The organism is Mesorhizobium sp. WSM4989 (genome assembly GCF_029625795.1).
Classification (GTDB): Bacteria; Pseudomonadota; Alphaproteobacteria; order Rhizobiales; family Rhizobiaceae; genus Mesorhizobium.
Genome location: NZ_JARTVN010000002.1, coordinates 742,045 through 797,928, shown reverse-complemented (window position 1 = coordinate 797,928; position 55,884 = coordinate 742,045). Strand labels below are relative to the sequence as shown.

Annotated in this window: 53 protein-coding genes, 1 tRNA gene and 1 riboswitch (2 of these 55 cut by a window edge); of the genes, 31 read left to right on the top strand and 23 right to left on the bottom strand. The window is 63.4% G+C overall.

Going from position 1 to position 55,884, the window contains the following annotated elements:
- Positions 1-618: the 5' portion of a hypothetical protein gene (locus P9217_RS16570; protein ID WP_278087289.1), read on the bottom strand. 15 nt of this gene lie to the left of the window's left edge; 618 of the gene's 633 nt are visible here — the first part of the coding sequence; its start codon is at positions 616-618; the stop codon falls past the left edge of the window.
- 183 nt (positions 619-801) lie between these two features.
- Between P9217_RS16570 and P9217_RS16565 the strand changes: the two genes are divergently transcribed.
- The 4 genes from P9217_RS16565 (at position 802) to P9217_RS16550 (ending at position 5,664) form a co-directional block, all read left to right on the top strand.
- Positions 802-1,374, top strand: coding sequence for a DUF1003 domain-containing protein (locus P9217_RS16565; RefSeq protein WP_127239681.1), 573 nt, complete (start codon positions 802-804; stop codon positions 1,372-1,374).
- Between the two features lie 636 nt (positions 1,375-2,010).
- The gene (dctP, locus tag P9217_RS16560; protein ID WP_067320507.1) at positions 2,011-3,129 is read left to right on the top strand and encodes a TRAP transporter substrate-binding protein DctP; all 1,119 of its coding nucleotides are present in this window, start codon (positions 2,011-2,013) and stop codon (positions 3,127-3,129) included.
- A 60-nt stretch (positions 3,130-3,189) separates the two neighbouring features.
- Complete coding sequence (locus tag P9217_RS16555) at positions 3,190-4,290, top strand: TRAP transporter small permease subunit (protein ID WP_095802624.1); 1,101 nt, start codon at positions 3,190-3,192, stop codon at positions 4,288-4,290.
- A 3-nt stretch (positions 4,291-4,293) separates the two neighbouring features.
- Positions 4,294-5,664, top strand: coding sequence for a TRAP transporter large permease subunit (locus tag P9217_RS16550; RefSeq protein WP_278087288.1), 1,371 nt, complete (start codon positions 4,294-4,296; stop codon positions 5,662-5,664).
- Between the two features lie 194 nt (positions 5,665-5,858).
- Here P9217_RS16550 and P9217_RS16545 read toward each other — a convergent pair whose 3' ends face one another.
- The gene (locus P9217_RS16545) at positions 5,859-7,787 is read right to left on the bottom strand and encodes a hypothetical protein (protein ID WP_278087287.1); all 1,929 of its coding nucleotides are present in this window, start codon (positions 7,785-7,787) and stop codon (positions 5,859-5,861) included.
- Between P9217_RS16545 and P9217_RS16540 the strand changes: the two genes are divergently transcribed.
- Entirely contained in the window at positions 7,760-8,278 is a 519-nt protein-coding gene (locus P9217_RS16540; protein ID WP_067320497.1) for a MarR family transcriptional regulator, read from the top strand. The genes P9217_RS16545 and P9217_RS16540 overlap by 28 nt on opposite strands.
- Before the next feature lie 180 nt (positions 8,279-8,458).
- Here P9217_RS16540 and P9217_RS16535 read toward each other — a convergent pair whose 3' ends face one another.
- Together P9217_RS16535 and P9217_RS16530 are read right to left on the bottom strand one after the other, a co-directional pair.
- Entirely contained in the window at positions 8,459-9,124 is a 666-nt protein-coding gene (locus tag P9217_RS16535; protein ID WP_095826166.1) for an aldolase, read from the bottom strand.
- Entirely contained in the window at positions 9,121-10,122 is a 1,002-nt protein-coding gene (locus tag P9217_RS16530; RefSeq protein WP_245475204.1) for a LacI family DNA-binding transcriptional regulator, read from the bottom strand. The genes P9217_RS16535 and P9217_RS16530 overlap by 4 nt, the downstream gene beginning before the upstream one ends.
- Positions 10,123-10,342: 220 nt before the next feature.
- Between P9217_RS16530 and P9217_RS16525 the strand changes: the two genes are divergently transcribed.
- The 5 genes from P9217_RS16525 (at position 10,343) to P9217_RS16505 (ending at position 15,590) form a co-directional block, all read left to right on the top strand.
- Entirely contained in the window at positions 10,343-11,656 is a 1,314-nt protein-coding gene (locus P9217_RS16525) for an MFS transporter (RefSeq protein WP_067320488.1), read from the top strand.
- Between the two features lie 32 nt (positions 11,657-11,688).
- Positions 11,689-12,660 (top strand): L-threonate dehydrogenase, encoded by a 972-nt coding sequence (gene ltnD / locus P9217_RS16520; protein WP_278087286.1) that lies wholly within the window; start codon positions 11,689-11,691, stop codon positions 12,658-12,660.
- A gap of 17 nt (positions 12,661-12,677) precedes the next feature.
- On the top strand, positions 12,678-13,487 hold the full coding sequence (gene otnI / locus P9217_RS16515; protein ID WP_127245913.1) for a 2-oxo-tetronate isomerase: 810 nt from the start codon (positions 12,678-12,680) through the stop codon (positions 13,485-13,487).
- Entirely contained in the window at positions 13,484-14,761 is a 1,278-nt protein-coding gene (otnK, locus tag P9217_RS16510; RefSeq protein ID WP_278087285.1) for a 3-oxo-tetronate kinase, read from the top strand. The genes otnI and otnK overlap by 4 nt, the downstream gene beginning before the upstream one ends.
- 367 nt (positions 14,762-15,128) lie before the next feature.
- The gene (locus tag P9217_RS16505; RefSeq protein WP_278087284.1) at positions 15,129-15,590 is read left to right on the top strand and encodes a phasin; all 462 of its coding nucleotides are present in this window, start codon (positions 15,129-15,131) and stop codon (positions 15,588-15,590) included.
- Positions 15,591-15,807: 217 nt separating this feature from the next.
- Here P9217_RS16505 and P9217_RS16500 read toward each other — a convergent pair whose 3' ends face one another.
- On the bottom strand, positions 15,808-17,007 hold the full coding sequence (locus tag P9217_RS16500; RefSeq protein WP_067320474.1) for an ROK family protein: 1,200 nt from the start codon (positions 17,005-17,007) through the stop codon (positions 15,808-15,810).
- A 114-nt stretch (positions 17,008-17,121) separates the two neighbouring features.
- On the opposite strand from P9217_RS16500, the gene P9217_RS16495 reads away from it, so the two are divergent.
- From P9217_RS16495 to P9217_RS16445, 11 genes are all read left to right on the top strand, one after another.
- On the top strand, positions 17,122-18,390 hold the full coding sequence (locus tag P9217_RS16495) for an ABC transporter substrate-binding protein (protein ID WP_278087283.1): 1,269 nt from the start codon (positions 17,122-17,124) through the stop codon (positions 18,388-18,390).
- Positions 18,391-18,455: 65 nt separating this feature from the next.
- A complete protein-coding gene (locus tag P9217_RS16490) occupies positions 18,456-19,340 on the top strand; it encodes a sugar ABC transporter permease (RefSeq protein WP_067320472.1) in 885 nt (294 codons plus the stop codon).
- Positions 19,340-20,191 (top strand): carbohydrate ABC transporter permease, encoded by an 852-nt coding sequence (locus P9217_RS16485; protein WP_095826158.1) that lies wholly within the window; start codon positions 19,340-19,342, stop codon positions 20,189-20,191. Before P9217_RS16490 ends, P9217_RS16485 begins: the two co-directional genes overlap by 1 nt.
- A gap of 46 nt (positions 20,192-20,237) precedes the next feature.
- Positions 20,238-21,383, top strand: coding sequence for an ABC transporter ATP-binding protein (locus P9217_RS16480; protein WP_278087282.1), 1,146 nt, complete (start codon positions 20,238-20,240; stop codon positions 21,381-21,383).
- Positions 21,384-21,411: 28 nt separating this feature from the next.
- Entirely contained in the window at positions 21,412-23,547 is a 2,136-nt protein-coding gene (locus P9217_RS16475) for a beta-galactosidase (RefSeq protein ID WP_278087281.1), read from the top strand.
- 282 nt (positions 23,548-23,829) lie between these two features.
- Positions 23,830-23,942: riboswitch (TPP riboswitch) on the top strand.
- Positions 23,943-24,054: 112 nt separating this feature from the next.
- On the top strand, positions 24,055-25,875 hold the full coding sequence (gene thiC, locus P9217_RS16470; protein WP_278087280.1) for a phosphomethylpyrimidine synthase ThiC: 1,821 nt from the start codon (positions 24,055-24,057) through the stop codon (positions 25,873-25,875).
- Positions 25,872-26,855 carry a glycine oxidase ThiO gene (gene thiO, locus P9217_RS16465; RefSeq protein WP_278087279.1) on the top strand — a complete coding sequence of 328 codons (984 nt, stop codon included), beginning with the start codon at positions 25,872-25,874 and terminating at the stop codon, positions 26,853-26,855. The genes thiC and thiO overlap by 4 nt, the downstream gene beginning before the upstream one ends.
- The gene (thiS, locus tag P9217_RS16460; RefSeq protein ID WP_095802716.1) at positions 26,839-27,036 is read left to right on the top strand and encodes a sulfur carrier protein ThiS; all 198 of its coding nucleotides are present in this window, start codon (positions 26,839-26,841) and stop codon (positions 27,034-27,036) included. Before thiO ends, thiS begins: the two co-directional genes overlap by 17 nt.
- Before the next feature lie 4 nt (positions 27,037-27,040).
- The gene (locus P9217_RS16455) at positions 27,041-27,814 is read left to right on the top strand and encodes a thiazole synthase (RefSeq protein WP_095802715.1); all 774 of its coding nucleotides are present in this window, start codon (positions 27,041-27,043) and stop codon (positions 27,812-27,814) included.
- Positions 27,811-28,416, top strand: a complete 606-nt coding sequence (locus P9217_RS16450; RefSeq protein WP_095802714.1) for a thiamine phosphate synthase — start codon at positions 27,811-27,813, stop codon at positions 28,414-28,416. The genes P9217_RS16455 and P9217_RS16450 overlap by 4 nt, the downstream gene beginning before the upstream one ends.
- The gene (locus P9217_RS16445; protein WP_095802719.1) at positions 28,407-29,156 is read left to right on the top strand and encodes a hydroxymethylpyrimidine/phosphomethylpyrimidine kinase; all 750 of its coding nucleotides are present in this window, start codon (positions 28,407-28,409) and stop codon (positions 29,154-29,156) included. The genes P9217_RS16450 and P9217_RS16445 overlap by 10 nt, the downstream gene beginning before the upstream one ends.
- Positions 29,157-29,556: 400 nt before the next feature.
- On the opposite strand, the gene P9217_RS16440 is transcribed toward P9217_RS16445, so the two are convergent.
- Positions 29,557-29,632 (bottom strand) — tRNA-Ile (locus P9217_RS16440).
- A gap of 213 nt (positions 29,633-29,845) precedes the next feature.
- Between P9217_RS16440 and P9217_RS16435 the strand changes: the two genes are divergently transcribed.
- Positions 29,846-30,556: an SIMPL domain-containing protein gene (locus P9217_RS16435; protein ID WP_095801601.1), complete on the top strand. Its 711-nt coding sequence runs from the start codon at positions 29,846-29,848 to the stop codon at positions 30,554-30,556.
- A gap of 211 nt (positions 30,557-30,767) precedes the next feature.
- Here P9217_RS16435 and P9217_RS16430 read toward each other — a convergent pair whose 3' ends face one another.
- Together P9217_RS16430 and P9217_RS16425 are read right to left on the bottom strand one after the other, a co-directional pair.
- On the bottom strand, positions 30,768-31,118 hold the full coding sequence (locus P9217_RS16430; protein ID WP_067326832.1) for a hypothetical protein: 351 nt from the start codon (positions 31,116-31,118) through the stop codon (positions 30,768-30,770).
- Positions 31,119-31,367: 249 nt separating this feature from the next.
- Positions 31,368-31,814, bottom strand: a complete 447-nt coding sequence (locus P9217_RS16425) for a YcgN family cysteine cluster protein (protein ID WP_066994651.1) — start codon at positions 31,812-31,814, stop codon at positions 31,368-31,370.
- Positions 31,815-32,008: 194 nt separating this feature from the next.
- Between P9217_RS16425 and P9217_RS16420 the strand changes: the two genes are divergently transcribed.
- Positions 32,009-34,231, top strand: a complete 2,223-nt coding sequence (locus P9217_RS16420) for an OmpA family protein (RefSeq protein WP_278087278.1) — start codon at positions 32,009-32,011, stop codon at positions 34,229-34,231.
- 422 nt (positions 34,232-34,653) lie between these two features.
- On the opposite strand, the gene P9217_RS16415 is transcribed toward P9217_RS16420, so the two are convergent.
- The 3 genes from P9217_RS16415 to P9217_RS16405 all read right to left on the bottom strand — a co-directional run bounded on the left by P9217_RS16415 (position 34,654) and on the right by P9217_RS16405 (position 37,156).
- A complete protein-coding gene (locus P9217_RS16415) occupies positions 34,654-35,520 on the bottom strand; it encodes an NAD(P)-dependent oxidoreductase (protein ID WP_127240549.1) in 867 nt (288 codons plus the stop codon).
- 104 nt (positions 35,521-35,624) lie between these two features.
- A complete protein-coding gene (locus P9217_RS16410) occupies positions 35,625-36,272 on the bottom strand; it encodes a helix-turn-helix transcriptional regulator (protein ID WP_278088297.1) in 648 nt (215 codons plus the stop codon).
- 8 nt (positions 36,273-36,280) lie between these two features.
- The gene (locus tag P9217_RS16405) at positions 36,281-37,156 is read right to left on the bottom strand and encodes a S1C family serine protease (protein WP_278087276.1); all 876 of its coding nucleotides are present in this window, start codon (positions 37,154-37,156) and stop codon (positions 36,281-36,283) included.
- A gap of 168 nt (positions 37,157-37,324) precedes the next feature.
- Here P9217_RS16405 and P9217_RS16400 point away from each other — a divergent pair, with 168 nt between their 5' ends.
- Complete coding sequence (locus P9217_RS16400; RefSeq protein WP_278087275.1) at positions 37,325-38,272, top strand: trypsin-like peptidase domain-containing protein; 948 nt, start codon at positions 37,325-37,327, stop codon at positions 38,270-38,272.
- 15 nt (positions 38,273-38,287) lie between these two features.
- On the opposite strand, the gene P9217_RS16395 is transcribed toward P9217_RS16400, so the two are convergent.
- The gene (locus tag P9217_RS16395; protein ID WP_278054445.1) at positions 38,288-38,713 is read right to left on the bottom strand and encodes a VOC family protein; all 426 of its coding nucleotides are present in this window, start codon (positions 38,711-38,713) and stop codon (positions 38,288-38,290) included.
- A gap of 66 nt (positions 38,714-38,779) precedes the next feature.
- Here P9217_RS16395 and P9217_RS16390 point away from each other — a divergent pair, with 66 nt between their 5' ends.
- Positions 38,780-39,406, top strand: a complete 627-nt coding sequence (locus P9217_RS16390) for a TetR/AcrR family transcriptional regulator (protein WP_278087274.1) — start codon at positions 38,780-38,782, stop codon at positions 39,404-39,406.
- Here the strand turns inward: P9217_RS16390 and P9217_RS16385 are convergent.
- On the bottom strand, positions 39,348-40,295 hold the full coding sequence (locus P9217_RS16385) for a LysR family transcriptional regulator (RefSeq protein WP_067326806.1): 948 nt from the start codon (positions 40,293-40,295) through the stop codon (positions 39,348-39,350). The two genes, P9217_RS16390 and P9217_RS16385, sit on opposite strands and share 59 nt — an antisense overlap.
- A 110-nt stretch (positions 40,296-40,405) precedes the next feature.
- Between P9217_RS16385 and P9217_RS16380 the strand changes: the two genes are divergently transcribed.
- From P9217_RS16380 to P9217_RS16370, 3 genes are all read left to right on the top strand, one after another.
- Entirely contained in the window at positions 40,406-41,050 is a 645-nt protein-coding gene (locus P9217_RS16380) for an FMN-dependent NADH-azoreductase (RefSeq protein ID WP_067326803.1), read from the top strand.
- Positions 41,051-41,134: 84 nt separating this feature from the next.
- Positions 41,135-41,374, top strand: a complete 240-nt coding sequence (locus P9217_RS16375) for a hypothetical protein (RefSeq protein WP_067326800.1) — start codon at positions 41,135-41,137, stop codon at positions 41,372-41,374.
- Between the two features lie 29 nt (positions 41,375-41,403).
- The gene (locus P9217_RS16370) at positions 41,404-42,336 is read left to right on the top strand and encodes a 3-keto-5-aminohexanoate cleavage protein (RefSeq protein WP_067326797.1); all 933 of its coding nucleotides are present in this window, start codon (positions 41,404-41,406) and stop codon (positions 42,334-42,336) included.
- 31 nt (positions 42,337-42,367) lie between these two features.
- On the opposite strand, the gene P9217_RS16365 is transcribed toward P9217_RS16370, so the two are convergent.
- The 7 genes from P9217_RS16365 to P9217_RS16335 all read right to left on the bottom strand — a co-directional run bounded on the left by P9217_RS16365 (position 42,368) and on the right by P9217_RS16335 (position 49,527).
- Positions 42,368-42,661: an HlyU family transcriptional regulator gene (locus tag P9217_RS16365; RefSeq protein ID WP_067326794.1), complete on the bottom strand. Its 294-nt coding sequence runs from the start codon at positions 42,659-42,661 to the stop codon at positions 42,368-42,370.
- A 202-nt stretch (positions 42,662-42,863) separates the two neighbouring features.
- A complete protein-coding gene (locus P9217_RS16360) occupies positions 42,864-43,535 on the bottom strand; it encodes a PadR family transcriptional regulator (protein WP_278087273.1) in 672 nt (223 codons plus the stop codon).
- 140 nt (positions 43,536-43,675) lie between these two features.
- Positions 43,676-44,056 (bottom strand): DCC1-like thiol-disulfide oxidoreductase family protein, encoded by a 381-nt coding sequence (locus P9217_RS16355; protein ID WP_189413658.1) that lies wholly within the window; start codon positions 44,054-44,056, stop codon positions 43,676-43,678.
- 67 nt (positions 44,057-44,123) lie between these two features.
- Entirely contained in the window at positions 44,124-44,417 is a 294-nt protein-coding gene (locus P9217_RS16350; protein ID WP_066994615.1) for a GYD domain-containing protein, read from the bottom strand.
- Between the two features lie 203 nt (positions 44,418-44,620).
- Entirely contained in the window at positions 44,621-46,651 is a 2,031-nt protein-coding gene (rpoD, locus tag P9217_RS16345) for an RNA polymerase sigma factor RpoD (RefSeq protein WP_066994612.1), read from the bottom strand.
- Between the two features lie 422 nt (positions 46,652-47,073).
- A complete protein-coding gene (dnaG, locus tag P9217_RS16340; RefSeq protein WP_278087272.1) occupies positions 47,074-49,026 on the bottom strand; it encodes a DNA primase in 1,953 nt (650 codons plus the stop codon).
- A gap of 138 nt (positions 49,027-49,164) precedes the next feature.
- Complete coding sequence (locus P9217_RS16335; protein ID WP_278053492.1) at positions 49,165-49,527, bottom strand: RcnB family protein; 363 nt, start codon at positions 49,525-49,527, stop codon at positions 49,165-49,167.
- 362 nt (positions 49,528-49,889) lie between these two features.
- Between P9217_RS16335 and P9217_RS16330 the strand changes: the two genes are divergently transcribed.
- Positions 49,890-51,554: a Na/Pi cotransporter family protein gene (locus P9217_RS16330; RefSeq protein WP_095801609.1), complete on the top strand. Its 1,665-nt coding sequence runs from the start codon at positions 49,890-49,892 to the stop codon at positions 51,552-51,554.
- Positions 51,555-51,810: 256 nt separating this feature from the next.
- Positions 51,811-52,992, top strand: coding sequence for an MFS transporter (locus P9217_RS16325; protein WP_278087271.1), 1,182 nt, complete (start codon positions 51,811-51,813; stop codon positions 52,990-52,992).
- Between the two features lie 26 nt (positions 52,993-53,018).
- Here the strand turns inward: P9217_RS16325 and P9217_RS16320 are convergent, their stop codons facing one another.
- Complete coding sequence (locus tag P9217_RS16320; protein ID WP_278087270.1) at positions 53,019-54,395, bottom strand: PLP-dependent aminotransferase family protein; 1,377 nt, start codon at positions 54,393-54,395, stop codon at positions 53,019-53,021.
- A gap of 105 nt (positions 54,396-54,500) precedes the next feature.
- Between P9217_RS16320 and P9217_RS16315 the strand changes: the two genes are divergently transcribed.
- On the top strand, positions 54,501-54,890 hold the full coding sequence (locus P9217_RS16315; protein WP_245322256.1) for a DUF983 domain-containing protein: 390 nt from the start codon (positions 54,501-54,503) through the stop codon (positions 54,888-54,890).
- A 27-nt stretch (positions 54,891-54,917) separates the two neighbouring features.
- On the opposite strand, the gene P9217_RS16310 is transcribed toward P9217_RS16315, so the two are convergent.
- Together P9217_RS16310 and P9217_RS16305 are read right to left on the bottom strand one after the other, a co-directional pair.
- A complete protein-coding gene (locus tag P9217_RS16310) occupies positions 54,918-55,475 on the bottom strand; it encodes a GNAT family N-acetyltransferase (protein ID WP_278087269.1) in 558 nt (185 codons plus the stop codon).
- A gap of 51 nt (positions 55,476-55,526) precedes the next feature.
- Positions 55,527-55,884, bottom strand: the 3' portion of a protein-coding gene (locus P9217_RS16305) for a DNA helicase (protein ID WP_067326775.1). It continues 353 nt past the right edge of the window; 358 of the gene's 711 nt are visible here — the last part of the coding sequence; its start codon lies beyond the right edge, outside the window; its stop codon occupies positions 55,527-55,529.

The window sequence follows — 55,884 nt, the reverse complement described above, 5'->3', positions numbered from 1 at the left end:
GTCGCTCTCGAAGTCTTCCCAGCCGCGCAACTTGGAGCGGACTGCCTCGCTTTGGCTGTCGTCGGTTGCGGCCGCGCCGCGGCTCTTTTGCGAGCGCTTGAGCGCCGCCTTTGCAGCGGCTCGGCGTCGGTTCTCGGCGGCTCTCTCAGCGTCTTCCTCGCGCCAGACAGCTACAAGGTCACGGTCGAGCACATCCTCGATCAAACGCGGATCAAAAACGTGGAAGGTGATCTTCCTCGCGCGGCCACGCAGTTTCACCGTCCGCGTCCCGGCGCTCTGCAAGCGGCCGGCCTTGAGCCAGCGGTGACGCTCGCCCGCCGAGATCGTCAGAATGTCCTCGACCTCGCGAGGCATGACGGGCAGGTCTTCGATGTCCTGCATGGCTTTGGACACGATCGCCGATGCGGCCTCAACATTGGCATGGGAGCCCTCCGGCAGACGCAAGGTAAGCACCCGGGACTCGGTATGGAGCAGGCTTCTCAAGTCCGTCGGAAGGCGAGCGCGCATTTCAAGAAAAATGCCCCTCGCCCGCACCGACGATCCAAGCGTCGCCGCCGGGGATAGCGGCCACTCTGCAACCAGCCGTGCAGTCGAATCGATTTTTCTGCTCGCGGGCATCCCCTTAAGTAGGAGTCCTGCCCTGCGAACTCAACCCGAAGCGAGCCTGCACCGGTCTGCAGCAACCGCTGTTTGCATCGGGCAGGATCGTCGGACAAGGCGCTCGTTCGGCACTCAGGACAGCGGCGAAATGGAGCGAATTGCCAAATAGGGAGTTAGGCTGCCTAGACGGGAGAGACAACAATGAATCCCACAGCCGCCCCAGAGGACCAGGGCTACGCCACTCCGACCACGCCGGCGGCGGAAGGCCTCGCCCCTGCCCTGGCGCGGAACATCGAGGCACTGGTCGAGAGGCGGAAGCGCGATGCCAAGGCAGCATCGCTGGAGCAGCGCGCGGCGGCGGCAATCAGCAGGTTTGCCGGCAGCATGATGTTCGTCTACATCCACCTCGTCTTCTTTGGCGCCTGGATCGGCCTAAATTTCGGGATCGTGACCTTTATCAAACCCTGGGATCCTTCTCTGGTTATTCTGGCCATGTTCGCCTCGGTCGAGGCGATCTTTCTCTCAACGTTCGTACTGATCAACCAGAACCGCATGGCCGCCCAGGATGATGCGCGGGCAGACCTCGATCTGCAGGTGAGCCTGCTCAACGAGCATGAGACGACCAAGCTCATCAAACTGGTCGAGGAGATCGCGAAGCGCCTGGATGTTCCGACGGAAGCAGACAATGAGTTGAAGGAGCTGAAGCGCGACGTGGCGCCTGAAGCGGTCTTGGACAAGATTAAGGAGACAACGGGTCAAGCGACGGTCGGCTGATCGATCCGTATCCACAGGACGCCTGCAGAAACTGCTGATCTTGAGGCCTGTCGCGTACTCCATGCTCCCGCCGGGTGCCATCATCCCGCCCGCGCAAATAGTTGGGAGACGCCCGAACGCCATTTGCCAGAGCTGGTTTATAGCGCATGGGGAAGTCATGGCGGACGCGCTCGGACTGAGTGTGCCCCATCTCAATCGCGCAATTCAGCATTGCGTGTCGAACAGCTCATCACCAGCAACTCGCGCGTCCTACATCTGACTGACCTCGCGGGCCTGCAAGGACTCGCTCAGTACGAGCCGATGGCTCTTACCCCAATCCCAATTCTGAAGCATCAGATCGACGCCCCGAGCGCGTCATTGGGCGTGACTCACCAATGGATTTATTACAGCCGCACAGGCATACTATGGATCGGGCGCGCAGTGGTTGAAAATGATTGCGCCGCGTTATGTTATTTACAGGCTGCGCCGGTCCCTGTCGCTATCGTTTGTGGCGTTGGCATCCGGCTGGAAACGACTGCGAAAAAGGAGGCAGCTCTGGTCCCACAAGAACGGGACATCCTTTGCGTCATTGATTTTGCGATTTGAGACCGGCGACGGGCCCATCATTTGCCCGCTTGCCGAACAGGGAGGAAAGCAATGGACGGAGAATCGCGTTCCCAATCAAGGCGAAAGTTTCTGAAGACGAGTGGACTTGTCGCTGGGCTAACGGCGACGGCGGTCACCGCGCCCTGGGTTCGAAGGGCCGGAGCCGCAGACGCAATCACCTGGAAAATCCAAACCTCGTGGCCGGCGGGTGTCGGACTTGAAACCTTCCAAAACTGGTGTGGCACCATCAAGGAAAAAACCGGAGGCCAACTCGAATTTCAGCCGTTCAAGGCAAAGGATATCGTTGGTGACTTCGAACTCCTCGACGGGGTGAAGAACGGCGTTCTGGAAGCGATGAACTCGTTTTCACTTTATTGGGCCGGCAAGCTTCCCGCTACGGCGTTCCTGTCCTCTTACACGTTGGGGCTACGCTATCCGCACGAATGGGATATCTTTTTCTATTCAAAAGGTGGTCTGCAGGCCGCGCGCGACCTTTATGCGAAACAAGGCCTTTACTACGTCAACCGCATTCATCACGGCCCGAACATCATCCACTCAAAGACACCGATCCGCTCAATCGAGGATTTTAGGGATCTGAAACTGCGCGTACCGGGCGGCATGATCGCCGAAACCTTTGCGAAAGCCGGTGCCAAGACGACGTTGCTGCCGGGCGGCGAGGTGTTCTCCGCGCTGGAAAAGGGCACGATCGATGCCGCCGACTACACCGGTCCGGCCGTAAACTGGGCCCTCGGTTTCCAGCAGGTGACCAAGTACATTTCCATGGGTCCAGCCGGTCTGATGTCCGTATACCAGCCCGTCGACCTGATGGACTTTGCCGTCAACATGAATGTCTGGAACCAACTCCCGGACAACCTCAAGAAGTTCGTGGAAGACGAGATCCAAGTCTATTCCAATGCCCATTTCGGCTCGATCCAGAAGGCCGACATGGAGGCTTGGCAAAAATTCCTGGATGCCGGCATTGAAATCAATCGGCTTGGACCGGAAGACCTCCAGAAGTTCCAGGAAATCGCGGTGCCCATCTGGTTCGAGTGGGCCAACAAGGACAAGGACGCAGCGCGCATCTTCAAGTTGCAGCTCGAGGTCATGGAGAACCCGACAGTCGGTTACGTCACTCCGGACATGTACCAGGGGCTGACCATCAACCTGTGAACCCTCTTCTCGCCCGTCCTGAGCCGGACGGGCGCTCGCTCCTGCAGCAGGCGTTCGCCGATGCCTTCCCTAACATTTGTGCTGCCGCACTGGCTCTACTGGTTAACCCTCGCGGTCTTTCCGCTGGCCGCCGTTCATTTTGTCCATCGAGAACGGGCACAGCGTGATCCCGGCCGTCCAAACCTGTTTCTTGCCTATCTGTTCCTGGTCACAGCCGGCTTCCTCGGCATGCACCGCTTCTATCTGAAGAGCAGGTGGGGATTCTTTTTTATCCCGTTCTTCATCGCGGTACTTTGGACAAGCACCCAGGTGCGCGATGGACGCGAGGCAGTTTCACTCGCGCGATCCCAGAGCGAGCACGCCGAGAGACTGTTGCCGCGTGCCAAGGCAGAGACGGCAGCCAACAAGCAGGGGGCTGCCGATCGACTTGCAAAAGCTGAGGCTGAGGCCGCGGCGGCGCGCAACAATCTGACGGCGGCCGTTCACGGGCTCGAGTGGGACAGCAGCATCAGCCGGATTGCGGGACTTCTGCTCGGTCTCATTATTGTCGGCGACGCCCTTCTCATACCCGGTCTTGTGCGGCGCGCCCGCGCCCGTGAGACTGGGCGCGCCGCAACCCACCATGAGATCGTCGTCGATGTGCCCGCGACGCCCGTCAAACAGCCTCTTGCGCCATTTAGGCCGGTCGACTGGCTTGTAAGAGTGACAGGCGAGTTCGTCGCCTATTGGTCGGTCCTCGCGGTCATGGCGTACTATTACGAGGTGGTCGCCCGCTTCGTTTTCAACTCCCCTACCAACTGGGTGCACGAGAGCATGTTTCTGATGTTCGGCATGCAATACATGCTGGCTGGGGCCTATGCCTATCGCGATGAGACCCATGTCAGGGTCGACATCGTGTACAGCCACCTCTCCGAGCGTGGCCGGGCGATCTGCGATATCATCACCTCGGCATTCTTTTTCCTGTTCGTGGGTACAATGCTCGTTGCCGGCTGGCGTTTTGCCAGCGACGCGATGGCGGTGGGCGAGAGTTCTTTCACCGAGTGGGGTATTCAATATTGGCCGGTGAAGCTGGCGATTCCTGTTGGCGCCGCGCTGCTGCTGCTTCAAGGCGTGTCTCGCCTGATGCGTGACATCGCGACCGCAACAAGAAGGCTCCGCTAAGCCATGGGTCTCGAGCTTCCAATCCTGTGGCTGAGCATCCTCATGTTCGGCGGACTGGGCGTTCTTTTATTGCTCGGGCTGCCAATGGCCTTCTGCACGGGCAGCCTCGCCGTTCTCTTCCTCTTCTTATTCGGTAATGCGGCCATGCTGAACATGCTGCCGTCGCGGATTTTTCCCTTCATGACGGATTATCAGCTCTCGGCGGTGCCGCTGTTTATCTTCATGGCCGCGATCCTTCAGAAAGCGGGGATCATCGAGGAGCTGTTTGACGTGGTCTATAAATGGCTGGGTGGGCTGAAAGGCGGACTTGCCTCGGCCACCATAATCTCGTGCACCCTGCTCGCAGCAATGGTTGGGGTCGTCGGTGCGACGGAAGTGACAATGGGCATGATCGCTCTGCCAGCGATGCTCCGCCGCAACTACGACGCACAGCTCGCCTGCGGCTCGCTGCTCGCCGGAGGAACGCTTGGCATCCTCATACCGCCTTCGGTGATGGCGATCGTCTACGCCGTCGTCGCGCAACAGTCGTTAGGCGAGCTTTTGATCGGGTCGGTATTCCCAGGGCTGCTGCTGTCGGGGATGTATGTCGTCTACGTCACGGCGCGCTGCTACATCAACCCCAAGCTCGGCCCGGCTTTGCCGCCGAGCGAGCGCATCGGCTTTGGGCAGAAGCTGAGGCTTCTGCGCCGCACGTTCATGCCCATTCTGCTCATCCTGCTTGTGCTCGGGGTCATCTTCCTTGGCATAGCAACGCCTGTTGAAGCCGCCGGCATCGGCACATTCGGTGCTTTCATCGTCTGCGCCGCCCATCGCCGCCTGACCTGGGACACGATCCGGGAAGCCGGCGTGGCGACCCTCAAGGCGACTGCGATGGTGATGTGGATATTCTTCGGAGCCACCATGTTCGTCGGCTTCTTCATCCTGAAGGGCGGGCAGAGCTTCGTCGCCGAATCCATTCTCGGAACTGGATTCGCGCCTTACGGCATTCTTGTTCTGATGATGATCATCCTGTTCGTTCTGGGCATGTTTCTGGACTGGGTGGGCATTCTCCTTCTCACCGTACCGATATTTCTGCCCATCCTTAAGTCCCTCGAATTCGGCGGTACGTTCGGCTTAGCCGGTGTGGCTCCTGAAGACGTGCCGCTGTGGTATGGCGTCATTTTCATGGTCAACATGCAGATGGCGTTCCTGAGCCCACCGTTCGGCTATTCACTGTTTTACTTGAAGAGTGTCGCGCCACCGGAGATATCGATGGCGACGATCTTCCGATCCGCTGTTCCCTTCTTATGCCTGCAGGCGATCGGAGTAGGGTTGTGCATCGTGTTCCCCTCGATCGTCATTTGGCTGCCGAAGCTCATGTACGGAGGCGGTTGACCGCACACGTCTTTGGCGGTTCGACGCCGACGCAAAAATCGAAGGTTCAGCGCTACAGAGGCCCCGCTCGCCTGCAGAAGCTGCTGATCTTGAGGCCTGTCCGCGCACTCCATGCTCCTGCCGGGCGCCATCATCCCGCCCGCGCAAATAGCTGGGAGACGAGACATCCCGCTTTGGATTGCGTATCTTGACGTTCAGCTTTTCCTGGGCCTGCCGTCTGGTCGACTTGGTGTTTGGACAAACTGAAGAGCGACAGAGTTGTACGGCCCCAATGTATGGGTGGTCAGCGGGCACTTCGCCGGCTTCGTGTCCTCACCTGCAACGCAAAGCAGTTTAGCATCCGAGGATAGCGCTATGTAGATCGGCACGGGGGTCAGGTTGGCCGCCAGCACGCGGATCGTGTTGCCGCGACGAAAGGCAATTGCTGCCACGCCTGGCCAATCACTCGAAATCCGATAGCGTTCGACGCCGGCGGCCTCAGCGATTTGGGCATGGACGGCTTGCAAAGGTCGTCGGGAGCCGTCCTCGTTCAAGAGACCGAAGGGGCCAGTCGGTGCTGCCAATATCAACCGCTCGGCGGCGGTCTCAGCGGCCCGGGCCGCGACGCCGACGGCAAAGGCGGCACCGAACAATGCCCGCTGACGCGGGTCGGTGCCGGCGGCGGGCACCCGGGTATTTCCGGGATTGGCTGCGACCGCCTCACCATAGGGATTGTGCCGCAAGCCGATCGTGCAAGGCCCAAGCCAGATCGGCTTTCCGGGACACAATTGCCGTGCTGTCTCCATGACTGCAGGATAAACGGTCAGGGTTTCCATGACCGACTGCTCATCGGCGGCATGCACGATGGCGCTGTTGCCGAAGAAGACGAAATCCGCATCGCCGGTCGGCGGGTTGCGGTTGAATTCGGTGAATAGGGAGGGCGTACCAGCCCCAATCGGACAAGCGAGACCGACAGCCCGCAATGCCTGCACGATCTCGTCAATCGGTCGCTCACCGTTCGGCAAATAGTTCGAGGGGCGTGTCTTGAATTCGCGCCGTGGTGAAACCAGAATGGCGCTCGGTTCGACGCCCGCCAAGCGAACCATAGCTGCAAGACCCTGGGCCTCGACCCCGGGGTGGATCGCATCAAAGATCGCCTCGACCGCCAGCCCGCCGCCAAGCTCGCTCGCAAGCTCGGCCGCCTTTTCCAGCACGCGTTGATCATGCCCGCGCGCGCTGTCGAAGCGCAGTATGATCTCCGGCACCGGGCCAAGCGAAGCCGCGCCGGCGATGGCTGCCGGCAGTTGGTCGGGATCGACGAACAGCGCTATCGACGACATCCGCCCGGCAGGTCCGCCAAGGGTCAGGGTTGCTGGACTGCTGATAGCCGGTCCAGGCGCCGATGTCTCGGCGCGCACGGAAACCGTGACGCGCTGTATGTCCTTCACACCTTTGCCGATGACATAAGGTCGGGGCTTTGAGAGCGGCCGCACATAAGTCTTGAACGAGGCGTCCGTCCAGTTGCGCTGGTCCTCCATCTCGAAGGCATCGCCTTCCATGGCAACGGCGCAGACCAGGCCGGGTGCTGGCTCGTGCGTCAGCGCTGAAATGTCGAAGGCAGGCTGGTCCGGGCTGATCAATTTGGGAAATGTCGTCTCCTCGATGCTTCCGTCGCTATGCCGGATGGTCAGCCTTTTGCCCGCCGCCTCTGAAGGATGAAGCACCACGAAACCGGTGCGGTTGGTGGGAAAATCGGTGAGCGCCACGCCATCCGCTTGCAAGGTCAGCTCGCCCGAAGCGTCGCCACGAATCTTCATGCGATAGGCGAAACGTCCCTGCGGGCCGGCGCAGAGTCCGTCATAGCGAAGCTCGAACGACGTGCCGTCCTCGGAAATGCGCATGTTGGACAGTTCGGCCTTGTAAGTCCCCCAGGACGCATCGCGCGCAAGATAGTTGATCGCCCGCACCACCTCCACGCCGGCAAAACAGATCGTCCGCAGATTGCCGTCCTCGAGAACGGCGGTCAGCGGTCCGGCGGCAAGAAGCCTCCGTTGCGGAAGCGGCTCGTCGGTGCCGTAAAGCGCAAGGAGATCTTGAAGTCTGTAAACTGCGCCCCATGGAAACCGATCCGGACTCGTCCGCACGCAAAGCTCCCCCGGCTGTTCGCTGGGCGGACCTGGCCGACCTCATCCTCATCATTGCCCGTGAGATTCAGTTTCGCGGTTACAGGGACGAGAAAGCGCTGTCGCTGTCGCAATCGGAGGGCATGGTGATGCGCCACCTGGTTGCGCACGCTTCCGCAACGCCCAGCCAGATCGCGACGGCGACCGGGCTGCAGCGCACCAATGTTTCCACCGTGCTGCGCGACCTGGAAGGCAAGGGGCTGATCGAGCGCCATGTCGACCCGCAAGATCGCCGGGGCGTCAGCGTCCATCGCACCCGGCGGGGAGCCCACAATTACGCCCTGGTGCGCAAGGAGTGGGCAACTGCCGTATCCGAGGCCGCCGGCGGCGACACACGCAAGCTCAATGCCGCGCTTGAGCTTCTCAGATCCATCGAAGCCGGCCTGACCGCAACTCGACCGATAGACAGCGACGGTCCGGGGCGAATGTCCGCCCGCCGCCGGAACGTCTAGTGCCGAACAGCGCGAGAGAGAAGCAATCTCGACCGCAACTCGGTAGCGGCCAGCCCTGTATCTCGTAAGGCTGCCGGCCGTCAGGACATCTTCAACGAGGCGCACTCCCTTAGCAACATGCTCAGGTAATACCCCCGACCTATGCAATCCAGGAGCGCCTCACGAAGTCGAAATCGGGTCTCAGTGGTCGTGCGCACCATGCTCCTGCAGCGAAAGCCCAAAAGTCCGCACCAGGTCGCTGACCTGCTCCGGTGACAGATAGCGGGGGTTGAGGCCGCGCAGAAGCAGATAGAGCTTTGCCGTTTCCTCCAGCTCTTCGGTAGCGAATACCGCCGCCTCAAGCGTCTCGCCCGCGACAACGGGACCATGGTTGGCGAGTAGCACCGAAGAGTAGCGTCCAGCGAGCCCTTTGATTGCATCGGCTACCGCAGGGTCTCCGGGACGGAAATATGGCACCAAAGCCGTCTGTCCGGCGCGCATGAGATAGTACGGCGTCATTGGCGGCAGGACCGACTTGGGATCGATCTCGGGAAGCATGGTGACGGCCACCGCATGGGTGGAGTGCAGGTGCACAATCGCACGCGCTGCTGCCCGCGTCTCGTAGAGGGCGGTATGCAGGGGGATTTCCTTGGTCGGCGCATCGCCCGCGACGAGCCGCCCTTGCGCGTCGAGCCTGGCAAGGCGAGCCGGATCGAGAAAGCCCAGCGATGCGTTGGTCGGCGTCACAAGCCAGCCGCCGTCATCGAGCCGCAGACTGATATTGCCCGATGATCCCGGTGTCAGCCCGCGCTCGAATAGGGAACGGCCGAAGCGGCATATCTCTTCGCGAAGTTTGGCCTCGCTCATGTTGTGGCTCCCTCGATCAGTTCGAACCCGAGATCGATCTTCGTCGGCGGCCCGTCGGAGCAGACCAGCCGGGCGCCGGTCTCTCCGACCGCGACGCGTGGCGTCCGGATGGTGGAAAGCGGTTGCGGCGCCGCGCGGGCGACGTCCAGGCCGTTATAGCCGAAAATCGCCAACCGGCCGGGGATGGCGATGCCGCGGGCAAGGCAATGGAAATAACCGCCAATCGCCATGTCGTCGTTAGAGAAATAGACGGCATCGAGATCGGGGGCGCGCCCGAGCAGCCGGCCGAGACCGTCGCGCCCGGCCTCGATCGACGAAGATGAGGGAATGATTTCTTCCGCGGCGACTTCAAGGCCTGCCTCTGCGAGCGCCGAGCGAAATCCGGCCAAGCGTTTGGCGGCGCGCAGATCGCGGCTGAGATCGTGGCCCACATAGCCGATGCGCCGATAGCCGCGCGAGACCAGATGACGCGCGCTCGCGCCTCCCGCCTCGCGGTTGGAATAACCGACGACGATGTCGATGCCATCACCATCGGAATCGAGCAGTTCGGCGACCCTGATGCGGGCGTGCCTGAGCATGGCCACGGTACGCTCGGTGTGTTCGAGCCCGGCCACCATCATACCCGCCGGACGCCAGCTAAGCAGCGACTCGATGAGAGTTTCCTCGCGGCCCTGTTCGTAGTCCGTCACCGCGACGACAGGCTGGAATCCGGAGCCCACCAGCACCGTGTTGGCGCCGCGCAGCATGTCCGGAAAGACGATGTTGCTGAGCGACGGGATCACGATCCCGACCAGCTTGGAGCCGGTCGAGGCCAGCGTGCCGGCGATGCGGTTCGGCACATAGCCGAGGCTTCTCGCGGCATTGAGGACGCTCTCGCGTGTCTTGGCCGAAAATGAACCGTGCCCGCGCAACACGCGCGAGGCGGTGCTCTCGCCGACGCCGGCCGCGCGTGCGACATCGGTAAGGGTCGTCGTCCCCGTCGGCGTGCCGTCGGCCACTTTCGATCTCCCTGATGGAGCGCGACGTCGCACTGGACCGTCCTCGCCTCCGTCCATCCTCTTTTGCCATGTCGCGGCAACCTTTTCAAACGATTGTTGGCAGCGCTGCCACTTTTTCGTTGGCAGCGCTGCCAATCCATGTTACCCAGTTACGCAAGCGCTGCCAAAGCCGCTATCGGAGGGCGCGCTGACACCCCATTCACAGTCAAGGGAGGAACCAATGACCGTGCTTACACCTGCGCTACCGGCGCAAGCCGTAGCTGAAATCGAAACGAGGAGAACCGCCTACAGCAAGGTCTTCTGGCGGATCGTGCCGTTCCTGATGCTGTGCTACGTCGTTGCCTATCTCGATCGCGTCAACATCGGCTTCGCCAAGCTGCAGATGTCGGCCGACCTCGGCTTCAGCGAGACCGTCTACGGCCTCGGCGCCGGCATCTTCTTCATCGGCTATTTCCTGTTCGAGGTGCCAAGCAACGTCATTCTTCACAAGGTCGGCGCGCGCATGTGGATCGCGCGCATCATGATCACCTGGGGTTTGATCTCAGCTGGCTTCATGTTCGTCACGTCCGCCCCGACATTCTACCTGTTGCGCTTTCTGCTGGGCGTCGCCGAAGCCGGGTTCTACCCGGGGATCATCCTTTTCCTCACCTACTGGTATCCCTCGCATCGCCGGGCCAAGATCATCGCGGTGTTCATGTCCGCGATCCCGGTCTCAGGCATATTGGGCAATCCTCTTTCCGGCTGGATCATGGATTCGTTCGATGGCGCCCACGGCCTCGCCGGATGGCAATGGATGTTTCTTATCGAGGCGGTTCCAGCCGTCCTTCTCGGCATCGCTGTCTTGTTCTTCCTCGACAACGGCATTCGTCAGGCCAAGTGGCTGAGCGAAACGGAAAAGCAGGCCCTGGAAGAGGAGATCGCACGCGAGGAGCGTCACAAGGAGAGTGGGCATTCGGTAGCCGGTATCTTCCGCGATCGCCGAGTTTGGCTGATGTGCCTGATCTACTTCACCTTCGTGATGGGCCAGTACGGGCTGACCTTCTGGATGCCGACCCTGGTCAAGGCGACCGGCATCACCGGAAACTTCAATATCGGACTGATCAGCGCGATCCCCTTCATCTGTGCCGTCGTGGTCATGAATCTGTTCGGCCGCAGCGCTGACAGGCATCGCGAGCGCCGTTGGCACCTGGTCGTTCCGGCACTGCTCGGCGCCGTCGGTTTCGTCGTCGCGGCCGCCAGCTCGAATCTGACGATCGCCATCGCCTTCCTGTCCGTTGCAGCGGCCGGAGCGATCACCTGTGCGCCGCTGTTCTGGTCGCTGCCGACCTCATTTCTCGCCGGGACAGGTGCCGCGGCAGGCATTGCGCTCATCAATTCGGTCGGCAACCTGGCCGGCTTTGTTAGCCCGTATCTCGTCGGCTACCTGAAGGATTTGACCGGCGCAACGCAGGTCGGCATGTATGCGCTCGCCGCAATCCTGGTGCTCGGCGCGGTCCTGGTGCTGACGACGCCACCCAAGCTGGTCAATCGCTAAACCGGATTGCGTTTCGAACAAGGATCTCCGTGATGACCGTTTATGATCGAAGCAAGGAAAACCCCGCCGGAGCAAGGACGAACCGGGCCGCCCTGATCGGCATCGGTTCCATGGGACTTGGCATGGCCATGTCGCTCAGGCGGGCCGGGTTTGAAGTGGCTGGCTTCGACGTGGACGCCGCGGCCATCGCCCGGCTCGTCGACGCGGGCGGCCGAGGCGCGGCAAGCCCCGCCGAGGCCGCTGAAGGTGCCGACGTCGTCGTGTCGGTGGTCGTCAACGCCGCGCAAACGGAGGCCATCCTGTTCGGTACGAACGGCGTCGCCGAAACCATGGCCGAGGGCGCGGTTTTCGTCTCCTCGGCCACGATCGATCCCGATGCGGTGCGCCGCCTTGCCACGCCGCTCGAAGCGACGGGACGGCTCTATCTCGACGCGCCGATCAGCGGCGGGTCGGTGCGCGCCGCCGAGGGTGCGCTCACCATTCTGGCCTCCGGCAGCCCTGCCGCCTTCGCCAGAGCGCGGCCGGCACTGGATGCAATAGCCACCAACGTCTATGAACTCGGTGACGAGCCGGGCGTTGGTGCAGCCTTCAAGATGATCAACCAGTTGCTTGCTGGCGTGCACATAGCGGCGGCCAGCGAAGCCATCGCATTTGCCGCCCGGCAAGGGCTGGACATCCGCAAGGTCTACGAGGTGATAACTGCCTCCGCAGGCAATTCGTGGATGTTCGAGAACCGGGTGCCGCACGTGCTGGACGGCGACTACACACCGCGCAGCGCGGTCGACATCTTCGTCAAGGACCTCGGCATCATTCAGGATATGGCCCGCAGCGCCAAATTCCCGGTGCCGGTGGCCGCGGCCGCGCTACAGATGTTCCTGGCGACCTCGGCGGCTGGAATGGGCCGGGACGACGACGCATCCGTCGCCCGGCTCTACGCAAAGATCACCGGCACCGAACTGCCCGCCACCCGCGAACCTGGCCAAACCGGCCTGACATCGGCCTGAGGAAGACTGGATCGCCCATGCCCCGCTTTGCCGCCAACCTGACAATGATGTTCAGCGAGTGGCCGTTCCTGGATCGGTTCCAGGCGGCCGCCGATGCCGGCTTCCGTGCGGTCGAATTCCTGTTTCCTTACGAGCACACGCCCGAGGCGATCGGCGAGCGCCTTCGCAGATACGGTTTGACCCAGGCTCTGTTCAATTTGCCGCCTGGCGATTGGGCCGCCGGCGAGCGAGGATTGGCCGCCTTGCCCGATCGATTTGCCGAGCTCCAGGCCGCCGTGGCATTTGCCCTTCCCTACGCGGAGGCCACGGGCGTGAAGCGTCTGCATTTGATGTCGGGGCTCGCCGCTCGCGAGGACAGGGCGGCCGTGGATACCTATCGCAAAGCGATCATCTGGACCGCCGGCAAGCTTGCCGATCGCGGCATCGACCTGGTGATCGAACCAATCAATGGCCGCGACATGCCGGGCTATTTCCTCAATGACTTCGACTTTGCCGAGCAGCTCATCGGCGAACTGGCCCTGCCCAATCTCAAGCTGCAGTTCGATGTCTACCACCGCCAGATCCTGCACGGCGATGTCGTCATGGCGTTGCGCCGGCTGCTGCCGATCATTGGCCATGTCCAGATCGCAAGCGTGCCCTCCCGCCATGAGCCGACTTCGGAAGAGCTCAACGACCGGTTCATCTTCGCGGAACTGGACGGGCTGGGCTATGATGGTTTCGTCGGTTGCGAATATCGGCCCGGCGGCAAGACACTTGAGGGGCTCGGCTGGTTCGCCCCCTTTGCCAGCGGGCCCCTCCCCCAGGCCGGCATCGGAGTTTCGCCATGAGCCTCGCCCTCGGCGCAATTGCGGACGACTACACAGGCGCGTCCGACCTGGCCAACACGCTCGCCAAGGAAGGTCTTCGCACGGTTCAAACCATCGGCATTCCGGCCGCTGGTCTCGATCTCCCCGAGGTCGACGCGGTTGTCGTCTCGCTCAAGATCCGTTCGGTTGCCGCCGCGCAGGCGGTGGAGCGCGCCCGCGCGGCCGACCAATGGCTGCGCGCCCGCGGGGCAGCGCATGTGATGTACAAGATCTGCTCGACCTTCGATTCCACCGATGCTGGCAATATCGGCCCGGTGCTGGACGCCTTGCGTCACGACGTGGATGAGAAATCGGTTTTGGTGACGCCGGCCTTTCCGGAAACCGGCCGAACCGTCTACCAGGGGAATCTTTTCGTCGGCGCGGTGCCGCTCAACGAGAGTCCGCTCAAGGATCACCCGCTCAATCCCATGCGCGATGCCAATCTGGTGCGCGTACTCGCCCGGCAGAGCAAGGCAGCGGTCGGGTCGGTCGACCTCGCGACGGTCGCGCGCGGCGCGGACGCGATCCGCGCGCGCAACGCGGCGCTTTCCCAAGATGGAGCCGGAGCGGCAATCGCCGACGCCGTCTTCGAGAGCGATCTTGAAGCGATCGGCGCGGCAGCCTTGGCACAACGCCTGTCGGTCGGAGCGTCCGGCCTGGGACTGGGTCTCGCCCGCGGCCTGGTCGCCGCCGGCACCGCGCGGCGCCATCAACGGACGGTGCTGCGGGACCGGCCGGTCGAGGGGCCTGCGGCGTGCCTCGCCGGCAGCTGTTCGCGGGCGACACTGACGCAGATTGCCCGCGCCGAAGAGACGATGCCCGTGCTGAGGCTCGATCCGGAAAGGCTGATGAGCGGAGTGGCGGAGACGCACCGTGCGCTCGCCTGGGCCGCCGCCCGCTTGGCCGATGGCCCCGTCCTCATCGCCAGCAGCGGATCGCCCGAGGTGGTTTCGGCGCTGCAGGCGCGGCATGGACGTGACGCTGCCGGTCAAGCGATCGAGCAGTCGTTGGCGACCATCGCCGAAGGTCTGGTCGAACTCGGCGTGCGCAGGTTGGTCGTGGCGGGAGGCGAGACGTCCGGCGCCGTCGTGGACCAGCTTGCCATTCCCGCCTTCGAGTTGGGCCCCGAAATCGCCGCGGGTGTCCCAGCGCTGCGTGCACTCGGCAGCCCGCACGGCGAGCTGCTGCTTGCCCTAAAGTCAGGCAATTTCGGCGGCGACCGTTTCTTCGCCGACGCCTTGGCCGTTTTGGCATGAGACGGAGTCTTGGCTGTACAAGGACAACTGAGAAGGTCGCGCCAAGGTCGAATGGCAGCGATGGATTCCGAAGAGGCCGCTCCTAAGAAGGTGATGCTCAATTTCGGCCGGCGGACCTGCCGAATGACGACAGCCAAGATCGCGCTCGGCCTGATGGCCGCGTTTGGCACCCCAGGCTGCCTCCGGCCCGCACGGGCAGTTCAGGCTTTTGCCCTTCCACGTTGGCACCGATCGCTGCCGGCAGCGCGCCGGCCGCCGCAGTGGTGCCCTCGAGCGACAATTCTCCCCTTCATAAATCCGTTGTGTCGATTTCGTAGATGAAACAGGGGGGCTTTGTGTAATGCCACTCTCTGGAAAAGGATGGAAAATGTCCAAGATCCCCGGCAAGACCGAAACGATCGAAAACGCGGAATCCGCTACTTACGAGCGGTACAAGGTTACCGAGCAGGTCCGCGCTGTCGCCGAACAGGGCGTTGAGCAGGCGAAGGAAGCATTTTCCAAATTGGAATCGAACGCCGAGACGACTCAAAAGGCTCTTGAGTCGACCCTTGAGGTGGCCAAGACCACCCGCAACGAGGTGTCGCTGAAGACGATCGCAGCTCTGCGAGCCAATGCCGAAGCCGGCTTCGCTCACCTCGAAGCACTGGCCGCCATGAAGTCGCCATCCGAGTTCTTCGAGCTGCAGGCCGCTTTCGTGAACAAACAGATCGACACTTCCGTCGAGCAGGCCAAGACCCTGCAGGCGGTGATGTTGAGAGCCACCGAAGACGTATCCAAGCCGATCAAGGATGCCTTCGAAAAGGCTTTGAAGAACCTCAAGGCTGCTTGACTGCTCAGGCAATCCGGGACCGGAGGTCGCCGACCTCCTCTGCTCGTTACGACATCAAGACCGGCACACTCGCGCCGGTCTTCTTCCATTCGGCCGGCGTCCTTTGCACAAATCGCAACTATCGGCCAAGCATCGCTTTTCCAAACAGTTGGCTACGGAAAGGCGCGCAGAGACGAAGGCCCGAAATCGGGACGAGGACGCCGCTTTGGTCCTGCAGCTACTTGACCATTGATCGTTGCAGCCCAGTGCCGGCGATTTCTCCGGGGCTGCTTTCGAAGTCGAAGAGCCTTTGGGTCGCAAGCGCCGCGGCGCCACGCGCCCAGGAATCGTCTGCCCAATCGGGTGTAATCGGTGGCGGGTTCCACATGGCATAACGCTTCAATGCATCGCGCATTGGCCCGAACAGATAGTCGCCAAAGGTGACGGCTTCGCCCCCGCCGACAATCACTTCCGGATCGATGATATTGCAGAAACCGCCCAGGTATCGTCCAATCCCCTCGCCTGCCTCCTGCAGCAGGTCTATGGCTGCCCGGTCTCCAGTCTTGGCCGCGTTCAGCATGTCGTGGCGCGTCACTTCACCAGCGAGTCGCCTGGCCTCCTTCCATCGCCGCACCAGGGCCGGTTCCGAGAAGAAGGTCTGCAGGCAACCGCGCCTGCCACACTCGCATGGCGGCCCGTTCGGATCGTATGTCGAGTGACCCATCTTGCCCGCGGCGCCATTCGCGCCGTGATGGACAGAGCCATCGATGACCACCGCGCAGCTGATGCCGGCCCCGATGGCCAGGGCCCCGACGGTGCGATGATGCCGGCCAAGTCCGAACAATTGTTGCGCGAGCGCAAATGCGTTGGTGTCGTCGTCCGCCCAGACGGGTACGCGCACGCGTTCGGCAAGCATCGCAGCGATCGGCACATCGGCCCAATTGAACCGGTGGCTCAACCGGCAGACACCGTTATCGATGACGCCTGGTACAGCGATGCCGATCCCGCTGAGCTGGGCGCCTGTCGGTGCCCTGCGGTCGGAAACCAGCTCCTCGACTGCCGAGGCGCAGGCCTCCACCGTACTTTGTGGCGAAAGATCGGGGACAACGACCTGCTTCGTAACAAGTGGAGTCGTGGCAAGATCGGTCAGCACACAATCGATGCCGCCTACCTTCAGCTTGAGCCCGGCCACAAGCCTGCCGGCGTAGTTTATGTTGATCGGGATAGGTCGACGTCCCGGCGCGCCAAGACTCGCCTCCCCTTCCACCAGAATATTTTCCTCGAGCAATTCAGACACGACGAACGTCACGGCCGCGGGGCTGAGGCCCGTAACAGAGGCGATTTCGGCGCGGCTTATAGCACCTTGCCTTCGCAGCAGGTTCAGGATCAGCCGCCGGTTGATCGCGCGGGCCGTTTGCTGATCGCCTTTGAGCTTCATTCCTGCCTCATAATTAATTTTGTAAATTAAGTATTGACCATGCTGACATCCATACGCTACGAATTCGCATGGTTCAATTGGAATCCGGCTGTTCTCAGGGAGGAGATAGAAGCCATGACCAGCGACTTTTCCGCGTTCACCACAACAAGGCGCCGTTTCCTCAAGGGCACTGGCGCGGCACTCGCAGCTTCGGCGACTGGTCTTTGCCTCCCGGCCTTGGCCCAGGCGCAGGAAATCACCATCATTTCCAACCTCAGCAATGTCGAGCAGCGACAGATCCTGCAGCGGCTGGCGAGCGAGTATGAGACAAAATCAGGCGCCAAGATCGTCATCAACAACATGGACCACGAGGCCCATAAGACGGCAATCCGCAGCTATCTTGTCGTCGGCGCTCCGGATATCTGCTTCTGGTTTTCCGGCAACCGCATGAAGGCCTTCGTCAACAAGGGCCTTTTTGACGACATCTCCGATCTGTTCGCCAAGGAGAACTACAAGAGCGTTCTCGGCGCCACCACAAGCGCGGTTACCGTCGACGGAAAGCAGTATGGCCTGCCGATGGGAGGTCTTCTCTGGGGCCTCTTCTATCGCAAGGACGTCTTCGCCGAACACAACTGGACACCGCCCAAGACCTGGAACGACTTCCTAGCCTTCGGCGAGGCGGCAAAGTCCGCGAAGATGATCCCGATCAGCATGGGCACCAAGGAGCTTTGGCCGGCGGGCGGCTGGTTCGACCATATGAACCTGCGCATCAACGGGCTCGACAAGCACATAGCGCTGATGGACGGCAAAGTTCCCTACACCGATCCGATGTTGACGCCAGTCTTCGACAAATGGAACGATCTGATCAAGGCGGGCTTCTTCTCGCCGAGCCACAGTTCGTTCGGATGGGAGCAGGCGGGTGCTGCCCTAGCGCAAAAGAAGGCGGCAATGATGGACCTGGGCGGCTTCGTTCGATCCGCTTTTCCGGAAGCGGATTTGCCTCAGCTTGCCTACGCGCCATTTCCCGAGATCGTTCCCGGGGTCGCCCGCTACGAGGATTTTTCGGTCAACTCCATCCACGTTCCGGCGAATGCGAAGAACAAGCAGGGTGCGCGCGACTTCCTCGCCTATTTCTACAAGCCGGAAAATCTGGGCGCATTCCTCGCCGCCGAAGGCGCCATCCCGCCTCGCAACGACTGCCCGCCAAGCAAGGACCCGCTGGTCAATGCTGCGGTCGAGGAACTGAAGAAAGTGGTTGGAACATCGCAATATTACGATCGCGACACCGATCCGGACATGGCCCAGGAAGGGATGGCGGGGCTGCAGGAATTCATGGTCAAGCCTGAGCGACGTGAGCAGATCCTCAAGCGCCTCGAAAAAACCCGCAAGAGAATCTTCGGTTGATCCTCCCTGGCTGACGGGCGCCGCCTTTCGGCGGCTCCCGTCTCTCTTTTTTCGGATGGAACGCCATGCCTCCTGTCTGGCGCAGAAATCGTCATTGGTTGACGCCGGTACTTTTCCTGCTGCCGGGCCTCATCCTGTTCGGCTCGGTGATCCTTGCCGCCTCCATCGAGACGGTCTGGATTTCGCTGCACGACTGGGATGGGATTGGCGCCAAGACCTGGGTCGGGCTCGCCAACTATGTCGAACTGGCCGACGATCCGCAGTTCTACGTCTCGCTCAAGAACAACGTAATCTGGCTGCTGATCTTCATGCTGGCGCCGCCGATCGGCCTGGCGCTTGCGCTGATCGTGAATCAGCAGATCCGAGGCATGCGCATCCTCAAGTCGCTGTTCTTCGTGCCGCTTGTGCTGGCGACCGTCACCGTCGGTGTCGTGTTCGGATGGGTCTATGATCCAAACTTCGGGCTGCTGCAGCTTCTCTTCGGCGCCTTTGGCGGTACCGCCCCGGCGCTGCTTTCAGACGAGACCTTCGTCACCTTCGCGGTAGCCGCCGCCGGTCTATGGCCACAGATCGCGTTCTGCATGATCCTGTTCCTGGCGGGACTGAACAGCCTCAACGACGATCTGATCGCCGCCGGACGCGTCGACGGTGCGCGCGGCTGGCGCATGTTGCGCCATGTCGTCCTGCCGCAACTGTCGCAGGTCGGCTTCATCGCCATCGCGGTGACGGTGATCGGTGCGCTGCGCTCCTTCGACATGATCGCGGTCATGACCAGTGGCGGCCCCTATGGCTCGTCCACCGTGCTCGCCTACCAGATGTATCAGGAGTCGATCTTTTCCTACCGCTTTGGCTACGGCGCCGCGATCGCCACCGTGCTGTTCGTGATCATGATCGTCTTCATCGCCTGGTATCTCAGTGGCCTCATCAAGGCCGAGCGGAGCAACGCCTGATGTACCCGCGCCCCATTCCCGAAAACGCCAGGATCCAGCGAGCCCTCTATCTAGGTGGTGTAACCCTGGTCGTGATCCTGTGGCTGCTGCCTCTGCTCGCCGTGATGCTGACCTCGATCCGTTCCAACGAGGAGCTGATGGCCGGCAACTATTGGGGCTGGCCGCAGAAATTCAGCCTGATCGACAACTACAAGGCGGTTTTCGACCAGACCGCCATGCTGCGCTTTTTCCTGAACAGCCTGCTGATCACCATTCCGTCCGTCATCGGCGTTCTCATCCTGTCGACACTGACCGGCTTCGTCTTGTCGCGCTACCAGTTCCGTGGCTCCAACCTCATCTTCGCCCTCTTCGTCGGTGGCAATTTCCTGCCGGCGCAGATCATGATGATCCCGGTCCGCGACCTGATGGTGAGGCTGGGTCTCTACGACACCGTCTATGCGCTGATCGTTTTCCACATTGCCTTCCAGACCGGCTTCGCCACGCTTTTCATGCGCAACTTCATCGCCGCTCTCCCGGGCGAACTGTTCCAGGCGGCGCGCGCCGAAGGCGCCTCGCCGTTCCAGACATTGCGCCACGTGGTTGTTCCGCTGGTCCGGCCTGCACTGGCGGCACTCGCGATCCTCACCTTCACCTTCGTCTGGAACGACTATTTCTGGGCGATCGTCCTTACCCAGAGTGACGCGGTCAAACCCGTTACCGCAGGTTTGAACAATCTGCGCGGCGAATGGACATCGGCCTGGAACATCGTCTCGGCGGCCACGATCTTCGTCGCCCTGCCCCCGGTCGTGATGTTCTTCATGATGCAGAAGCACTTTGTCGCCGGCCTCACCATGGGAGCCGTCAAGGGATGATCCGCGAACCCTGCCGCACCCGACACGCACGGAAAGGCGCCTCGAAATGAGCAGCGTGGAATTGCGAAAAGTCGACAAGCACTATGCCGGCTACCATGCCCTGAATGCGGTCGACCTGACGATCGAAAAGGGCGAGTTCGTCGTCATGGTCGGCCCCTCCGGCTGCGGAAAGTCGACATTGCTGAAGACGATCGCCGGGCTGGAAACCATCAACTCCGGCCACATCGTGATCAACGGGCGCGACGTCACCAGGGAAGAGCCCGGCGACCGCGGCATCGCAATGGTCTTCCAGTCCTATGCACTCTACCCACACATGACCGTCGCCGAGAACATGGGCTTCGGCCTGCGGATGGCCAACCGGCCCAGGACCGAGATCGACGCTGCCGTCAAACGCGCAGCACGGATCCTGCGTCTGGAGGAGCAGCTCGACAAGCGCCCGAAGCAACTGTCGGGCGGGCAGCGCCAGCGCGTCGCGATCGGCCGCGCGATTACCCGCTCGCCCGAGGTGTTCCTGTTCGATGAGCCGCTGTCGAACCTCGATGCCGCGCTGCGCACTCAGATGCGAGTGGAACTTTCGAGCCTGCACGCGCAGCTTGGATCGACGATGATCTACGTCACCCACGACCAGGTCGAGGCGATGACCATGGCCAACCGGATCGTAGTCCTCAACAAAGGCCGGATCGAGCAGGTCGGCTCGCCGCTGGAACTCTACGCCAACCCTGCCAACATTTTCGTCGCGGGCTTCCTCGGCGCGCCGCGCATGAATTTCATCGAAGCGAAAGCAGTGAGCGTCGGCGCATCCAGCGTCTCGGTAGCCGCCGCCGGCCTCCCTGCCATTACCTTGGATGGCATCGACGCCGGCGGCCTTTCGGCTGGTGATGCCGTGACCATCGGCATCCGGCCGGAGGCCCTGCGTGTCGCCGAGCCAAGCGACGGCGCAATGCCGGCCTTCTCCAGCCAGGTGCGTCTGGTCGAGCAGCTGGGGCGCGAAACCGTCCTCTACGTCGACGCCTCTCCGCTTCAGACGACCAATTCCGACAGCGGAACCGGCAATTTCACGCTTCAGCTCAACAAGGTTTCTACCGTCGCGGTCGGCGCCGCGTTGCGAGCAGGGTTCGAAACCGGCGACGCCTACCTCTTCGGCCCGGATGGCCGCACGCTCACGCCAAGAAAACCCGTCGCCTCAATCTGAACCTCGAAATTTCGAAAGTCCCATACGCATGAACCGCAAAGAGCCCGCTCCGCTATCCGTATGGCGGCCCCTCAATCTTGACCGCTTTCTGCTCGGAGCACCTCATTACCCCGAACATGTCGACGAAGGCTGCTGGCAGCGTGACGCCGAGCGCATGGCCGCCGCCGGCGTCAACACGGTGCGGATGGGAGAGTTCGCCTGGCACATTTTCGAGCCCCGCGAAGGCAAGTTCGAGTTCGGCCTGTTCGATCGCGCGATCGAACTTCTCGGCCGAGCGGGGATCGACACGATTATGTGCACGCCGACGGCCACCCCTCCCCGCTGGCTCACCGTCAACTACCCCGAAGTGCTGCGCGTTGACATAAATGGGCGGGCCTCGAGCCACGGATCGCGCCAGCATGCCGACACCACAAGCCCGGTATTCCGCGCCCACAGCCGCCGCATCACCCGCGCCATGGCCGAGCATTATCGGGACAACCCGCGTGTGATCGGCTGGCAGACGGACAACGAGCTCAACACCACGGTGTCGGAATCGTTCGCGCCTTCGACAAGGCTGGAGTTTCAGAAATACCTGCAGAAGGCCTACGGCACCATCGAGGCGCTGAACTTCGCCTGGGGCGGCCACTTCTGGGCGACGGCCTACGACGATTTCTCGCAGATCGACCTGCCGAGACCGCTCATGCCGTCCTACCCCAGCCCCGGCCACGTGCAGGACTACCATCGCTTTCTGGCCGCCGCGACCGCGGCCTTCCAACACGACCAGGTCGAGATCCTGCGCGCCGCCAATCCGGACTGGTTCATCTTCCACAATCTTGGCCAGCTTGCCGACATCGACTTCCGCGGTCGGTTCGGACAGGACCTCGATTTCATCGGCTTCGACATCTATCCGATGCTCTATGACGAGATGCGCCGAACCGGCGGGCATGCCGCGACCCAGGCCCTCCATCTCGACATATGCCGCGCCTATTCCGGCAACTTCATCGTTCCGGAGCAGGCCTCAGGCTTCGGCAGCCAGCCCGGCTTCTCGACGATGACGCCGGAGCCCGGCGAGATGCGTCGCATGGCCATGACCTCGGTGGCGCGCGGCGCCGACGGTGTCATGTTCTTTCGTTGGCGTCCCGCGCATTTCGGCGCCGAGATCTACTGGATGGGCGTCATCGATCACGACGACGTGCCGCGCCGCCGCTATGACGAGGCAGGCCGCTTCTTCCATGAGATCGCCGCCGCGAAGGAGCAGATTCTTGGCACCGCAGTGCGCATGGACCTCGGCATCGCCGGCGCGGACTTCGACAACCAGGAGGCTCACAAGACCTATCCGATCGGCCTCCCCAGTCCGCTCGAAGACGCGACGCTGCTTCATCGCCACTGCTATCAGAACGGCATTGCATGCGGGTTCATTCATCCCGAAGACGATCTTTCGCGGCTCAAGGCGCTCTACGTCCCGCATTGGGTGATGTGGAAGGATGAATGGAACGAGGCTGTTGAAACATTCGTCCGCAACGGCGGTACGCTGATCCTATCGGCATTGAGCGGGACGAGGGACGAGAACAACCACATCATTCGCGAGCAGGCGCCCGGCAAGGCCCTTGCAGCCCTGAGCGGCGTCAGGGTGGCGGAGTTCGGCCGCGTCGTTCCCGAAGGCGGCAGCGGCCTGTTTCCGCTGTTTCGTCCGGCTCCGATGGGCGCCTATGCACCGCCGCCGCTCCCGGCCTCGTCCGCGGAACGCAAATACCTGTTCACCCTTGGCAATGAAGAATTCCAGGCTGCGCATTTGTACGAGGTGCTTGATGTAGCGCCTGACACCGAGGTGCTCGGCATCTGGTCGAACCGCTTCGCCGCCGGCTCTCCGGCAATTACCGCCCGCAAGGTTGGGCAAGGTCGGGTTGTCTATGTCGGCACGTATCTCACGCCGCAACTGACGGAGAAGCTTGTCGATGTCGTGCTGGCCAAAGCCGGTATAGCGCCTTTGCTGCCCGACCTGCCTGCCGGGGTGGAGGTCTCTGTCAGGGAAGCCGACGACCGCCGGCTGATGTTCGTGCTGAACACCACGGAAGTCGCCGTGATCGTACCCAACGTCCCAAAGGGCCTCGACCTGCTGACGGGCAAGGCCGTTGAAGGAACGCTGCAACTCGACCCTTACGGCTGCGCAATAATTCGGTCCTGAACAAATCGAACCAGCGTCCGTAGACGCCGAACAGATGCTCTTCGAGGCGAAAAATGCGTTCTTCAATCCGCCGCCACAAGGGATTCGCAAAAGCGTTTCCTTGGCGGATGACAAGTGGGCCCCGACTGCCAGCTCGACGCGCGCAAGGTCGTGGCTCAATGGGCGTCGATGTAAGAGATGCTCGATCAAAGCTGCGTGGCTGCGCCCCTTCTCGTCGCTTGTTCGAGGCTGGAGAAGTCATGAAGTCGAGTTGACAGGATAGCGTCGCATCGTCCAACCTAGGCGCCTCACCAGGGGAGTCCCGGCAAGGGGCTGAGATACTGCTAATAGCGCGCAGTGACCCGTTGAACCTGATCCAGTTCATACTGGCGTAGGGACGGTGCGAGGCTTCGCGGGTCGGCAATCCGGCTTCGGCATTCGGGCAGTGCCCGCATCCTAAGCGAAGCGTCACTTCCTCCTCATCGCGTGGACTGGGTCTCCCGTGCACTCGAGCAAGGAGGCTCACTCATGAATGCCCACACCCCGACCGTCACCGTCGGCGAATTGCCCGCTTCGAAGAAGGTCCACAAACCCGGTCAGCTCCACCCGGAGCTGCGGGTGCCGATGCGCGAGATCTCGGTCCACCCGAGCGCCGGCGAGCCGCCGGTCACGGTCTATGACTCGTCCGGTCCCTACACGGACACCGCGATGAAAACCGACATCGAGCGTGGCTTGCCACGGCTGCGCGAGGCATGGATCGAGGCGCGCGGAGACGTGGAGCGCTACGAGGGCCGCACGATCAAGCCGGAAGACAACGGCTTCGTCTCAGCCGATCGCCTGACGCCGGAATTCCCGGTTCGCAACAGACCGTTGCGCGCGGCCGGCGGCCGCGCCGTCACACAGCTCGCCTATGCGCGCGCCGGCATCATCACGCCTGAGATGGAGTTCGTCGCCATCCGCGAGAACCTCGGCCGTGAGCAGTTGCGTTCGAAAGTTCAACGTGATGGCGAAAGCTTCGGCGCCGCGATCCCCGACTTCGTCACGCCGGAATTCGTGCGCGACGAGGTGGCGCGCGGCCGCGCCATCATCCCGTCCAACATCAACCACCCGGAAAGCGAGCCGATGATCATCGGCCGCAATTTCCTGGTCAAGATCAACGCCAATATCGGCAACTCCGCCGTCACCTCGTCGATGGCCGAAGAGGTCGAGAAGATGGTGTGGGCGATCCGCTGGGGCGCCGATACGGTGATGGACCTCTCGACCGGGCGCAACATCCACAACATCCGCGAATGGATGGTGCGCAATTCGCCGGTGCCGATCGGCACCGTGCCGATCTACCAGGCGCTGGAGAAGGTCGGCGGCGTCGCCGAGGAACTGACCTGGGAGGTGTTCCGCGACACCCTCATCGAGCAGGCCGAGCAGGGCGTGGACTATTTCACGATCCATGCCGGCGTGCGCCTGCCCTATATCCCGCTGACCGTCGACCGCGTCACCGGCATCGTGTCGCGCGGCGGCTCGATCATGGCCAAGTGGTGCCTGCATCACCACCAGGAGAGTTTTCTCTACGAGCATTTCGAGGAGATCTGCGACATCGCCCGGGCCTATGACGTGGCGTTCTCGCTCGGCGACGGCCTTCGCCCCGGCTCGATCGCCGATGCCAATGACGCGGCCCAGTTCGCCGAACTGGAAACGCTAGCCGAACTCACCAAGATCGCCTGGACCAAGGACTGCCAGGTGATGATCGAAGGGCCCGGCCACGTGCCGATGCACAAGATCAAGCAGAACATGGACAAGCAGCTCGCGGTTTGTGGCGAAGCGCCGTTCTACACGCTCGGGCCGCTCACCACCGACATAGCGCCCGGCTACGACCACATCACATCGGGCATCGGCGCGGCGATGATCGGCTGGTTCGGAACGGCGATGCTCTGCTACGTCACGCCCAAGGAGCATCTCGGCCTGCCCGACCGCGACGACGTCAAGACCGGCGTCATCACCTACAAGATCGCGGCCCACGCCGCCGACCTCGCCAAGGGCCATCCAGCCGCCAAAATCAGGGACGACGCGCTGTCGCGGGCGCGCTTCGAGTTCCGGTGGGAAGACCAGTTCAACCTGTCGCTCGATCCGGAGACGGCGCGCGCCTTCCACGACGAAACCCTGCCCAAGGAGGCGCACAAGGTGGCGCATTTCTGCTCCATGTGCGGCCCCAAATTCTGCTCGATGCGGATCTCGCACGACATCCGCGCCGAAGCCCAGAAGGAAGGGCTCGCGGCCATGGCGGCGAAGTACCGCGACGGCGGCGATCTCTACATGCCTGTCGACAGCACCCCCGAGCGCACGGACACGCCATGAAGGTGCTCATTCGCGGCGCTGGCGTCGCCGGATTGACGCTCGCGCACGAGCTGGCAACGCGCGGCGCCGATGTGACCGTGGTCGAGAAACGCCTCGAGATCGCCGGCAATGCCTCCTGGCAGGCCGGCGGCATGCTTGCGCCCTGGTGCGAGCGCGAGAACGCCGAAGAGACCGTGCTGACGCTCGGACGCGGCGCAGCCGACTGGTGGGACGCCGCCTTGCCCGGTCATGTCGCGCGCCGCGGCACGCTGGTGCTGGCTCCTGCCCGCGATGCCGGCGAACTCGACCGCTTCGGCCGCCGAACGTCCGGCTTCAGGCATTTGGACGCCAGCCAAATCGCGGCACTCGAGCCGGCGCTCGAGAGCCGGTTTGGGCGCGGGCTGTTCTTCGCTGAGGAAGCGCATCTCGACCCCCGCAAGGCGCTGCTTTTCCTGCGCGACAAGCTGCGCGGGATGGGCGCGCGCGTCGAGTTCGGCCGCAGCTCGGCGCCCGCATCTCAGGATATTGAGGTGGACTGCACCGGCAGCGGTGACAGGCGACCGGAACTGCGCGGCGTGCGCGGCGAGATGCTCATCCTGCGAACGCACGAGATCTCGCTGACCCGCCCGGTGCGGCTGCTGCATCCGCGCATCTCCGTCTATGTCGTGCCCCGCGCGGAAAACCTGTTCATGGTCGGCGCGACGATGGTCGAATGCGATGCCGAAGGCCCGATCACCGCGCGCTCGACCATGGAGCTGCTCGGCGCCGCCTATGCGTTGCATCCGGCCTTCGGCGAAGCCGAGCTGGTCGAAACCGGCGTCGGCGTGCGTCCCGCATTCGTCGACAACTTGCCTCGCGTCGAGCGCGACGGGAGGAATATTCGCATCAACGGCCTCTACCGCCACGGCTTCCTACTCGCGCCGGCCATGGCGCGGCAGGCAGCCGACCTCATCCTGGGAAATCCTGCCGCAAAGGAGTTTGCCCTTGAAGCTCATTGTTAACGGCCAAGCCCATGAAGTCGCGGCAGAAACGCTTGCCGCGCTGCTCAGCGAACTTGACTTCCAGGGCAGCTGGCTCGCCACGGCGAGGAACGGCGATGTCGTGCCTGCCAAGGAACGGGACCGCTGCCGGCTCACCGATGGCGACCGCGTCGAAATCCTCTCGCCGATGAAGGGAGGCTGATCCCATGCTCGAGTTCTATGGACAGAAACTCGCGTCTCGCCTTCTGCTGGGCACCGCGCTTTACCCCTCGCCTGCCGTCATGGCGGAGGCGGTGAAAGCGTCCGGCACGGAGATCGTCACCGTGTCGCTCCGTCGCGAAACATCGGGCGGCAAAGCCGGCGGCCAGTTCTGGTCGCTGGTCCAGTCGCTCGGCGTTCGCGTGCTGCCCAACACCGCCGGCTGCAACTCGGTGAGCGAAGCGGTCACCACGGCGCGGATGGCGCGCGAGGTGTTCGGCACTGACTGGATCAAGCTCGAAGTGATCGGCAACCACGATACGCTGCAGCCCGACGTATTCGGATTGGTGGAAGCCGCAAGGATCCTTGCCTCTGAAGGCTTCGAGGTGTTTCCCTACACGACCGACGACCTCATCGTTGCCGAGCGCCTGCTCGACGCCGGCTGCAGGCTCTTGATGCCCTGGTGCGCGCCGATCGGCTCCGCACGCGGGCCGCAGAACCCCGATGCGCTGCGAAGCCTGCGCGGCCATTTCCCCGGCATTCCGCTGATTGTCGATGCTGGCATCGGCCGGCCCTCGCATGCCGCGGCCGTGATGGAGCTCGGCTACGACGCGGTGCTGCTCAACACCGCCGTCGCCAGGGCCGGCGATCCCGTTGCCATGGCGGCGGCCTTCGGCAAGGCGGTCGAGGCCGGCCGCGAGGCCTATTGCGCCGGCCTGCTCGAGCCGCGCGACATGGCCGTTCCCTCCACCCCCGTCATCGGCATGGCAGCATTCTCATGAAGCTCGATCCGTTTTACCTGATCGTCCATTCCGCCGCTTGGATCGCACGTCTGGTGCCGCTCGGCGTGAAGCTGGTGCAGCTGCGCACTAAGGACCAGGACGAAGCTTCGCTGCGCCGAGAAATTCGCGCCTCGAAGGCAGTCTGTGACAGCCACGGCTGCCAGCTCATCGTCAACGATTACTGGCGTGTTGCGATCGAGGAAAATTGCGATTTCGTTCACCTCGGCCAGGAAGATCTGGCGGAGGCTGATGTGAAGGCGATCCGCAGGGCGGGCGTGAGGCTGGGCCTCAGCACCCACGACGGCGCCGAACTCGAAACAGCGCTCCAAGCCGAGCCGGACTATGTCGCGCTCGGACCGATCTACCCGACCATTCTCAAGGCGATGAAATGGGCTCCGCAGGGGCTGGACCGCATCGCCGCCTGGAAGCAGCGCTTAGGCGATATTCCGCTTGTGGCCATCGGCGGGCTCACCGTCGAGCGCGTTGCCGGTGTCTTCGCCCACGGCGCCCAAAGTGCGGCGGTCGTCACCGACATCGCCCGCAACACGCACCCCGAGGCGCGGACAGCTGAATGGCTGGCGGCGACAGCCCAATGGCGTTGACGCCGCATGTGCTGATCGTCGCCGGCTGCGATTCAAGTGGCGGCGCGGGAACAGCCCGAGACGTCGAGACCGTATGCGCCTTTGGACTGCGCAGTTGCCTCGCCGTCACGGCCGTGACCGTCCAGACGCACTCGGCCGTCGAACACATCGAGCAGATGCCGCCGCAGCTTATCGCCGCCCAGATGCGCGCTGCCTTTGCTGCCAATCCGGTCGCAGCGGTCAAGATCGGCATGCTGGGGACCGCGGCAGCCATTGAGGCGGTCGGCTCTGTCCTGGCGGCCCCTCCGAAGGTGCCGGTGGTCCTCGACCCTGTGCTTGCCTCGACCTCGGGACGCGGGTTGCTGGAGGACGATGCCGTCGACGTGTTGCGCCGTGATCTGATGCCGCTCTGCCGGCTCGTGACCCCCAACCTGATCGAGCTCGCAAGGTTGGTGGGAGCAGACCCTGCGAAGGACGAAGAAGGCGCGTGCGTTCAAGGCGAGGACCTGTTGGCGAGGGTGCGGACCGCCGTGCTCGTCAAGGGCGGGCACGCGCACGGAGATCAAGCGAATGACGTTCTCATGCAGCCGGACCGTCGCGCAGTTCGGGTCGAAGCGCCTCGCGTCCATCGGGGGATGCGTGGCACCGGCTGCGTGCTGTCCAGCGCCATCGCAGCATCGTTAGCTCAAGGTCTGCCGTTGGAGGCGGCGGTACGGGGCGCCAAGACCTATGTTCTTGAACTCCTTCGTGGGGCGCGATGACGTTGAACGGGCGAGCGCAATGCGCATCTTGACCGATTCCCAGGAGGTCAGAGGCGCATGCCCTCCAGGTCCGAGCCGGCGATCTAACAAACCTTGGAGGTCAATGGCATCAACTCGTTACCGTCTGCTATTCACCTCGCTTCATAAGATGCTACCCCAACAATCTGGAGCAGCGGGCGGAAGCGAGCGGTAACAAGTGGCGGCCCCGAGTTTGGCCTCCAGCATGGGCATGCAGCGCCAGTGTAGGCTTGTGTCGTCCGGGCAATGGTGGTTAGTCACTCGATGGTGCTGCGCCTCCAACTTGACGGGAGCAAACGCGGGGATCGCCTTTTGCCCAGCCCGTCAACGGGCCCGGAAGTTTCTGGCCTCGCTCAATTTTCGGCAACGAAATCAAAGGTTATGGTGGGCCCGGAGGGACTCGAACCCCCAACCAAGCGGTTATGAGCCGCCGGCTCTAACCATTGAGCTACAGGCCCCACGCGGGCTGGCTTAGTGTTTTTCGCCGCCCGGCACAAGGCTTTCGAAAGCGCTGGCGGCAAATGCCAAAATCAGCTCATATTCGCTCCGTACAGCGGTGTGCGCGCCATCAGGCGCGTGAACTGGTCCGGACTGCCCGCAACGCCGGGAATCGATGCCTTTTTCGAGTCTGGGCAGAGGTGATACCGGATCGCAGATTTCGAGGAGTTTTCATGACCAAATATCTTTTGCCTGTCGCGCTCGCTGCCGCGATCGCGTTTCCGGCGCTGGCAAGCGCCGCCGACACCCAGCCGCCTCCGCGAATTGTCGTCTCGGGCGAAGGCGAAGCGACTGTCGCGCCGGACATGGCGATCCTGACGCTCAGCGTCATGCGTGAGGCAAAGACCGCGCGCGCCGCGCTTGATGCCAACAATGATGCCATGGCGGCCGTGATCGCGGCGATGAAATCGGCCGGAATTGCCGATCGCGACCTGCAGACAGCCGGCATCCAGATCAATCCGCGCTACAATTACACCAACAAGGCGGACGGCAGCCAGGAAGCCGAACTCGTTGCCTACCAGGTGACGAACACACTGTCGGTGCGCGTGCGCGACGTCGACAAGACCGGCGACATCCTCGACAAGGCGGTGTCGCTCGGGGTCAACCAGGGCGGCGGCATCGCCTTCACCAATGATGATCCGAAGGCCACCATCACCGAGGCGCGCAAGAAGGCGGTTGCCGACGCGCTCGCCAAGGCCAAGACGCTCGCCGCGGCCGCCGGCGTCAACCTTGGCAAGGTGATCGAGATCACCGACCAGAACGTCGCGCCGGCGCCGATGCCGTTGAACGCCAAGGCTTTCGATGCCGCCCGCGCCGCCGTGCCGGTGCAGGCCGGCGAGAATTCCTACACCGTCCAGGTGACCGTCACGTTCGAGCTGAAATAGCTTGCCCGCCGCTTTGGTAATCCGACAAAAACAAAACCCCGGAGGACCGATCCTCCGGGGTTTATCTGAGCCGCGCTTCAGCACTGGCCGAAGGGGCTCCACTACTCACAGGTGACATCGGCGAGAGTCATCCTGCTCCCGACCTCGCAGAAGGTCAGCTGGTCCTGCAGAGGATCATGCCCAACCTGTCCTCGCAGGCTCCAGAAAAGCCTCAGCGATAGATGATCGGGCAGCCACGCTCGTTGGCGAAGACCACCACCACGCGGTCGCCATACTGACGGCCGGCCACCTTCACCGTTCGCCGGCTGATGTCGACGATGCGGACGCGGTGCAGGCCCATACGCTCGGCCTTGTCGAGCGCGCGGTCCGGCGAACAGCCGCGGCGGCGCCAGTCGCGATCGCGGCGGTAATAGCCATCATCGCCGGTGTAGACGCCGAAGCGCGGATCGTGATTGTTGCCGAAGCCGAGATAGAGGCTGTCCGCATGCGCCGCCGGGATGGCGCCGAGCGTGCAAAGCCCGACAAGGGCCGAAAGGGCTGCCGTCTTGATCTGGTTGAACATTGTCTCTCTCCTTGTTGTGGGCCTCTCGCCCTTGAACGGATGATTGGCGAACCAATGATTACAAAATGCCTTTTTGTGTCTGAACTTTGTGCGAACCGGCCGTTCATGTCCGGTTCATGTGGAAGAAAGGCAAAACCCCTCACCCGAATGCACTTCCAAATCTGACGCGGGGAACGCGTCACCGCGGCCCCAGTTCCCTCGAGTTTCAAGATGCGAAGCCGCAGGCTTCGTCATCAAGATGCGAAGCCGTCAGGGTTCGTCATCAAGCACATAATCAAAATAGTCGTCCGGTTCGGCGAGATCCGTTTCCTTGGCCTTCACCCGGCCGCGGATCGAGATCCCGGCCTCATGCACAGTCTCCGCGCTTCCCGAAACCAGTTTGTGCCACCAATAGAGGTCGTGTCCCTCGGCGATGAGCCGGTAGGCGCATGTCTTGGGCAGCCAGGTGATGGTGCGCACATTCTGCGGTGTCAGCCCGACGCAATCGGGCACGCGCGCCAGCCGGTTGGCATAATCCGAGCAAAGGCATTTTTCGGCGTCGAACAGCCGGCAGCCGACGCTCGTCCAATAGATTTCGCCGGTATCCTCGTCCTCGAGCTTGGACAGGCAGCATTTGCCGCAGCCGTCACATAGTGATTCCCATTCGGCCGGGGTCATGGCCTCGAGAGTCTTGGTTTTCCAAAATGGCGCATTCATGCCGCTGGATTTGGCCCTCCGGGACCTGTCGGTCAAGCACTGCTGTCACAGGACCCATTATCAACATTAGAAAAACACGAAATTGCCTTCAAAAGGCCGGCCGGGCATCCTTGGCTGACAACAATGCCCGGCGGAACCAATTGATGCTGTTGAAAGTTTGGGCAGGGATGGGACCCCAGTAGGAGAAAATCGATATGAAACGCCAACCACGGATTCTGGCAGGTACGGCAATCGGCCTGCTAATGGCATCCGCGCCGTTGGGCGCGTATCCGCTGCAGGCCGATCTCGGCCCTTCGCGGGGGACGCCGTTTATCCTAGCGCAGTCGAACTGCGCCGAAGGCCAATCGGCTGAGGAATGTGCGCAAGGCCAGCAGGGGCAAGCCGAGCAGCCGAGGAAAAAGAAGCGCGAGCAGCAGACGGAATCGGCGCCGACCGAACAGTCCGCCGAGCCCGAGCAGAAGCCGCGCCGGAAGCGGCAGGACCAGCAGCAGTCCGGCCAGGCGGAAGAGGCGGCCCCGGCGGAGCAGCAGCTCAAACCGCGCAAGAAACGCGATCAACAGCAGCAGATCGAGGCAGCCCCTGCCGATCAGGGCGGACAGGCTGCGACTGACGAGCAGCAGCCGCGCAAGAAGAAGCGCCAGCAGCAGACAGAAACCGCACCGGCCGAGCAGCCGGCCGAACAGGCCGCGCCGGCGAGCGACGAACAGCAGCCGCGCAGGAAGAAGCGCCAGCAGCAGCAAACCGAAACGGCGCCGGCAGAGCAGCCCGCCGAACAGGCGGCGCCGGCGAGCGACGAACAGCAGCCGCTCAGGAAGAAGCGCCAGCAGCAGCAAACCGAGACTGCACCGGCCGAGCAGCCTGCCGAACAGGCGGCGCCCGCCAACGACAACACGCCGCAAGACAAGCTGCGCAGGAAGAAGCGGGATCAGCAGCAAACCGAGACCGCCCCGGCCGAGCAGGCGCCGAAGACCGAAGCCCCTGCCGGCGAGGCACAGCAGGCCGAGCCACAGCAAAACAATCAGCAAGCAGCACCGGCCGAAGGCGAACAGCCTCTGGACAAGACCAAGAAGCGCAGACAGACGGTCGGCGAGCAGCCCGGCACCGGTCAGGCGGTGACGGGAGATCAACCTTCGACCAAGCAGCCCTCCAGCGAAGGCCAGGCAACCACCCAGCCCGCTACCGGTGAGCAGCCGGCTGAAGGCGGCGCGAACGCCGGCGCTGCCGCACAGGGCGAGACCCCTGCCAACGCGAACGAGGCTCCCATCCTCGACAGCCAGAAGGATGTCGTTCGCAAGCGCAAGGGCCGCCAGCCGGCCGGCCAGAACGAGAATGGTCAGGCCGGTGTCGAGCAAGGCGGCAACCAAGCTGGACAGCAGGGCGGCAATCAGGCCGAGCAGCGGCCTGCCGCGGTCGATCAGGGGCCGCCGCCCACCGACGACAAGGCGGCCCAGCAGGCGATCAAGCCTGAGAAGCTTGTTCCGGTCACCGAGGAAAAGGGCAAGCGGATCGAGCTTACGCCCGAGCAGGTGGTCCGCGAGCGCCGCCGGCCCCAGGGCGCGGATGTGGTGAAGCAGTTCGGCGACCGCGTGATCCTCCAGTTCAACAACCAGACTTTCGTGGAAAGCAACGAGGCTCCTCGCATTACCCGTGGCGCCAGGGATGTCTATTACGAGGATCTGCCGCGCGGCCGCACCCGCGAGACCGTCGAGCGCGAGAATGGCGTCAAGATCGTCACCATCCGCAACCGCAATGGCGACATTGTCCAGCGTTCGCGCATCACGCCTGACGGGCGCGAATATGTCCTGAGCTATGTCGACGAGCGCTATTACCAGGATGTCGACGACTGGCGCGATCCAGGCGACGACCTGCCGCCGATGCGTCTCGACATATCGCGTCGGGACTACATCCTGGATTCGGAAGAAGTCGAGGATCCGGACGAGTATTACACCTTCCTCGAGCAGCCGCCGGTGGAGAGGGTGCAGCGTCTCTACTCGATCGACGAGGTCAAGCGCTCGGCCCGCGTGCGCGACATCGCCCGGCGTATCGACCTCGACACGCTCAACTTCGATTTCGGCTCGGCGACTCTTTCCGACACCGAAGTGCAGAAGCTCGAAGGCGTGGCCACCGCCATGGACAAACTTCTCAAGAAGAACCCGGCCGAGACCTTCCTGATCGAGGGCCACACCGACGCCGTCGGTACGCCTGACGCGAACCTCGCACTGTCGGATCGGCGCGCCGAGGCGGTCGCCGAAGCGTTGACCAACGCTTTCGGCGTCCCGGCCGAGAACCTCACGACACAGGGCTATGGCGAGGAATATCTCAAGGTGAATACGTCTAGCCCGAACCGCGAGAACCGTCGTGTCGCCATCCGCCGCATCACCTCGCTGGTGGCGCCTGTGGCGAGCAACCAGCAATGACTTCAAGATCCTGAGCCTATTTTCGGAATCAGCGCGACAAGGTTGGGCCCGTCCGGATCCGGACGGGCCCTTTCTCTTGAAATTCAAGAAGAATTGTCCCGCTCATCTCGGCGTGCTCATTGAATCGCCGCATTGCGGCACCCAGATTCCAGTCAGGGCGTTCCCTGCCCTGTCCCGACTCCAGCGGGACGCATGAGCCCCGCCGGCGCCCCTCTCCGGCGGGGCTTTATCTTGAAAATAAGTCCACCTGCCGGAAATACGGCGGAACCCCACAGAGCAATTCCAGGAGAATGCGCAGCGGTTTTCGGAATTGCGTGGATCAGGGCGAAACCGCCCCAGAACATCTCAGGAAGCGTCTCGAACTCGCGTCGAATCCGTCGAAAGGCAGGAAGGGCGCCGCGGAATGAGGCAGCCGCGGGCTGTCAGTAGATCCTTCTGACCTTCGTCGGCGAGTTGGCGAACACTTCGTCCGGCACGAAGAAATCGCCGGCAAGCTGATCCGCCGCGCCTGGCGCATAGACCGAAAAGTCCGTGACGCCCTCGGCCCGCAGCACCTCTTCGTCGATGTAGAAATTGCCGGTCGCCTCGCGCGCCGGCCGCAGGAAGATCGCGCACGCGGCATCGGCCATGATGTCGGGCGAGCGGCTCATCGCAGCCACCGTGGCGCCACCCAGGAGGTTGCGCACGGCGGCCGTGTCGATGGTCGAGATCGGCCATAGCGAATTGACGGCGATGCCATCTTTGGCGAACTCGGCGCTCATGCCGAGCGTGCACATCGACATGCCGAACTTGGCCATCGTGTAGGCGACGTGGTTCTTGAACCACTTGGCCTTCATGTCGAGCGGCGGCGCCAGATTCAGGATGTGAGGATTCTTTGCCAACTTCAGGCGTGGAATGCACATTTTGGACACCAGGAACGTGCCGCGCGTGTTGATCTGGTGCATCAGATCGTAGCGCCTCATGTCGGTCTCCAGCGTGCCGGTAAGCTGGATGGCGCTGGCATTGTTGACGCAGATGTCGATGCCGCCGAACCGCTCGACGGTCTTTGCCACCGCCTCGCCGACGTGAGCCTCGTCGCGGATGTCGCAAAGCACCGGCAGCGCCTTGCCGCCGGCCTGCTCGATCTCTTCGGCCGCGCTGTAGATCGTGCCCGGCAGCTTCGGATGCGGCTCGGCGGTTTTGGCTGCAATCGTTATATTGGCGCCGTCGCGCGCCGCGCGCAGCGCGATCGCCAACCCAATCCCGCGCGATCCGCCCGAGATGAACAGCGTCTTTCCCTTGAGCGACATGTCTCGGCTCCCTCTGCAACAGGGAGGCAACTTGCGCGGCGGGCAGCCGTGGCGCAAGGCCCAACGCACCGGTCGGAGGTTACGCAGCGTCGTGCTGAAAGGGTCTAGACCAGCACCAGCCCTTGCCGCATCGCGATGGCGATCGCATCGGTGCGGTTGGCGGCGCCGAGCTTGATCAGGATCGCGGCGACGTGGAATTTTGCCGTGTGGACGGAGATGTTGAGCCGACGGGCGATCACCTTGTTGGGCGCGCCTTCCGCCAGCAGTGCGAGCACTTCAGCCTCGCGCGGCGACAACGCCGCGCGGGGCTGGTTGTCGTCGGGCGTCTCGTCCTCGGACACCCCCGCGTGGAACTCGCCATGTGCACCAAGATCTGACGGTCCTGAGCGGCTGATGCGATAGCCGGACGCCGCCAAGCGCAAGGCGGCGGCAATCAGCAGGCCGTCGGCGGAGGCCGGCAGCGTCGCAACCACATTGCCGCCCGGCCTTTCATGGCCGGCGCGACGCGACAGCAGCACACATGGCGTTGCCGGGCTCACGGCCCGGCTTTCCGAAGCAGCCACATCGACCAAGGCTACATCCGCCGTTTGACCCATGCTACTCCCGGCGAGGATCGGCAGCAGATCCTCGCTCGCCGCAAGCGCATCGACCAGTTGCTCGGCTCGCGCCGCGTCGCCGAGCGCGATCAGCACCGTCAGCCGGTTGCTTGCCGGCTCCAGTCGAGCAATCGTTTGTATCGCGCTGCTTGCCATCGGCCCTCTCAGCTCAACGGCTTTTCGCCGATGGTGATCGAAACGTCGCGCTCAGCGCCGCCGCTCAAGATACCGAGCGTCACGCTCGCGCCGGCGCTGTCCGGCCCGAGCTTGCGGATAAGCTCGCGCGGCCCATGCACGGCTTCGCCATTCCAGGCGACAATGATGTCGCCGACATGCAGGCCGGCGGCTTTCGCCGGGCCGCTCTCGTCGAGGCTCATCACCATGGCGCCGTGGATGTCGCTGTTGCGGATCGGGTGCAGCCCGGCGCCGAGATAGCCGCGCGCGACATGTCCCTTCTCACGCAGCGTCGCGACCGCCCGCTCGATCGTCTCGTAAGGCATGACCAGCGCCCGCCGGCGCGGCCCGAACAAGAGCATGCCGATCAGGCCGCCCTTGGCATCGAGCACCGGGCCGCCCTCGAAGCGGCCGCCGGTGTTGATGGCCAGATTGATGCGGCGGTCGATCGCGCCGCCGCGCATCGAGCGCCAGGCGGGCCCGACCTCGCCGACCGTGCCAAAGACCGCGAGTGCTGCCCCTTCGCTATTGCCGACGGCGATCGCCACATTGCCGGGGCGCACGGCAGCGGCCTCAGCCAGTTGCGGCAGACCGGCGGCGGCGGAAGCCGGCTTCAGCAGGGCAACGCCCGTCGAAGGATCGCGGCCGGCAAGCTCGGCCTTCACAGTTTTGCCCGAGGCCAGCGTCAGCTCGATCTCCTCTCCGGCTTCGACCGCTTCCTCCGCGGTAACAAAGAAGCCGTCGCGCCAGTGGAAGGCGCTCGCGGTGCGGTGGTGATGCGTAACGAAGCTTGCCAGCGCCGGCGCGGCGGCCGCCGCGACATCGGCAACGGCATCGGAAAAGGCACTGAGATTGAAGTTGCTCATATCGATGATCTCCTGGGTTCTGTGACCCAGATATCGCTCTATGTCGCCGCCGCGGATACTCGCCTGACGGCTAGTCGAGTGCCTGACTGGCCATGTGGTCAGGTCGCGGCAATTGCTGCCGCTCCGCACATATAGGCATCGTTTGCGCCAGATCACACGGGAGCCAACATGGCCTTCGCCGCCGAAAAACTCCAATCCGATGACGCCTTGCTCGACGCCTACTCGGCGACGGTCGCCGACGCCGTCGATCGAATCGGACCGGCCGTCTGCCGCATCGAGCGCATTGGTGCCGGCGGCCATGGCTCGGGCTTCGTGATTGCTCAGGACGGGCTGGTCGTCACCAATTTCCACGTCGTCGGCGACGCCCGCGACGTTCGCGTCACGATGCCGGATGGCGCTTCGCGCGAGGGGCGCGTGCTTGGCCGCGATCCCGACACCGACATCGCGCTGGTGCGCGCCGACGGCAGCTTCGCCGCCATCGCCCCGCTCGGCGATTCCAAGCGCCTCAGGCGCGGCCAGATCGCGATCGCCATCGGCAATCCGCTCGGATTCGAATGGACCGTCACCGCCGGCGTCATCTCGGCGCTCGGCCGCTCGATGCGCGCCTCGACCGGCAGGCTGATCGACGACGTCATTCAGACCGATGCCGCGCTCAACCCCGGCAATTCCGGCGGACCGCTGGTGTCGTCGGCCGGCGAAGTCGTCGGCGTCAACACCGCCATGATCCACGGCGCGCAAGGCATTGCCTTCGCGGTCGCCTCCAACACCGCCAATTTCGTCATTTCCGAGATCATCCGCTTCGGCCGTGTGCGCCGCGCCTTCATCGGCGTCTCTGCCGATACGACCAACCTGCCGCGCCGTGCCGCACTTCTCTCGCAGGTCACGACCAAGACGGCCGTGCGCCTGCGCAGTGTCGAAAAGAACGGCCCCGCCGCGAGGGCTGGCCTGAAGGAAGGCGACATCATCGCCGCTATCGACGGCCGACCGGTCACCGGCGTCGATGATCTCGTGCGCATGCTCGACGCCGAACGTATCGGTCGCGAGACGCTCTGCACCGTCGTGCGCCGCACCGGCGTCAGCCAGGTCGCCGTGACGCCGGTGGCGCGGACGAACTGAGACCCGCTGTCCGGCCTAGCTCCCGGCCGCACCTTTGGCGTATTGCGCCAGGAATTCTTCGCTCGGCGCAATAGGCTTGATCACGTCGATCAGCACGCCGTTGGGATCCTTGGTGATGAAATGGCGCTGGCCGAAGGGCTCGTCGCGCAAGCTGCGCAGGATCGGCAGGCCTGCGGCGACGATGCGCTCATAGACGGCGTCGGGATCGCGGACCTCGAAATTGATCAGCAGGCCGGACGTGCGTCCCCGGCCCTCCTCAGGGATCGTCTCATGGTCCCCGTCGACGATGCCGAGATTGACGCGGCGATCCTCGGCCGACTGCAGATGGACGTACCAGTCGCTGTCGAACAGCACCTTGAAGCGGAAATGCTCGACATAAAAGGCCGCCGTGGCGGCGACGTCGCCGGTCATCAGCACCGGATAATAGCTGGTCGTCTTCATCTTTCTTTCTCCTGCCATCCAACATACAGTCTGTATGTAAGTGCAATTAACATACAGGCTGTATGTATGCAACCAGAGTCTGGACGCCGCTCCAACCGCGACCGCACCGAGGCAACGCGCGCCGATCTGATCCGCGCGGCGCGAAAATTGTTCACGGAAAAATCCTATGCGGAGACGGGCACGCCGGAGATCGTGGCCGCCGCCGGCGTGACGCGTGGGGCGCTCTATCATCATTTTGCCGACAAGCAGGCGTTGCTCGCCGCGGTCGTCGAACAGGAGGCAGCGACCGTCGCAGCGGAGATCGACCGCGCCTCGCCCGCCTCGCTCTCGGCCCGCGATGCCTTGATCTCCGGCTCCGACGCCTATCTCGCCGCGATGCGCGCGCCCGGCCGCACGCGGCTTTTGCTGCTCGATGGGCCGGCCGTGCTTGGCCGCGCGGCGATGGACGAGATCGACAACCGCCACGGCAACCGTTCGCTGCGCGAAGGCCTGATCGCAGCCATGCGCGCGCGCTCGATGGTCAAGCTGCCGGCCGAGGCGCTGACCGCGGTGCTGGCCGCCGCCTTCGATCGCGCGGCTTTGGCCATCGAGGCCGGCGCATCGGCCGAGGAGTATCGCGCCGTGCTGATCGCGCTCATGGACGGCTTGTCTCCGGCTCCTCCTCCGTCCAAACGCCCGGCTCCAGCTCGTTGAAGCAGCCGAGCTGCCGCTTGAACTCGTCGATGAGCCACGACGCCGCCGGCTTGGGGCTCCGGTCGTTGCGGTGCATCGCGTACATCGGCGCACGCACCTCGCGATAAGGCTCGAGATCGAGCTCGACCAGCCGCCCGCTGGCGATGTCGTCGGCAATCAGCCAGCGCGGCAGCCCGCCCCAGCCGAGACCCTCACGCATCAGGGCGTGCTTGGTGCGCACGTCCGTCAGCCGCCAGGTGCGATAGGCAAACACGCCATAGTCGCGGCCCCGCGTCCGCTCCGACTGGTCGGAGACGACAAGCTGGATGTGGTCGCGCAGATCTTCGATCGCAATTGGCTTCGGCAGTTTCGCCAGCGGATGGTCGGGTGCGGCAGCCGGCACCAGCGAGATGAAGCCGATGCGCAGCAGATTGACGTCCGCATCGCCTTGCAGGCCGCCAAAGCCGAGGTCTGACTGGCCGTTGACGACCTGATCGACGATCAGGCCGAGCGAACCGATATAGAGGCGCAGCATCACCGCCGGGAACTGAGCCTCGAAGGCCTTGAGCACCCGCACGAGCGCCGGCGAAGGCAGCGCCACGTCGACCGACAGGTTTACTTCCGCCTCCAGCCCTTGCCTGTAGCCGTCGGCGCGCGAGCGGATGCGCTGCAGCACGCCGATCATGCGCCGCGCGTCCTCCAGCATGGCCTTGCCGACATCGGTCAGTTGCGGCTCGCGCAGGCCTTCGCGCTCGAACAGCTTCAGGCCCAGTTGCGCTTCGAGATTGGCGATGCCGTAGCTCACCACCGATTGCGCCCTGTTTAGCTTGCGCCCCGCGGCTGAGAAGCTGCCGGTGTCGGCCACCGCCACCAGGATCTGCAATTGGTCGAGCGTCGGATTTGGCTGCATGAGCAATCCATATTCTCGATGGGTACCATGCAAATTATACCAGTTTTCCGGATAGAGCCGCAACCCCATATGGCTCGGGCAAGTTCAATCCAACCAAAGGGGACACCGCCATGTCCATACTGCTTGTTACCTCCAGCCCGCGCGGCGCCGCCTCGCACTCGACCCGCGTCGCCACTGATCTTGCTCAGAAGCTGGCCGCCGCCGATCCGTCCAACACACTTGTCGTGCGCGACTTGGTCGCCGATCCGCTGCCGCATATCGATCCCGACTACGCCACCGGCATCTATACCCCCGCCGAGGCGCGCAGCCCGCGTCAGGCCGAGGTGGTCGGCGTGTCCGACGCGGTGCTCGACGAGCTGTTCGCGGCCGACACGATTATCCTCGCCACCGGTTTCATCAACTTCAACATTTCCTCGACGTTGAAGTCGTGGATCGACCACGTCGCACGCTCGGGCAGGACTTTTGCTTATGGTGAGAATGGCCCGAAGGGCCTGGTCGCCGGCAAGAAGGTCTATATCGTTCTTGCTTCGGGCGGCATCTATTCCGAGGGTGCCGCGGTGCAGATGGATCACGCCATCCCCTACCTGCGCGGCGTGCTTGCCTTCCTGGGCATGACGGACGTCGAAGTGATCCGCGTCGAAGGCGTCGGCATGGGCGCCGACGCGGTCACCGCCGCGCTTGCCAAGGCCACCGCCAAGGTGGATGCGATCGCGGCCGCGGCTGCTAACGCGGACGGGATCGCCGTGGCCGCGTAATCATTGCCCTGAGAACGGAAAAACCCTGAGAATGAAAAGGCGGGCGCCGATCGGCGCCTGCCTTTTTTGCATGTTCGTCGAGCCGTGCCGATCTGGAACGACTGTTTCTTCCCGCTGGTGCTGATCACCTCCGGCAATTTGAGGAAACTGCCGCCGGGGCTGACGGTGTTCGTCGGCGAAATTCACCGCCGACTAGCTGTTCACCGGGCTGACACTGGCGGCGCTGCCGATTACCCTGTTCTATATCGTGCCGTCGAGCGGTTCATTGCCGGCATCGCCCAAGCGGTCGAACAGGACGCGGTCGAACAGGGCGCGTTCGGATAGCGAAGAGATCAGGATCAGGGCATCAAAAAGTGGCAAGCCAGAACAAGATCATCATCACCTGCGCGGTCACAGGCTCGATCCACACGCCGTCAATGTCGCCGCACTTGCCGGTGACGGCCGAGGAGATCGCGACCGCCGCTATCGAGGCGGCCGAGGCGGGTGCCGCGATCGTCCACCTTCATGCCCGCAATCCGGTCGACGGACGCCCCGACCAGTCGACCGAGGCGTTCGCCCCTTTCCTGCAGGTCATCAAGCAGCGCTCCAACTGCGTCGTCAACATCACCACCGGTGGTGCGGCGACGATGAGCGTGGAGGAACGCGTCAGGCCCGCGAAAGTCTTCGCGCCCGAGGTCGCCTCGCTCAACATGGGCTCGATGAACTTCGCGCTGTTTCCGATGCTGGAGCGCTTCAAGACGTTCGAGCATGAGTGGGAGCGGCCCTATCTCGAATCGTCGCGCGACCGGATCTTCCGCAACACTTTCGGCGATATCGAGCACATATTGCGCACCTGCGCCGACAACGGCACGCGCTTCGAGATCGAGTGCTACGACATCGGCCATCTCTATACCCTGGCGCATTTCGTCGAGCGCGGGCTGGTGAAGGCACCGTTCTTCGTCCAGAGCGTGTTCGGCATCCTCGGCGGAATCGGCACGCATCCGGAGGACGTCGCGCATATGAAGCGCACGGCCGATCGGCTGTTCGGCAACGAATATCACTGGTCGGTGCTGGGCGCCGGCCGCCACCAACTGCCGATCGCCACGCAGGCGATCGCGCTGGGCGGCAATGTGCGGGTTGGCCTGGAGGACTCGTTATGGATCGGCAAGGGCAAGCTTGCCCGCTCGAGCGCCGAACAAGTAACGAAGGTCCGCCAGATCATCGAGGGCCTCGGCGCCTCGATCGCCACGCCCGACGAGGCGCGGCAGATCCTGCAGCTGAAGGGCGGCGACAAAGTCGCGTTCTGATCCCGGCAAAAAAAGAACCCTGCGGCAACGGCTATCCAAACATCCGCTCGCCCTGCTCGTCGACGAGCTGGATGCCCTTCTTGATCGAGATGTCGACCGCATCGTCCAGCCCGGCGAAACGGTCGGCGCGGATGAAGCGGTGCTCCTTCATCACGCCGTCCACTTCCTTGGAGACGACGCCGCAGGTCTGGTACTGGCCGTCCGCCTTGTAGGGCGTGGCGCTGATCAGGAAGCCCTTGTGCTCGACCTGCTTTGCCGGCTTCGCGGCTCCGGTGTCCGTCGCCTCACCACCGCCGCCGCCGAAAAGACGTTTCAGAAAAGACATAGCGCATCCTCCAACGGCAAATCGTCCTGCATCACATAGCGTGCCGCAGGACGATTTTCACTACAGCATGAACCCGAAAACTGTGCAGCGGTTTTCGGGAAGATCATGCTCACACAAAGATAAACGGGGATGACTTTTGGAAGTCATCCCGCTTTGACGGTCATCGGTCGAGCCAGCAATAGCCCGTTCAGTGCCGGGCGACTCAGCGACGTGAGAGGGCCTCGAGCGCTGCGGCGGCGTCTTCCAGAATGCTGATCGCCTCGGCCTGCTTGTCCTCCGGCGCATCGACGAAATCGCTGAGCGCGGCGCGTAGGCGGTGGCGCAGTGCGCGGAACCGGTCGCGCTTTTCGTGACGGCCGCGCCGGCCGACGTCCTCGCCCTCGTCGTTCCAGCCAAACCAGTCGCGCGCCTTGGCCATCTTGCGGCCGAACCGCTCGAGATGGTCGAGCACGTGATCGATCATCTCGCGATTTTGCTCGAGATGCGCCCTGCCCGCCTCGGTGATCGAGAACACCTTCTTGTTGCCTTCGCTTAACGAGACGGCATAGCCGGCCTCTTCGAGAAAGGTCAGCGTCGGATAGACCACGCCCGGGCTCGGGCTGTAGATGCCGCTGGTGCGTTCCTCCAGCGCCTTGATGATGTCGTAGCCGTGCCGCGGCGCCTCGGCCAGAAGCGACAGCGTGATCAGCTTGAGATCGCCGTCGGCCAACATGCGGCCGGCGCGGAACATGTCGCCCGGACCGCCGCGGCCGCCGCCGCGCATGGCCTGGCCGAAGGGACCAAAGCCGCCGCCGCGACCACCGAAACGACCGGCCATGTGCATGAATATGCGCTGACCGAAATGGTTGTGCCCGAAGGGATTATGCTTGTGCATGGATCGCTCCTTGAGTTCTATCTTACGATATATCTTAGCTAGGTGGCGGGTGGAGTCAAGATATATCTTACGATGCATCTTGGTTGACGCAAGGCGAACTGCGAGGCGGTCGAATGCGCAGCGATCGCCGCGAAAACAGCCTACCAGCGGCCTTTGCGGCGGTTCCAGGCGTAGAGAAGATCGGCAAACCGATCATAGACAAAGCGCGTCAGCCGCAGCACGACCGAATTGCCGAACAGGGTGGCGAGCCATCCCTCGCCAGGCGTGAGCCGCCAGACGGCGATCGCCACATCGGCACCGACCAGCAGCTTGCCCTCGGCATCGGTCGCATGCAGCCGCCGGCGGACATCCTCGAGCGAGGCGCCGAAGGCTGAAAGCGCTTGCGGTTCGAAATTAATGTCGCGGAATTCGACGCGGCCGGACTTGACCGCTTCAATCAGCCGCCGTTTCTGGCGGTTGATGCCGGCATCGCAGACCGGGCAGCGTGTGTTGTACCAGACAGTCAGCAACGGCTCAGGCATCGCGCGACTATCGGCGACCGAGCGCGGCACCGCAATATCAGCATCGAGCCGGGCTGTTTCCGGCGCTCTACCCCAGCGAACTGATGATCTCGCGGTAGGCGAATTCCGGAAACGCCTTCATCGTCCGCGTCCTGACATTGCCGCCCGACGACAACATAAGCGCGAAACGGGCAAGCACGGCATCGTCCGGCGCTTCGACAATGGCGACCATGTCGCATTCGCCCATCGTCAGATAGAATGCCTTGAACGATCCGCCCATTTCACCGAGCAGCTTCTTGGCGGCATCGAGCCGCTTCGGCGACTCCCGCACGTTCTTGGCGCCCAATTCGGTCCAGTTGATAAGCACGATGTAGGTTGTCATGGCACACCTCTCACCGGGAGCCACGGAGCGCGACGCCTGGCAGTTGCGACCGGCGTCCGGGGCGGGCATCCGGCTTGTCGCCCACAAATGCATCCGACCCTGAAATTATCCTCCTGTTGAGCAAGCCCGGCAAGGCGGCATAACAAATAGGTGGAAATGAAAAAGGGCGCCGAGGCGCCCTTTTTCGTATGTTGCGTTTCCGCTCAGCTGTCCAGGAAGCTTCTCAGCTTCCGCGAGCGGCTCGGGTGCTTGAGCTTGCGCAGCGCCTTGGCCTCGATCTGACGGATACGCTCGCGCGTCACCGAGAACTGCTGGCCGACCTCTTCCAGCGTGTGGTCGGTGTTCATGCCGATGCCGAAGCGCATGCGCAGAACACGCTCCTCGCGCGGAGTGAGCGAAGCCAGCACGCGCGTGGTCGTCTCGCGCAGATTGGCTTGGATCGCCGCGTCGATCGGCAGGATCGCCATCTTGTCCTCGATGAAGTCGCCGAGATGCGAATCCTCCTCGTCGCCGACCGGCGTTTCGAGCGAGATCGGCTCCTTGGCGATCTTCAGCACCTTGCGCACTTTTTCGAGCGGCATTGCGAGCTTCTCGGCCAGTTCCTCCGGCGTCGGCTCGCGGCCGATCTCATGCAGCATCTGGCGCGAGGTACGCACGATCTTGTTGATCGTCTCGATCATGTGCACCGGAATGCGAATGGTGCGCGCCTGATCGGCGATCGAGCGGGTGATCGCCTGCCGGATCCACCATGTCGCGTAGGTCGAGAACTTGTAGCCGCGGCGATACTCGAATTTGTCGACTGCCTTCATCAGGCCGATATTGCCTTCCTGGATCAGGTCCAGGAACTGTAGGCCGCGATTGGTGTATTTCTTGGCGATGGAGATGACGAGCCGAAGGTTCGCTTCCACCATTTCCTTCTTGGCGATCGCGGCCTCGCGCTCGCCCTTCTGCACCTGGTTGACGATCCTGCGGAATTCCAGAATCGAGATCGCCGTCTCGGTGGCGAGGTTCTGGATCTCGGCGCGCAGTTCCTTGATCGCGTCCTTCTCGTTCTTTGTGAATTCCTTCCAGCCGCGCGAGGTGAGATTCGCGATCGAGCGGGTCCAGTTCGGATCGAGCTCCGAGCCCTGATACTCCTTGAGGAACTCCTCGCGGCGCACGCCGTAGCTTTCGGCGAGCCGAAGCAGCTTGCCCTCGTTCTGCACCAGGCGCTTGTTGATGTCGTAGAGCTGCTCGACCAGCGCTTCGATGCGCGCGGTGTTGAGCGACAGCGACTTCACCGCCTTGATGAGTTGCTCCTTGAGCTCCTTCAGCCGGCGATCCTGGCTGGGCGAAAGCGTGCCGGCAGCCGCCAGCCGGTTCTCGACCTGCTGGTCCTGCAGCTTGCGAAGCTTCTTGTAAGTGTCGGCGATGACGTCGAGCGTCTCCATCACCTGCGGGCGCAGTTCCGCTTCCATCGCGGCCAGCGACAGGCTTGCCTCGTCCTCGTCGTCTTCCTCTTCTTCCAGCCCGCGCGTGTCGCCGCCGACATTGGTGATGTCGTCTTCTTCCTCGCGCGCCGCCGAGCGGCCGCGCGGCTTCTCTTCGGCCTTGGGCGCTTCCTCGACGCGTTCGACAACGGGCGCCTGCTTGGCCTCGGGGCCGGCATAGGTCGCCTCGAGGTCGATGATCTCGCGGAGCAGGATCTTCGATTCGTTGAGCTCGTCGCGCCAGATGATGATCGCCTGGAAGGTGAGCGGGCTCTCGCACAGGCCCGCGATCATCGTCTCGCGGCCGGCCTCGATGCGCTTGGCGATCGCGATTTCGCCCTCGCGCGACAGAAGCTCGACCGAGCCCATCTCGCGCAGATACATGCGCACCGGGTCGTCGGTGCGGTCGGTCGGCTCTTTCTTGGTGGTCGTGGTGGCAACGGCGGTGCCGGTCTGCTCGGCAAGCTCGTTGGCGTCTTCCTCGGAGTCGGCGCCCGCGTCGCCGCCTTCCGCCTCCTCGCCCTGCTCGTCGTCCTCGACGACGTTGATGCCCATGTCGGACAGCATGGCCATCGTGTCCTCGATCTGCTCGGATGTCACTTCCTCCGAGGGCAGCACCGAGTTCAGTTCGTCCATGGTCACATAGCCGCGCTTCTTGGCGGCCTTGATCATCTTCTTGACAGCATCATCGGAAAGGTCGAGCAGCGGGCCATCGGTGGCGCCTTCACGTTCGGTCTCGACCTCTTCCTTTTCCTTTGTCGCCATTCTTTGTCGTCTCCAAGCGGCCGAATATCGAAGCCGCGTAAGCTGCCGGACCGGTCAAACCGGATGCGCTCGCCCCAGAACGCTTCTTACCGGGCCAGTGACCGCATCATCTCTTTTGTTTGCTGCCTGTCGTTGCCCCAAAACCGGTTCCACTTTTGGGCGACATGCATTAAGTCCAGATTAACCCTGGTATCTGTGGCAGGCCTCTTGCCTGTCCAGTCGCCAGAACCTTACATCGCTCAAAATTTCCCACCGACGCCGGGCACGGTTAACGTTTCGAATCGTCCTGATTCCGCCAATCTGCCAGAAGGTCAAGCGCCTCTGGCATGATTCGCATGAAAAAAGCGAATCAATTGCCCGACTTAGAGGCGTCGAATCGACGCGCCTTGAGCATTTCCACTTCATTTCGGGCCGACCTGGGCCTAAGCACGCCCAGCCCTGCCCGACGAAACGCCGAACCCTTCGATCAGCGCTTCCGTTGCCTGTACATCGTTGAATTGCGCTTGAATCTCGACGAGATGCCGAAAGTTTTCGTCCGACGGGTCTGCATCGAGCGCCGCCTGCGCCTGTTTCAGCTCCCTATGTAAGGTGCGCGCGCTGCGCTGCAAGTGCAGCGCTTGGTTGAAGGCGTCCCGGGCATCGTCAAGTCCCGCGGTTTCGAGCGCCGGCCACTGCCGCGCCCGCTTGATCAGCGCCACCGCGCGTTCCCAGATGTCGCCGCATCCGGCGCGCTCGATGGTGGCGATGACTGCGTCGCGGTCGTCGGCCGCGTCATGCGCCATCGCGTCGAGGATGGCTGCATGCAGCCGCCTGAGATCCGAATTGGCAAGATCGAGGAATTCGACATGCGCGAAATTCTCGTCGATCAGCGGCGGATGGTTGACCAGCGCCACGATGATCGTCGCCTCGCGTACCGACATGGCCTCGCCCGTGCGCTTGACCAGCGCCGAGCGGCCGAGGCTTTCGGTGATGGCGGTGCGCGCGCCCGCAGCGCTCCGGCCAAACGCCCCGCCTGGCGCCGAACCTCTGCCGCGCTCGCCTGGCCGGCCGTCCTGGCGTCCCCCGTGTAGGCCTTGCCGCGCGCCGCGCTGCGAGCCGAAGAAGATTAGGACGCGCTCGCGCATCTCCTGCTGATAGTGGTAGCGCAGGCTTTCGTCGCGGATGCGGCCGGTAAGCTCGCGCAGCGTCTTCTCGAGCTCCGCCCGCCGCTCCGGCGTATCGAACACGCCGCCGGCCGTCTCGCGCATCCACAGAAGATCGGCGAGCGGCCGCGCTTCCGAAAGCACCGCGCGGAACGCGTCCGGCCCATCCGCTTTGACCAGATCGTCGGGGTCCTTGCCTTCGGGCAGCAGCGCGAAGCGTGCCGAGCGCCCGGGCTGCACCGACGGCAGCGCGAGGTCGGCGGCGCGCCAGGCGGCCTTCAGCCCGGCCTGGTCGCCGTCGAAGCAAAGCACCGGCTCCGGCGCCATGCGCCACAAAAGCTCGAGCTGGTTTTCGGTGAGCGCCGTGCCGAGAGGCGCCACGGCATTCTCGAAGCCGGCCTGTGCCAGCGCGATCACATCCATATAGCCTTCGACGGCGATCACCGTGCCGCCCTTGACCACCGCTTTGCGGGCGCGGGCGAAATTGTAGAGCACGTTGCCCTTGTGGAAGAGCTCGGTCTCCGGCGAGTTCATGTATTTCGCCAAAGCGTCCGGCGCCAGCGCCCGACCGCCGAAGGCGATGATCCTGCCGCGCGAATCCGGGATCGGGAACATGATGCGGTCGCGGAACCAGTCATAGGAGACCGGGATGTCGTCGCCATGCCGGACCAGTCCGCAGGCTTCGATATCGGCCTTCGGCACCCCCTTGGCGGCGAGGTATTCCTTGAGCGCGTTGCGGCTGTCCGGCGCATAGCCGAGCCGGAAGGACTGCTGCGTCGCCGGCGTCAGACCGCGGTCGCGCAGATAGGCGCGGGCCTTGGCGCCTTCCGGTCCCTGCAGGCGCTCCTGGAAGAAGACCGTCGCCATCTCCATGACGTCGGTCAGGCTGGCGCGTTCCTTCTCGCGCTTTTCTTCTTGGGCGTCGCGCACCGGCATCGGCACGCCGGCCATCTCTGCGATCCTTTCGACCGCTTCGGGAAAGCTCATGCCGTCGAGCTCGGTCAGGAACTTGAAATGATCACCCGAGACCGAACAGCCGAAACAGTGATAGCGCCCCTTCTTGTCCTCGCAATGGAACGACGGGCTCTTTTCGCCGTGAAACGGGCAGCACGCCCAATAATCGCCGCGCGATGCGTTGGACTTCTTCCTATCCCAGGAAACGCGTTGACCGATCACCGAAGAAATCGGCACGCGGTCGCGTATCTCGTCGAGGAAGGCGGGTGGAAAGCGCATCGGGAAAGGCTCGTTTACCCTCCATATAATCAAGCCGCTTGGGCGCGACGACTCGATAAGCCCGATCGTACCCGCTTTTCACAGACAAAAAGAAGGCGGCCGCGCGGCCGCCTTCCCGTCTTTCGGACCATTCCCCGCTCAGTGCGCGGCGATCGCGCCGAAGATGATACCGGAGACGATGCTGACCAAAAGGTAGTCGTTGCCGACGCGAATCCACTCCTGGCCGGGGCCGGGACGGCGCAGCCCATAACGGTGCCAGTCGCGAACCGCCTGATGGCGCTTCCAGCTGGAATACTTCTGCCCATTGCGCCAATGGCTGCGCTTCACCACGACCTTCTTCTTCACGACGCGCTTCTCGACATGCCGGCCCGGCTTCTGCCAGTCGACCTGTGTGTAGGTCGACTGCGGCGGGCTCGGCTGAACGAGCGGCGCGGCCTGGCCCGAAAAGGCCGAAGCGGTCAGCATCGCGGCGGTCACGGTGGAAAGTATGAGACGCTTCATGGTCAGTGCTCCTTGGTTGTCGATAGGCAAGGAGATATTCCGGCTGGCATGAACCGAAACTGAACACCTTGGTTACAATTCCGTAATGATTTCCGTTGGTTACGCAAGCAGCTTCACCAATTTACAGAAACCGGTTCAAGCCCAGGCTTCGCGTCGACGCGACATTTGCCGCCTGTCCGACCGCGATCTGCAACCAAAGCACCTTCTATCCATTTCCGACACACGCCGTCGTGTGCCGAATGTCGGCCGAATCGGGTAAAATTTATTATCCGGCTAATGTAAACTGCTTTAGTCTCGACCTTCGAAATGCTTGCGATTCGCACCTTTTTCCGCTTCCTGGCCGCCTCGTTGCGAGGCTCGGCATGAGCGGATCCGTTGTCCTTCTGCACCTTGCCGGCGCAGTGGCGCTGATGCTGTTCGCCACCCGCATGGTAAAAACCGGTGTCGAGCGCGCCTATGGCGATGTGCTGCGTCACAGGCTGCGCGCCACCATGCGCAAGCCGCTGATGGCGGTGCTGGCCGGCTGTGGCCTCGCGATCGCGCTGCAGAGTTCAACCGCCGTCACGCTGCTGGTCGGCTCCTTCGCCGGCGCCGGCATCGTGTCGGGCGCCGCCGGGCAGCTTGCCGTGCGCGGCGCCGAGATCGGCTCGGCCTTGGTCGCGAAGCTTCTTACCTTTGATCTGTCGCTCGTGGTGCCGTTGTGCCTGGTCGCAGGAACCATCATGTTCATGGCCACCGAGCGCCGCGATTGGCGTCAGACCGGCCGCATCCTTGTCGGCATCGGCCTTCTGATCCTGTCGCTGGAGATGATCGGCCAAGCTTCCGAGCCGTTGCGCGACAGCCAGCTCATGCCGGTCATCATCGACTACTTCTCCGGCGATGCGATCAGCTCCTACCTGCTGGCGGCACTGATCACCTGGCTGTTCCAGTCGAGCATCGCGGCGGTCCTGCTCATGGCCACGCTCGCCGGCCGGGGTTTGATCACTCCGGAGCTCGGCGTCGTCCTGATCCTGGGCGTCAATCTCGGTTCCTCGATCATCGCGCCGATGCTCACCCGCTCGGCAGCGGCGGAAGTCCGCATCGTGCCGATCGGCAATCTTCTGATGCGCGGGCTTGGCTCGCTCGTGATGCTGATCCTGTTCATGATTTTCAGGCCGCACTTCTCCTTCCTCGGCACGACGGCCTCCGGCCAGATCGTCAACGCCCATATCCTGTTCAACGTGATCATCCTGCTTGCCGGGCTGCCGCTCGCCGGCCTCGTCTATCGCGCTTCGGAGAAGATCGTGGCGCTCGGTACTAAGCCCGAACCGGCGGCAGCGCTCGACGTGGTCGAACTGTCGGCGCTGAACGAGAGCGCGCTCGACACGCCAAGCCAGGCCTTGGCCAACGCCACGCGCGAGGTGGTCCGGGTCTGCGAGACGGTCGAGATCATGCTGAAGCGGATCATCGAGCTCTATGAGAGCGCCGACGCCGGCAAGATCAAGGCGCTGGCCGCGCTCGACGACCGGGTCGACCAGAAGCACGCCGCGATCAAGCTCTATCTGGCCAAGGTCACCAAGAACCCCCTGAGCGAGGACGAGGCGCTGCGCTGCCAGGAACTGATCGGCGCCTGCGTTAAGCTGGAGCAGGTCGGCGACATCATCGTGCGCAACATGCTTGTGCATGTCAGGAAGAAGCTGGAGCGCGGGCTGGAATTCACGCCCGAGGGCTGGCGCGAGCTTTGCGCTTTCCATGCCTCGGTTCTGGCCAATGCGCGGCTTGCCTTCAACGTGCTGGTCTCGCGCGACCCGGAAACCGCCCGCCAGTTGGTGCTCGAGAAGGACCTGCTGCGCGAGCGCGAGAAAGAGACCAGCGCCAGCCACTTCGTGCGGCTGCGCGACGGGACCGCGAAAAGCGTCGAGACCAGTTCGATCCATCTCGACACCATCCGCGACCTCAAGCAGATCAATTCGCTGCTCGCCTCCATGGCCTACCCGGTGCTGGAGGAGCGCGGGCTGCTCGGCGGCTCGCGGCTGAAGGCGAGCTAGCATCGCTGAAGGCGAGCTAGCATCGACCGACCGGCCCGCACACAATTAGCCTCCGTTCAATCCTCGCATCCGTCGGCTAGGTGACGGTGAGATTGATGACGGCTCCGACTGAGCGCCCGTACGGCACGAAGAGGGCCAGTCGAGACCACTGCCCAACCCGGTCAAGAAAACCTAAAGCGGCATCGACAATTTCTGCATTGCCCGTAGCGTCCATCCATGGTTTGAGGCCAGCTCATTCGGGATCGCTGTCCGCGCCATGCTGCCCCTCATTGCCCTGTTCATTGCCGCCTTCGCTTTCGGCACGACTGAATTCGTCATCGCCGGCGTGCTGCCGGAGGTAGCGCAGGGTCTGGGTGTTTCCGTGCCCACCGCCGGCTATCTCGTCTCCGGCTATGCCTGCGGCATCGCCATTGGCGGTCCGCTCCTGGCGCTCGCAACCAGCAGGGTCTCGCGAAAGTCGCTGCTCATCGCCCTGACCATTGCCTTCACTCTTGGCCAGGCCACATGCGCGCTGGCGCCCGATTTCACCTCGATGCTTCTCCTGCGCATTGCCACTGCAGTCGCGCATGGCTGCTATTTCGGCGTCGCCATGGTGGTCGCGGTCGGCCTGGTGCGCGAGGACCAGCGCGGCCGGGCGGTCGCGGTCATCCTCTCTGGATTGACCGTCTCCAACGTTATCGGCGTTCCGGCCGGCACCGCGATCGGCGGTCTCTGGGGCTGGCGGGCGAGCTTCTGGGTGATGTGCGCGCTGGGCGTCATCGCGATCGTTGCCATGCTTGCGCTGCTGCCCCGCACGGCAGGCGCCGCCAACCGGCCCGCCGGCCTCGCGCGCGAGGTGCGCGTGTTGGGGCGCCAGCAGGTCTGGACCTCGCTCATCCTGATGCTGATGTTGATGATCGGCCAGTTCGGCCTCTTCACCTACATCACGCCGACGCTGCTCGAAGTCACCGGCCTCCACGAAAGCCTGATCCCGTTTGTGCTGCTGCTCAACGGCGTCGGCGCGACGATCGGCGTTCTCTTGGGCGGCAAGCTTGCCGACTGGAAGCTGATGCCGTCGTTGATCGCCATGCTTTTCCTGCAGGCGGTAATGCTTGGCGTCATCTATGCGGTCAGTCCCTACCCGGTGCCGATGATCGTCGCGATCGTCATATGGGGCGGCCTCAACTTCGCCATCGGCGCGCCGATCCAGACCCGGATCCTGGCCTGGACGGCAGACGCCTCGAACCTTGCCTCGTCGCTGATTCCCTCGGGCTTCAATGTCGGCATCGCGCTCGCTGCCTCGCTGGGCGCTGCGATGCTCAATGCCGGTCTTGGCTATCGCAGCCTGCCGGTCGCCGGCGCGCTTGCCATGCTGGTGGCCCTGGCGGTCGCGCTTGCCTCGCAGGCTTGGGAATGGCGCAGCCGGGCGACGCCGCCGTTGCCGGCTGCGGCGGAATAGAGCCTTTGGCGTGCCGCTCTGCCGGCTCAGACCTGAGGACGCAAGGAGCCAGAGCCGCCCGACAGGATCGACATCAAACCGTGAAGCCCCTCCTCCAGCCTTTCGTGGCTGGATGCGGCACCCAACGCCAGCCGCAAGCCATCAGCGGCACTGGGCACGACGGAGAACTCTTCCGCCGGGCTGAGGGCCAATCCGCGACGGCGTGCGATCTCGGCGATATTCGATGAACGCAATCGCGCATCCAGCGGATACCAAAGATGCAGGCTTGATTCCGTCGAGGCGAAACCGGCCGGCAGGATCTTGCGCGCGATCGTCTGCCTGGCCTCTGCTTCGGCACGCACCGCGGCGGTGATCTCGCCGGCCAGGCCGCTTCGCACCCATTCGCAGGCGAGCCCCGTCATCAGCGGCGGCGCCATCATGGTGGTGCCCCGGATTGTCGCCGCGATCCGCTCGACGGATTTCGCGTCAGGCGCCGCCAGGAACGCCGTGCGCAGAAATGGCGAGATGCATTTCGCCAACGTAGCCAGGTGGAATGTCCGGTCCGGCGCCAGGCTGAGGAAGGCTGGCGGTGAAGCGGTCTGCAGGGGACTGTAGGGATCGTCCTCGACGATCACCAGGCCAAGCCTGCCCGCCATCCGAGCCAGATCCCGGCGCCGGCCCTCCGGCATGGTGAGCGTGGTCGGATTGTGAAGTGTCGGGTTGAGATAGAGGACGCGGGCGCCATATCGTCGCGCCGCTTCCTCCAGATGGTCGGGGCGCATGCCGTCATCGTCGCGTCCCGCCCCAGCCAGCTTTCGCCCCGTGGCCTGCGCCAGCGCGATCAGGCCGGGATAGGTCAGCGTATCGGTGAGGATCGTATCGCCCTCACGGGTTTGCGACAGAAGGACGGCGGCGAGCAGCGCCTGCGCCCCCGAACCAAGAGCCACGCGCTCGACAGGCAACCTGCCGCCGGCTGCGGCAAGCCAATACGAGCCGGCGGCGCGTTCCGCGGGAGAACCCGGGCCGGGATGGTAGGAAAGCAGTGCTTCGGCGCTGAAACGTTTGAGCAGTCCCTCGATGCCGCTCCGGATCAATGCCGGCAGGCTCAGGCCCGAAGGCGCCGGCGGAATGTTCATGCTCAGATCGAGGATCGGCTCTTCCGGCTCGCCGGGCGTGATGAAGGTGCCGCGACCGGCCGTTGCATCGATCAGGTTCCTGCGGCGGGCTTCGGTGAACGCCCGGGTGACCGTGGTCAGATCCACGCCAAGGAAGCGGGCAAGCTCTCGCTGCGGCGGCAGCCTGTCCCCCGGTTGCAGCCGCCCGATCGAGCGGGCAGTCGCAAGCGCCTCGACGATCTTGAGATAGAGCGGCTGTGAGTCTTCCGCCAAGGGAGAAAGCCAGCTGAGGTCCCCTTCACTGTTCATGCCACCGGTATCCATACATTTTGTCGCATTGTATGCATACAATAATCATATTAGTATGTATGCGTGACCTCAAGGCCGATCGAATGCATGCGAGGTCCTGGAGTGATGACCATGCACGACGCGCACTATCCCCACCTCGAACCCTGGCGGGTCGGCATCCGCGGGCGATGCCCGCGTTGCGGAGAGGGCCGGCTGTTCGACGGATTTCTGAAGCTGGCGCCGAAATGCGAAGTCTGCGGACTCGACTATTCTTTTGCCGATCCGGCCGACGGACCCGCCTTCTTCGTCATCTGCTTTGCCTGCGTGCCCTCCGTCCTGTTCGCCGTCTGGGCGCAGGTGACGTTCGAGCCATCCATGTGGTTCCACGCCTTCGTTTCGGTGCCGATCATCCTTGCGACCTGCATTCCGCCGCTCAGGCCGCTGAAAGGCTGGCTTGTCGCGAGCCAGTTCTACTACAAGGCCGCAGAAGGAAGACTGGCCAGGCCAGGCGAATAAGGTTCTCAAGTTCGCTTGCCTTGAGACCTAAAGGTCGATCCGGTACTTGAGGCGCTCCGCGCCACCATAGGCGGCGACTTTGGCGAACCGCCCGACGAGAATGCCGCCATTGGCGAGCACCACCTTCTGGGATGCAAGATTGTCGAGATCGGTGGTGATCTCGACATAGTCGAGACCGACCGCCCTTGCCTCGTGAAGCATCAGCCGCAGCGCTTCGGTGGCATAGCCACGCCCCTTCTTCCATGGCATCACGGCATAGCCGATGTGGCCGAGCACGTGCGGCGGCAGCGCCGACGTGCCCTTCTGCCAGCGAAGCCCGATCGAGCCGGCGGCCTCGCCGTCCCAGATCCAGCGCCGGAAGCCCGGCAGGCGTGGCACCATTGTGCCGTCCGGCAGCGCGATCGGCGGCCCCTTGGCTTCGGGATCGTCAAGGCCGGCAAGGAATGCCGCCGGATCCTGTTCGATCGCCTCAAGCTGCTCGCGCGTAGCCTCCAGCAGCCGCACATTGTCCGGCGACCAGCCGCGCTCCAGCGCCGCCTTGTAGGATGGCAGATGCTCGAGCGCCGGTTTGACGATTTCGACCATGAAGCCGTGTCCTTTGCGAGATCGGAGGCATAGCCCCGGTCAGGATCGCCCTCAAGCTGACTGAAAGCGGATTTCGCCCTTGTTGAGGAAGCACATCTTGTCGAAGAGCGATAAATCGAGTGGGTTCGGCAGCCGGACATCGTCAAGGTCCGGAAACGGCTTCCTGGACGCATCGTATGACCGGTCGACCTGGGAGATGAAGACCAGCACCAGCCCGCGTTCCCGGGCAAACGATCTCAAGGCGCGTATCTGGACCATGAGCTCGGGATCCTCGCGCTTCTGGTCGAGCAGTTGCAGATAGTCGATCACCGCCAGCGTGCCGCGCGGCGCCGACCCCAACGCCTCGATGATGTAGGTGGCGCTGATGGCGTCGGAATTGTCGAACTCGAACAGATGGTCGAAAACGGCA

Bases quoted from the DNA above. Each gene is read 5' to 3' on its own strand.
- P9217_RS16565 (WP_127239681.1), top strand. From the start codon at position 802: ATGAATCCCACAGCCGCCCCAGAGGACCAGGGCTACGCCACTCCGACC.
- dctP (WP_067320507.1), top strand. From the start codon at position 2,011: ATGGACGGAGAATCGCGTTCCCAATCAAGGCGAAAGTTTCTGAAGACG.
- P9217_RS16555 (WP_095802624.1), top strand. From the start codon at position 3,190: ATGCCTTCCCTAACATTTGTGCTGCCGCACTGGCTCTACTGGTTAACC.
- P9217_RS16550 (WP_278087288.1), top strand. From the start codon at position 4,294: ATGGGTCTCGAGCTTCCAATCCTGTGGCTGAGCATCCTCATGTTCGGC.
- P9217_RS16540 (WP_067320497.1), top strand. From the start codon at position 7,760: ATGGAAACCGATCCGGACTCGTCCGCACGCAAAGCTCCCCCGGCTGTT.
- P9217_RS16535 (WP_095826166.1), bottom strand. From the start codon at position 9,124: ATGAGCGAGGCCAAACTTCGCGAAGAGATATGCCGCTTCGGCCGTTCC.
- P9217_RS16525 (WP_067320488.1), top strand. From the start codon at position 10,343: ATGACCGTGCTTACACCTGCGCTACCGGCGCAAGCCGTAGCTGAAATC.
- ltnD (WP_278087286.1), top strand. From the start codon at position 11,689: ATGACCGTTTATGATCGAAGCAAGGAAAACCCCGCCGGAGCAAGGACG.
- otnI (WP_127245913.1), top strand. From the start codon at position 12,678: ATGCCCCGCTTTGCCGCCAACCTGACAATGATGTTCAGCGAGTGGCCG.
- otnK (WP_278087285.1), top strand. From the start codon at position 13,484: ATGAGCCTCGCCCTCGGCGCAATTGCGGACGACTACACAGGCGCGTCC.
- P9217_RS16505 (WP_278087284.1), top strand. From the start codon at position 15,129: ATGTCCAAGATCCCCGGCAAGACCGAAACGATCGAAAACGCGGAATCC.
- P9217_RS16500 (WP_067320474.1), bottom strand. From the start codon at position 17,007: ATGAAGCTCAAAGGCGATCAGCAAACGGCCCGCGCGATCAACCGGCGG.
- P9217_RS16495 (WP_278087283.1), top strand. From the start codon at position 17,122: ATGACCAGCGACTTTTCCGCGTTCACCACAACAAGGCGCCGTTTCCTC.
- P9217_RS16490 (WP_067320472.1), top strand. From the start codon at position 18,456: ATGCCTCCTGTCTGGCGCAGAAATCGTCATTGGTTGACGCCGGTACTT.
- P9217_RS16485 (WP_095826158.1), top strand. From the start codon at position 19,340: ATGTACCCGCGCCCCATTCCCGAAAACGCCAGGATCCAGCGAGCCCTC.
- P9217_RS16480 (WP_278087282.1), top strand. From the start codon at position 20,238: ATGAGCAGCGTGGAATTGCGAAAAGTCGACAAGCACTATGCCGGCTAC.
- P9217_RS16475 (WP_278087281.1), top strand. From the start codon at position 21,412: ATGAACCGCAAAGAGCCCGCTCCGCTATCCGTATGGCGGCCCCTCAAT.
- thiC (WP_278087280.1), top strand. From the start codon at position 24,055: ATGAATGCCCACACCCCGACCGTCACCGTCGGCGAATTGCCCGCTTCG.
- thiO (WP_278087279.1), top strand. From the start codon at position 25,872: ATGAAGGTGCTCATTCGCGGCGCTGGCGTCGCCGGATTGACGCTCGCG.
- P9217_RS16455 (WP_095802715.1), top strand. From the start codon at position 27,041: ATGCTCGAGTTCTATGGACAGAAACTCGCGTCTCGCCTTCTGCTGGGC.
- P9217_RS16450 (WP_095802714.1), top strand. From the start codon at position 27,811: ATGAAGCTCGATCCGTTTTACCTGATCGTCCATTCCGCCGCTTGGATC.
- P9217_RS16445 (WP_095802719.1), top strand. From the start codon at position 28,407: ATGGCGTTGACGCCGCATGTGCTGATCGTCGCCGGCTGCGATTCAAGT.
- P9217_RS16435 (WP_095801601.1), top strand. From the start codon at position 29,846: ATGACCAAATATCTTTTGCCTGTCGCGCTCGCTGCCGCGATCGCGTTT.
- P9217_RS16430 (WP_067326832.1), bottom strand. From the start codon at position 31,118: ATGTTCAACCAGATCAAGACGGCAGCCCTTTCGGCCCTTGTCGGGCTT.
- P9217_RS16425 (WP_066994651.1), bottom strand. From the start codon at position 31,814: ATGAATGCGCCATTTTGGAAAACCAAGACTCTCGAGGCCATGACCCCG.
- P9217_RS16420 (WP_278087278.1), top strand. From the start codon at position 32,009: ATGAAACGCCAACCACGGATTCTGGCAGGTACGGCAATCGGCCTGCTA.
- P9217_RS16415 (WP_127240549.1), bottom strand. From the start codon at position 35,520: ATGTCGCTCAAGGGAAAGACGCTGTTCATCTCGGGCGGATCGCGCGGG.
- P9217_RS16410 (WP_278088297.1), bottom strand. From the start codon at position 36,272: ATGGCAAGCAGCGCGATACAAACGATTGCTCGACTGGAGCCGGCAAGC.
- P9217_RS16405 (WP_278087276.1), bottom strand. From the start codon at position 37,156: ATGAGCAACTTCAATCTCAGTGCCTTTTCCGATGCCGTTGCCGATGTC.
- P9217_RS16400 (WP_278087275.1), top strand. From the start codon at position 37,325: ATGGCCTTCGCCGCCGAAAAACTCCAATCCGATGACGCCTTGCTCGAC.
- P9217_RS16395 (WP_278054445.1), bottom strand. From the start codon at position 38,713: ATGAAGACGACCAGCTATTATCCGGTGCTGATGACCGGCGACGTCGCC.
- P9217_RS16390 (WP_278087274.1), top strand. From the start codon at position 38,780: ATGCAACCAGAGTCTGGACGCCGCTCCAACCGCGACCGCACCGAGGCA.
- P9217_RS16385 (WP_067326806.1), bottom strand. From the start codon at position 40,295: ATGCAGCCAAATCCGACGCTCGACCAATTGCAGATCCTGGTGGCGGTG.
- P9217_RS16380 (WP_067326803.1), top strand. From the start codon at position 40,406: ATGTCCATACTGCTTGTTACCTCCAGCCCGCGCGGCGCCGCCTCGCAC.
- P9217_RS16365 (WP_067326794.1), bottom strand. From the start codon at position 42,661: ATGTCTTTTCTGAAACGTCTTTTCGGCGGCGGCGGTGGTGAGGCGACG.
- P9217_RS16360 (WP_278087273.1), bottom strand. From the start codon at position 43,535: ATGCACAAGCATAATCCCTTCGGGCACAACCATTTCGGTCAGCGCATA.
- P9217_RS16355 (WP_189413658.1), bottom strand. From the start codon at position 44,056: ATGCCTGAGCCGTTGCTGACTGTCTGGTACAACACACGCTGCCCGGTC.
- P9217_RS16350 (WP_066994615.1), bottom strand. From the start codon at position 44,417: ATGACAACCTACATCGTGCTTATCAACTGGACCGAATTGGGCGCCAAG.
- rpoD (WP_066994612.1), bottom strand. From the start codon at position 46,651: ATGGCGACAAAGGAAAAGGAAGAGGTCGAGACCGAACGTGAAGGCGCC.
- dnaG (WP_278087272.1), bottom strand. From the start codon at position 49,026: ATGCGCTTTCCACCCGCCTTCCTCGACGAGATACGCGACCGCGTGCCG.
- P9217_RS16335 (WP_278053492.1), bottom strand. From the start codon at position 49,527: ATGAAGCGTCTCATACTTTCCACCGTGACCGCCGCGATGCTGACCGCT.
- P9217_RS16330 (WP_095801609.1), top strand. From the start codon at position 49,890: ATGAGCGGATCCGTTGTCCTTCTGCACCTTGCCGGCGCAGTGGCGCTG.
- P9217_RS16325 (WP_278087271.1), top strand. From the start codon at position 51,811: ATGCTGCCCCTCATTGCCCTGTTCATTGCCGCCTTCGCTTTCGGCACG.
- P9217_RS16320 (WP_278087270.1), bottom strand. From the start codon at position 54,395: ATGAACAGTGAAGGGGACCTCAGCTGGCTTTCTCCCTTGGCGGAAGAC.
- P9217_RS16315 (WP_245322256.1), top strand. From the start codon at position 54,501: ATGACCATGCACGACGCGCACTATCCCCACCTCGAACCCTGGCGGGTC.
- P9217_RS16310 (WP_278087269.1), bottom strand. From the start codon at position 55,475: ATGGTCGAAATCGTCAAACCGGCGCTCGAGCATCTGCCATCCTACAAG.